Source organism: Aeribacillus composti, assembly GCF_007827555.1.
GTDB lineage: Bacteria > Bacillota > Bacilli > Bacillales > Aeribacillaceae > Aeribacillus > Aeribacillus composti.
This window is the reverse complement of sequence record NZ_VISS01000005.1, coordinates 109484-156756: the sequence shown is the minus strand read 5'-3', so window position 1 is coordinate 156756 and position 47273 is coordinate 109484. Positions and strand designations below refer to the sequence as shown.

General features: G+C 38.9%; 47 protein-coding genes (1 of these 47 cut by a window edge). 17 read left to right on the top strand and 30 right to left on the bottom strand.

Annotated elements, in window-relative coordinates; translation table 11 throughout:
• Positions 1 to 2 precede the first annotated feature (2 nt).
• Both FB379_RS04525 and acsA read right to left on the bottom strand, forming a co-directional pair.
• Entirely contained in the window at positions 3 to 302 is a 300-nt protein-coding gene (locus FB379_RS04525; protein ID WP_242009284.1) for a hypothetical protein, read from the bottom strand.
• Positions 303 to 409: 107 nt separating this feature from the next.
• Positions 410 to 2125: an acetate--CoA ligase gene (acsA, locus tag FB379_RS04520; RefSeq protein ID WP_144597134.1), complete on the bottom strand. Its 1716-nt coding sequence runs from the start codon at positions 2123 to 2125 to the stop codon at positions 410 to 412.
• Positions 2126 to 2284: 159 nt separating this feature from the next.
• Between acsA and FB379_RS04515 the strand changes: the two genes are divergently transcribed.
• From FB379_RS04515 to FB379_RS04505, 3 genes are read left to right on the top strand one after another with little or no spacing between them, the layout of a single operon-like run.
• Positions 2285 to 2917 (top strand): GNAT family N-acetyltransferase, encoded by a 633-nt coding sequence (locus FB379_RS04515; RefSeq protein WP_066248879.1) that lies wholly within the window; start codon positions 2285 to 2287, stop codon positions 2915 to 2917.
• A gap of 34 nt (positions 2918 to 2951) precedes the next feature.
• On the top strand, positions 2952 to 3593 hold the full coding sequence (locus FB379_RS04510; RefSeq protein WP_144597132.1) for an acetoin utilization AcuB family protein: 642 nt from the start codon (positions 2952 to 2954) through the stop codon (positions 3591 to 3593).
• Between the two features lies 1 nt (position 3594).
• Complete coding sequence (locus FB379_RS04505; protein WP_063387338.1) at positions 3595 to 4791, top strand: acetoin utilization protein AcuC; 1197 nt, start codon at positions 3595 to 3597, stop codon at positions 4789 to 4791.
• Positions 4792 to 4826: 35 nt separating this feature from the next.
• On the opposite strand, the gene ccpA is transcribed toward FB379_RS04505, so the two are convergent.
• The 4 genes from ccpA to FB379_RS04485 form a co-directional block, all read right to left on the bottom strand.
• Positions 4827 to 5831 (bottom strand): catabolite control protein A, encoded by a 1005-nt coding sequence (gene ccpA, locus FB379_RS04500; protein ID WP_144597130.1) that lies wholly within the window; start codon positions 5829 to 5831, stop codon positions 4827 to 4829.
• A gap of 240 nt (positions 5832 to 6071) precedes the next feature.
• Positions 6072 to 7148 carry a bifunctional 3-deoxy-7-phosphoheptulonate synthase/chorismate mutase gene (locus FB379_RS04495; RefSeq protein ID WP_063387336.1) on the bottom strand — a complete coding sequence of 359 codons (1077 nt, stop codon included), beginning with the start codon at positions 7146 to 7148 and terminating at the stop codon, positions 6072 to 6074.
• Positions 7149 to 7625: 477 nt separating this feature from the next.
• Positions 7626 to 8069: a YtxH domain-containing protein gene (locus FB379_RS04490; protein WP_063387335.1), complete on the bottom strand. Its 444-nt coding sequence runs from the start codon at positions 8067 to 8069 to the stop codon at positions 7626 to 7628.
• 32 nt (positions 8070 to 8101) lie between these two features.
• Entirely contained in the window at positions 8102 to 8533 is a 432-nt protein-coding gene (locus FB379_RS04485; RefSeq protein ID WP_063387334.1) for a DUF948 domain-containing protein, read from the bottom strand.
• 197 nt (positions 8534 to 8730) lie between these two features.
• Between FB379_RS04485 and FB379_RS04480 the strand changes: the two genes are divergently transcribed.
• Positions 8731 to 9846 carry an aminopeptidase gene (locus tag FB379_RS04480; protein WP_066248885.1) on the top strand — a complete coding sequence of 372 codons (1116 nt, stop codon included), beginning with the start codon at positions 8731 to 8733 and terminating at the stop codon, positions 9844 to 9846.
• Positions 9847 to 9905: 59 nt separating this feature from the next.
• On the opposite strand, the gene murC is transcribed toward FB379_RS04480, so the two are convergent.
• The 10 genes from murC to FB379_RS04430 form a co-directional block, all read right to left on the bottom strand.
• On the bottom strand, positions 9906 to 11204 hold the full coding sequence (gene murC, locus FB379_RS04475) for a UDP-N-acetylmuramate--L-alanine ligase (protein ID WP_063387332.1): 1299 nt from the start codon (positions 11202 to 11204) through the stop codon (positions 9906 to 9908).
• Positions 11205 to 11407: 203 nt separating this feature from the next.
• Complete coding sequence (locus FB379_RS04470; protein WP_144597128.1) at positions 11408 to 13936, bottom strand: DNA translocase FtsK; 2529 nt, start codon at positions 13934 to 13936, stop codon at positions 11408 to 11410.
• A 153-nt stretch (positions 13937 to 14089) separates the two neighbouring features.
• Positions 14090 to 15349: a M48 family metallopeptidase gene (locus FB379_RS04465; protein WP_144597126.1), complete on the bottom strand. Its 1260-nt coding sequence runs from the start codon at positions 15347 to 15349 to the stop codon at positions 14090 to 14092.
• A gap of 83 nt (positions 15350 to 15432) precedes the next feature.
• Positions 15433 to 15738 (bottom strand): AzlD domain-containing protein, encoded by a 306-nt coding sequence (locus FB379_RS04460; RefSeq protein ID WP_066248892.1) that lies wholly within the window; start codon positions 15736 to 15738, stop codon positions 15433 to 15435.
• Positions 15731 to 16450 carry an AzlC family ABC transporter permease gene (locus FB379_RS04455; protein WP_144597124.1) on the bottom strand — a complete coding sequence of 240 codons (720 nt, stop codon included), beginning with the start codon at positions 16448 to 16450 and terminating at the stop codon, positions 15731 to 15733. The genes FB379_RS04460 and FB379_RS04455 overlap by 8 nt, the downstream gene beginning before the upstream one ends.
• Before the next feature lie 18 nt (positions 16451 to 16468).
• Complete coding sequence (locus tag FB379_RS04450; protein ID WP_144597122.1) at positions 16469 to 17026, bottom strand: helix-turn-helix domain-containing protein; 558 nt, start codon at positions 17024 to 17026, stop codon at positions 16469 to 16471.
• A gap of 105 nt (positions 17027 to 17131) precedes the next feature.
• Positions 17132 to 17920, bottom strand: a complete 789-nt coding sequence (locus tag FB379_RS04445) for an ABC transporter ATP-binding protein (RefSeq protein ID WP_144597120.1) — start codon at positions 17918 to 17920, stop codon at positions 17132 to 17134.
• Positions 17895 to 18863, bottom strand: coding sequence for an ABC transporter permease (locus tag FB379_RS04440; protein WP_094244634.1), 969 nt, complete (start codon positions 18861 to 18863; stop codon positions 17895 to 17897). The genes FB379_RS04445 and FB379_RS04440 overlap by 26 nt, the downstream gene beginning before the upstream one ends.
• A 17-nt stretch (positions 18864 to 18880) precedes the next feature.
• Complete coding sequence (locus tag FB379_RS04435; RefSeq protein ID WP_063387481.1) at positions 18881 to 19843, bottom strand: ABC transporter substrate-binding protein; 963 nt, start codon at positions 19841 to 19843, stop codon at positions 18881 to 18883.
• A gap of 263 nt (positions 19844 to 20106) precedes the next feature.
• Positions 20107 to 20844, bottom strand: a complete 738-nt coding sequence (locus FB379_RS04430; RefSeq protein WP_066248904.1) for an MBL fold metallo-hydrolase — start codon at positions 20842 to 20844, stop codon at positions 20107 to 20109.
• A gap of 103 nt (positions 20845 to 20947) precedes the next feature.
• On the opposite strand from FB379_RS04430, the gene yhfH reads away from it, so the two are divergent.
• Entirely contained in the window at positions 20948 to 21079 is a 132-nt protein-coding gene (gene yhfH / locus FB379_RS04425; protein WP_065095529.1) for a protein YhfH, read from the top strand.
• A gap of 61 nt (positions 21080 to 21140) precedes the next feature.
• Here yhfH and FB379_RS04420 read toward each other — a convergent pair whose 3' ends face one another.
• From FB379_RS04420 to FB379_RS04400, 5 genes are all read right to left on the bottom strand, one after another.
• Positions 21141 to 22154 (bottom strand): LacI family DNA-binding transcriptional regulator, encoded by a 1014-nt coding sequence (locus FB379_RS04420; protein ID WP_063387323.1) that lies wholly within the window; start codon positions 22152 to 22154, stop codon positions 21141 to 21143.
• Between the two features lie 279 nt (positions 22155 to 22433).
• Positions 22434 to 23852: a protoporphyrinogen oxidase gene (hemY, locus tag FB379_RS04415; RefSeq protein ID WP_144597118.1), complete on the bottom strand. Its 1419-nt coding sequence runs from the start codon at positions 23850 to 23852 to the stop codon at positions 22434 to 22436.
• Between the two features lie 12 nt (positions 23853 to 23864).
• The gene (gene hemH / locus FB379_RS04410) at positions 23865 to 24803 is read right to left on the bottom strand and encodes a ferrochelatase (protein ID WP_144597116.1); all 939 of its coding nucleotides are present in this window, start codon (positions 24801 to 24803) and stop codon (positions 23865 to 23867) included.
• 41 nt (positions 24804 to 24844) lie between these two features.
• Positions 24845 to 25885: a uroporphyrinogen decarboxylase gene (hemE, locus tag FB379_RS04405; RefSeq protein ID WP_144597114.1), complete on the bottom strand. Its 1041-nt coding sequence runs from the start codon at positions 25883 to 25885 to the stop codon at positions 24845 to 24847.
• A 127-nt stretch (positions 25886 to 26012) separates the two neighbouring features.
• Positions 26013 to 28124, bottom strand: coding sequence for a transglycosylase domain-containing protein (locus tag FB379_RS04400; RefSeq protein WP_144597138.1), 2112 nt, complete (start codon positions 28122 to 28124; stop codon positions 26013 to 26015).
• Positions 28125 to 28257: 133 nt separating this feature from the next.
• Between FB379_RS04400 and FB379_RS04395 the strand changes: the two genes are divergently transcribed.
• From FB379_RS04395 to FB379_RS04370, 6 genes are all read left to right on the top strand, one after another.
• Positions 28258 to 28764: an antibiotic biosynthesis monooxygenase family protein gene (locus FB379_RS04395; RefSeq protein ID WP_066248912.1), complete on the top strand. Its 507-nt coding sequence runs from the start codon at positions 28258 to 28260 to the stop codon at positions 28762 to 28764.
• Positions 28765 to 28875: 111 nt separating this feature from the next.
• Positions 28876 to 29625, top strand: a complete 750-nt coding sequence (locus tag FB379_RS04390; RefSeq protein ID WP_063387318.1) for an ABC transporter ATP-binding protein — start codon at positions 28876 to 28878, stop codon at positions 29623 to 29625.
• A complete protein-coding gene (locus FB379_RS04385; RefSeq protein ID WP_144597112.1) occupies positions 29609 to 30820 on the top strand; it encodes an ABC transporter permease in 1212 nt (403 codons plus the stop codon). The genes FB379_RS04390 and FB379_RS04385 overlap by 17 nt, the downstream gene beginning before the upstream one ends.
• Positions 30821 to 31514: 694 nt before the next feature.
• Positions 31515 to 31937: an HIT family protein gene (locus tag FB379_RS04380; RefSeq protein ID WP_063387316.1), complete on the top strand. Its 423-nt coding sequence runs from the start codon at positions 31515 to 31517 to the stop codon at positions 31935 to 31937.
• 130 nt (positions 31938 to 32067) lie between these two features.
• Positions 32068 to 33147 (top strand): 3-phosphoserine/phosphohydroxythreonine transaminase, encoded by a 1080-nt coding sequence (gene serC, locus FB379_RS04375; protein WP_063387315.1) that lies wholly within the window; start codon positions 32068 to 32070, stop codon positions 33145 to 33147.
• 82 nt (positions 33148 to 33229) lie between these two features.
• On the top strand, positions 33230 to 33757 hold the full coding sequence (locus FB379_RS04370) for a tryptophan transporter (RefSeq protein ID WP_063387314.1): 528 nt from the start codon (positions 33230 to 33232) through the stop codon (positions 33755 to 33757).
• A 32-nt stretch (positions 33758 to 33789) separates the two neighbouring features.
• On the opposite strand, the gene yhzF is transcribed toward FB379_RS04370, so the two are convergent.
• Positions 33790 to 33981 (bottom strand): membrane protein YhzF, encoded by a 192-nt coding sequence (yhzF, locus tag FB379_RS19365; RefSeq protein ID WP_063387313.1) that lies wholly within the window; start codon positions 33979 to 33981, stop codon positions 33790 to 33792.
• 95 nt (positions 33982 to 34076) lie between these two features.
• On the opposite strand from yhzF, the gene FB379_RS04365 reads away from it, so the two are divergent.
• A complete protein-coding gene (locus tag FB379_RS04365) occupies positions 34077 to 34442 on the top strand; it encodes a hypothetical protein (protein ID WP_063387312.1) in 366 nt (121 codons plus the stop codon).
• A 295-nt stretch (positions 34443 to 34737) separates the two neighbouring features.
• Positions 34738 to 35340, top strand: coding sequence for an HTH-type transcriptional regulator Hpr (locus tag FB379_RS04360; protein WP_144597110.1), 603 nt, complete (start codon positions 34738 to 34740; stop codon positions 35338 to 35340).
• Here FB379_RS04360 and FB379_RS04355 read toward each other — a convergent pair.
• Entirely contained in the window at positions 35324 to 35662 is a 339-nt protein-coding gene (locus tag FB379_RS04355) for a DUF1878 family protein (protein WP_144597108.1), read from the bottom strand. The two genes, FB379_RS04360 and FB379_RS04355, sit on opposite strands and share 17 nt — an antisense overlap.
• A gap of 123 nt (positions 35663 to 35785) precedes the next feature.
• Here FB379_RS04355 and FB379_RS04350 point away from each other — a divergent pair, with 123 nt between their 5' ends.
• A complete protein-coding gene (locus tag FB379_RS04350) occupies positions 35786 to 35965 on the top strand; it encodes a hypothetical protein (RefSeq protein WP_066248923.1) in 180 nt (59 codons plus the stop codon).
• Between the two features lie 63 nt (positions 35966 to 36028).
• Here the strand turns inward: FB379_RS04350 and FB379_RS04345 are convergent, their stop codons facing one another.
• A complete protein-coding gene (locus FB379_RS04345) occupies positions 36029 to 36115 on the bottom strand; it encodes a YjcZ family sporulation protein (RefSeq protein WP_063387309.1) in 87 nt (28 codons plus the stop codon).
• Positions 36116 to 36324: 209 nt separating this feature from the next.
• On the opposite strand from FB379_RS04345, the gene FB379_RS04340 reads away from it, so the two are divergent.
• Positions 36325 to 37161: a peptidylprolyl isomerase gene (locus FB379_RS04340; RefSeq protein ID WP_066248925.1), complete on the top strand. Its 837-nt coding sequence runs from the start codon at positions 36325 to 36327 to the stop codon at positions 37159 to 37161.
• Positions 37162 to 37433: 272 nt separating this feature from the next.
• On the opposite strand, the gene FB379_RS04335 is transcribed toward FB379_RS04340, so the two are convergent.
• The 4 genes from FB379_RS04335 to FB379_RS04320 all read right to left on the bottom strand — a co-directional run bounded on the left by FB379_RS04335 (position 37434) and on the right by FB379_RS04320 (position 42953).
• Positions 37434 to 37628, bottom strand: a complete 195-nt coding sequence (locus FB379_RS04335; protein WP_063387307.1) for a sporulation YhaL family protein — start codon at positions 37626 to 37628, stop codon at positions 37434 to 37436.
• Between the two features lie 69 nt (positions 37629 to 37697).
• Positions 37698 to 38642 (bottom strand): 3'-5' exoribonuclease YhaM, encoded by a 945-nt coding sequence (gene yhaM / locus FB379_RS04330; RefSeq protein ID WP_066248928.1) that lies wholly within the window; start codon positions 38640 to 38642, stop codon positions 37698 to 37700.
• 80 nt (positions 38643 to 38722) lie between these two features.
• Positions 38723 to 41701 carry an ATP-binding protein gene (locus tag FB379_RS04325; protein ID WP_158640162.1) on the bottom strand — a complete coding sequence of 993 codons (2979 nt, stop codon included), beginning with the start codon at positions 41699 to 41701 and terminating at the stop codon, positions 38723 to 38725.
• A 13-nt stretch (positions 41702 to 41714) separates the two neighbouring features.
• Positions 41715 to 42953, bottom strand: coding sequence for a metallophosphoesterase family protein (locus FB379_RS04320; RefSeq protein ID WP_063387304.1), 1239 nt, complete (start codon positions 42951 to 42953; stop codon positions 41715 to 41717).
• Positions 42954 to 43236: 283 nt separating this feature from the next.
• On the opposite strand from FB379_RS04320, the gene FB379_RS04315 reads away from it, so the two are divergent.
• Both FB379_RS04315 and FB379_RS04310 read left to right on the top strand, forming a co-directional pair.
• Positions 43237 to 44514, top strand: a complete 1278-nt coding sequence (locus FB379_RS04315; protein WP_144597101.1) for an IS110 family RNA-guided transposase — start codon at positions 43237 to 43239, stop codon at positions 44512 to 44514.
• A 386-nt stretch (positions 44515 to 44900) separates the two neighbouring features.
• Positions 44901 to 45086, top strand: coding sequence for a YhzD family protein (locus FB379_RS04310; RefSeq protein ID WP_066248936.1), 186 nt, complete (start codon positions 44901 to 44903; stop codon positions 45084 to 45086).
• Between the two features lie 204 nt (positions 45087 to 45290).
• Here FB379_RS04310 and FB379_RS04305 read toward each other — a convergent pair whose 3' ends face one another.
• Together FB379_RS04305 and FB379_RS04300 are read right to left on the bottom strand one after the other, a co-directional pair.
• Complete coding sequence (locus FB379_RS04305) at positions 45291 to 45485, bottom strand: hypothetical protein (protein ID WP_144597100.1); 195 nt, start codon at positions 45483 to 45485, stop codon at positions 45291 to 45293.
• A 381-nt stretch (positions 45486 to 45866) separates the two neighbouring features.
• A protein-coding gene (locus FB379_RS04300; protein ID WP_144597098.1) for a coproporphyrinogen III oxidase crosses the window boundary here: on the bottom strand, positions 45867 to 47273 show its 3' portion. It continues 87 nt past the right edge of the window; 1407 of the gene's 1494 nt are visible here — the last part of the coding sequence; its start codon lies beyond the right edge, outside the window; the stop codon is at positions 45867 to 45869.

The window sequence follows — 47273 nt, the reverse complement described above, 5'->3', positions numbered from 1 at the left end:
ATTTAGCACACTCTTTCAGAAAAGGGGAGAAGAACATCCCGAAGGAATTTGCAAAAAAGAAGGCTTTTTATGCGGAGATAAAATGATAATTTACAGTAGTATAAAGTGATCATTGGCATAAATCCGGTGATGGCAACCATTTTATTATGATCGTAAAGAGCAACTAATTGATATCCTTCCTTTTGTTTAGCTTCAAGCACCAATTCAAGAAATGATTGTATCCGCAAATGTTTCATCACTGAAAATCCTTCAAAAATTTCCTCTTTCGTTCGCAATTCTTTCAATAAAAGGGATGATTCCATAAGCTTCTCTCCTATTTCCATTTTTAGCGTTTATTTTATCAATCTATTATTAATGCCAATAACAAAGCCGCAAGCCTATTTACTAGACTTACGGCTTCGATTATTTTTTAATCTTCCAACGTCGACAAGTCACCTGTTGGCAAGTTAAGCTCCCATGCTTTCAACACGCGGCGCATAATTTTTCCGCTTCGAGTTTTCGGCAGTTTTTCGCAAAATTCTATTTCCCGTGGCGCTGCATGTGCTGCCAGCCCTTTTTTAACAAACTGGCGAATATCCTCTTTCAAATCTTCTGATGCTTCATAGCCGCTGCGCAATGCAACGAACGCTTTAATAATTTCTCCTCGAACAGGGTCCGGCTTGCCGATAACTCCAGCTTCCGCTACGGCAGGATGTTCAACAAGCTTGCTTTCTACTTCGAACGGTCCGACCCGTTCGCCGGAAGTCATAATGACGTCATCAACCCGTCCCTGAAACCAAAAATATCCATCTTCATCCATATAAGCGGAGTCTCCAGATACATACCAGTCACCGATAAAATAAGATTCATATTTTTCAGGATTATTCCAAATTGCTTGCATCATGGAAGGCCAGCCTTTTTTAATTGCTAGATTCCCCATTCGGTTTGGAGGCAATTCATTTCCATGATCGTCAATAATTGCTGCTTTTACGCCGGGGATCGGCTTGCCCATTGATCCAGGCCGGATATCCATACACGGATAGTTGCAAATAAGATGCCCGCCTGTTTCCGTCATCCACCAAGTATCATGAATGCGCTTATTAAATACTTTCATTCCCCAGCGAATAACTTCAGGATTTAAAGGTTCTCCGACACTTAAAATATGGCGCAGAGAGCTTAAATTATATTTTTTCACCAATTCGTCTCCTGCACTCATCAGCATCCGAAACGCTGTTGGAGCGCTGTACCAGACAGTGACACCGTATTTTTCGATTGTTTCATACCAATAATCAGGGCTGAATCTGCCTCCAACAATAACATTTGTAACACCTAGGAGCCACGGACCAAAAATACCGTAAACTGTTCCGGTCACCCATCCAGGGTCTGCCGTACACCAATAAATATCTTCTTCCTTCAAGTCAAGAACCCATTTTGCTGTTTGATAATGCTGAATCATCGCATTATGGACATGGAGAACGCCTTTCGGTTTTCCTGTTGATCCGGAAGTATAATGCAAAAGAAGTCCGTCTCTCCGATCCACCCATTCAATTTCCAAATCTTTGCTTGCATTTTCAAAATGAGCAAAGAAATCGATTATTTTTCCTTCTTCTTTTACATCTTCTCCAACAACCACCACATGTTTGAGCGCAGGCAATTCATCAATTGGAACTCTTGACAGCAGCTCTTTTGTTGTTACAATCACTTTTGCTTCACTATCTTCCAAACGATCCTTTACCGCGCTCTCCATAAACGCTTCAAATAAAGGACCTACAATAGCTCCTAGTTTAATTGCGCCCAAAATGACAAAATAAAGCTCTGGACTTCTAGGCATAAATACGAAAACCCGATCACCTTTTTGAAGGTCGGTATGCTGTTTTAAAACATTCGCAGCTTTATTGGAGAGCTCTTTCATCTCTTCAAACGTATACTTTTCGTCACGATTCGCATCGCGATAATAAAGTGCGACTTTATTTTTTTTGGACCCATCTGCATGACGGTCAATCGCCTCATAAGCCGCATTGATTTTCCCAGTTTTACTCCATGAAAAATTCTCCTCTACTTCTTTCCAGTCAAAGCTCGCATATGCTTCCTCATAGTTTGCTAAGTTGTAGTTCCCTTTTATTGCTGGTAGCGCTTCCACTTTCATCGAAGTACCCCCCTAAAAATTAGTATATTTGTTTATCATTATATAACTTTTTATTCCATTTCGCAATTTTGTAAAAATTTTTTACAAAACAAATCCGATTATGTTCGACAATTCCTGTATAATATGAATAGGTTATTAGATTGGTAGGCGGTGTAATGAATGGAACATAAAAAAACATATCATGCCAAAGAAATTGAAACTCCAAATGGAACGGTGATTGTCGAAGGGCCAATTCCCCCCGATAAACTGGCAGGCTATAAATTTCATGAGGATTTAACAGCTTTCCGTCCTGCACCAAGGCAGCACAAAGCGCTTGTAGAAATTGCCAAGCTTCCTGAAGGACGGATTATTATTGCCAGAAAAGACGAAACAATCATCGGGTACGTTACATTTTTATACCCTGATCCTCTAGAACGATGGTCTGAAGGAAAGATGGAAAATTTAATTGAGCTAGGAGCCATTGAAGTGATTCCAGAATTTCGCGGATGTGAAATTGGAAAAAATTTATTGATTGTTTCGATGATGGATGATGCAATGGAAGATTACATCATTATTACAACGGAATATTATTGGCATTGGGATTTAAAAGGAACTGGCTTAAATGTTTGGGAGTATAGAAAAATGATGGAAAAAATGATGAATGCAGGCGGTCTTGAATGGTATGCAACAGATGATCCAGAAATTTGCTCTCATCCTGCAAACTGTCTAATGGTTCGTATTGGAAAAAGGGTAGATAACGAATCGATTCAGAAATTCGACCAATTAAGGTTTACAAACAGATTTTTGTATTAATCGCCATGCTATTCTTGGAAAGGGGATGGATAACATGATTATTGAAAAAATCATGCAAAAAAACGTACTCACGCTTTCTCCGGATCACTCGATCCAAGATGCTTTAAACTTAATTAAAAAAGCTAGAATCAAGCATATTCCGATCATCAGCGAAGAGAATACCCTTATTGGCATTATATCAGACAGAGATATTCGCGATGCTGCTCCCTCTATATTAAGTAAAAATGAAAAATTGGATGCGCTTTTAAACAAGCCAGTTAAAAACATTATGAAAACCGATGTCATAACCGGACACCCTCTTGATTTTGTTGAAGATGCTGCTACGATTTTTTATGAGCATAAAATCAGCTGCCTCCCCATTACTACAAATGGAAAGCTTGTCGGAATTATTACCAAAACAGATGTTTTGAATACGTTTGTAAAGTTGACTGGAGCCCATCAGCCCAGCTCCCGCATTGAAGTAAGAGTTCCCAATATAACCGGAATGCTTTCAGAAGTCGCAACAGTATTTCATAAAGGAAAAGTAAACATTTCCAGCGTTTTTGTGTATCCGGAAGAAAACGAAAAATTCAAAACACTAGTTTTTCGGGTGCAGACGATGAATCCAATGGGGCTTATTACTGAGCTTGAGAAAAAAGGTTATACCGTTGTATGGCCTCATATGTTGGGGGAATAACATGAAAGACAGCGTGTTTATTTATTCCCCTTTATTTTTAAATTATAAATTTAGTAATAAGCACCCATTCAACCAGCTGCGAGTAGAATTAACAGTTGATTTGCTAAAAAAATTGAAAGCGCTTGAAGATGATGAAATAGTTGAACCAAGATTTGCAACAGATGAGGAGCTGGAGCTTATTCATGATGCCGGCTATATTCGTGCAGTAAAACAGGCAGGGGAAGGAAAGCTGTCTGAGCATGAAGCTTTAAACTACGGACTTGGTACGGAAGATACACCTATTTTTCAAAACATGCATCAGGCCAGTTCTCTTATTGTTGGCGCGACATTAACAGCAGTTGATCATGTCATGATGGAAAAATCGAAGCATGCCTTAAATTTAGGCGGAGGTCTTCATCACGGCTTCAGGGGGAAAGCGTCTGGATTTTGTATATATAATGACAGCGCAGTGGCGATTAAATATATTATCGAAAAATATGGGGCAAGAGTGCTGTACATTGACACGGATGCGCATCACGGAGATGGTGTTCAATGGTCGTTTTACGATGAGCCAAACGTTTGCACACTATCTATTCATGAAACTGGGCGATATTTATTTCCTGGGACAGGAACAGTTCATGAGCGGGGACAAGGTTCTGGATACGGTTTTGCCTTTAATATTCCGTTAGATGCATTTACCGAAGATGAATCATGGCTAAAAGTTTACAAAGAGGCCGTTACAGAAGTTGCAGAGTACTTTAAGCCTGATGTCATCGTCACTCAAAACGGAGCTGATGCCCACTATTTTGATCCACTAACTCATCTTCACGCCAGCATCAATATTTACCGGGAAATCCCGAAGCTTGCACATGAAATTGCCCACAGCTACTGCGATGGAAAATGGATAGCTGTCGGCGGAGGAGGCTACGATATTTGGCGGGTTGTTCCAAGAGCTTGGTCGCTCATTTGGCTGGAGATGAAAAATTTAAGCTGCAAAGCACAAGGGGCTCTTCCGAAAGAATGGCTGGAAAAATGGCAGGAGAAATCTCCCGTTGAATTAATCCCAACATGGGAAGATCCCGATCCGTTATATCAACCGATTCCAAGGAAAAAAGAAATTGAAGAAAAAAACAATCACACTCTTGAATTGGCTCTGCAATTCATCCGGCAGCAAAGGGAATATAATGCAAAAAAAAATGTTAACGGCCAAACTTTTTAAAAAAGCTTGGCCGTTTTTTCTCCAGCTTAAAAAGATTATGATTTTGTCGATTGCCGAATTTCAATACGATGCGGGAGTTCAACAATATGATTATCTACTTCCTCTTTGTTCATCAATTTTGTTAACAGGCGCATCGCAACCGCACCGATATCGTAAGACGGTTGGACAACGGTTGTTAATCGCGGACGAACCATAGTCGCCAAACGAGTATTGTCAAAGCCGACGACATCAAAATCTTTCGGAATTTCATAGCCTTTATCTTGAGCGGCATGAATCACGCCCAATGCCATTTCGTCCGTTCCAACAAAGATTGCAGTCGGTTTTGGCGACAGCTCCAACACTTTGTCAAATGCTTCAATCCCGGATTCGTAGGAATAATCTCCTTCTACTACAAATTGTTCATCGTATTGGAGCCCTGCCTCTTCAAGTGCACGTATGTATCCTTTAAGCTTTTTCACTTTATTCACAGGCTCTTCCATCGGCCCGGATACATAGGCAATATGTTTGTGTCCTTTATCGATTAAAAACTTAACCGCATCATAGGCTGCCTGTTCATAATTGATATTAACAGAAGGCAGTTCATTGTTCTCATCAAAAGTTGATGCAAGCACAATAGGAACCGGTGAACGTTTAAATTCTTCCACATGCTCCTCTGTAATATTGCCGCTCATAAATACAATTCCATCCACTTGTTTCCCTAAAAGGGTGTTAAGCAAATGCAATTCTTTTTCTTTATTTTGGTCAGAATTGCTTAAAATAATATTATATTTATACATCGTTGCGATGTCTTCAATCCCGCGAGCCAATTCTGAATAAAATGTGCTTGATACATCCGGTATAACAACACCTACAGTCGTCGTCTTTTTGCTAGCCAGCCCTCTTGCGACCGCATTTGGCCGATAGCCGAGACGCTCAATCGCTTCCAATACTTTCTTTCTAGTTGTCGGCTTTACATTCGGGTTGCCGTTTACAACTCGTGAAACTGTCGCCATCGAAACGTTCGCTTCACGTGCAACATCATATATCGTCACATTATTCATGATCAACACTCCTCATCTAAATGATCTATATCAAATAAATAACAGTCTCTTCCGTATAACTCTTATCATACGATACAAAGCATTCGTCCGCAATGTGCTTGGCGTGTTTTCTTATATTTTTACCTTTTTCGTTAAAAAAATATGTTCATTAAAGTATATCCTTCATTAAATAATGTAAACGATCTACGCAAAAAAAGGAACCTTAAAAGGCTCCTTTTTTAAAAAATAGACGATATTCAATTAGGCATTTACTTTCGCTAATGGTCTTAATTCAGAAATAAACTGATTGAATTGCTCAATATTCATTTGCTGCGCAGAATCTGACAAAGCTACTTCCGGATCCGGATGAACTTCAGCCATAATACCGTCTGCCCCAATAGCAAGAGCAGCTTTTGCAGCAGGAATTAGAAGGTCTTTCCGGCCTGTTGAATGAGTGACATCAACTAATACAGGCAAATGTGTTTCCTGTTTTAAAATCGGAACTGCTGTAATGTCCAGCGTGTTTCTTGTAGCGCGTTCATACGTGCGAATTCCGCGTTCACAAAGAATGATTTGATCGTTACCTCGAGAAATAATGTATTCCGCAGCATTCATAAATTCTGATAACGTTGCAGAAAGACCGCGTTTTAACAATACAGGCTTGCGAACAGATCCTGCTGCTTTTAACAATTCAAAGTTTTGCATGTTCCGTGCCCCGATTTGGATGACATCGATGTAATCAAGGGCCACATCAATATCTTGAGGCGACACAATTTCACTAATAACTGCCATATCAAACTCATCAGCAATTCTTTTTAAAATTTTTAAGCCTTCAATGCCTAAACCTTGGAAATCATATGGTGATGTTCTAGGTTTAAATGCACCGCCTCTTAGCAGCTTCAAGCCTTGTTTCTTCGCTGCTTCCGCAACAGCAGCTACTTGCTCATAGCTTTCTACCGCACAAGGACCGACAACAAAGTATTGGCTGCCATCCCCGATTTTTTCGCCTTTGACGTCAACGATTGTATTCTCTTTCTTTTTCTTTCTTGATACTAACAATGCTTTTCGATGATCGTCCTCTTGAAGCTCTAATGCCGCTTTAAATATTTCCTTAAAAATATGCTGTAAAGTGGAATCTTCAAATGGACCATTATTATGTTCTTTTATTAAATCGAGCATTTTTCGTTCACGGACAGGATCATATCGGTTAACTCCTTGCGCTTCTTTCGCTTTCCCAATTTCTTGAACAAGCTTGCCTCGCTCGTTAATTAATTTTAAAATTTGCAAATTGATTTCATCAACCCGTTCCCTAAGCGCTTCTAATTCTGTATTGCTCATTTTTTCCACCCTTTCACATCCGTCAAAATTTTAAGCATTTGATTTTAATTAGGGTTTATTATAAACCATATTCCTTGAAATGTCACTAAAAATTTCTTTATCGATTAAACGCTTTTAAGCGGTAAAGTGTTTATTTTTTTCAAAATATTTTCTTCAGTTCTTCACAAGTCATTTCCCAATGATCATCATGCCAGATAAAATTATTATACAATATTTGGGGGATTTATGTTTCATTTATATTATGTTTCAGTTATGGAATCGGACAATTCTTGTACATGTAAACTAAATGATTAGGGCTTTGGCAATCAGCAGCAAAAGCTTAAAATTCTTGAAAACCTTGCCGGCTGATGGACTTGTAACACTGTTTGAAAAATATTCCCCATGAAAATTTTCACGCTCTTTTCCTCTATTCGCTGCCTATTTTCCTGTAAACGAAAATCATCGGCTTGTTTGCCGATGATGATTGTCTTGCCAAACCTATGACTTTGTTTCTTTATTGTTTTCGCTTTGAAGCTCTTCATCTGAGGCTTGTGAAGTGTCAGTCAAATTTTCTGTTTTCTGACTTTGTTCGTCGTCAAGCTCGGTGTCAGCGGAATCTGAAGGATTTTCTTTTTCAGAAATTTCATTTTCATTGCTTCGTTCCTTTATTTTTTTTACCAAGCCCTCAGACTGCTCTTGGATTTTCTGTTGAATATTTTGTGATTTTTCTTTTGCCAAGCTGATAAACTGTACTCCTTTTTCATATGCTTCGCTTGTAATTTTTGATGTTTTTTCCTTCACTTTTCCCGCCTGATCATTAAAATTTTCGCGAAGCTCTTTTCCTGACTTTGGCGTAAGCAATAATGCGGAAGCTGCCCCAACAACAGCGCCTATAATAGAACCTATTATAAACCCTTTTTTATTCGTGCTTTTTTTTGACATGTTTGCGCCTCCTGTTTTTTAAGTAAAATTAATTAATCAGTTTGCTTCTTTGATCGTTTTCTCTGCTTTACTTTATCAATCAATTCCATCACAGCATTTGTCCACTGAATGGCTTGAGCAACTTTTTCTTCATTTTTTTCCAATTGTCCAGTTACACTCGCTGAAACTTTTTTCATAGACCGATTAAATTGTTGAATGGATGTTCCAATCTCTTTTACGGCATCCACCACTGAGTTGACCTTCTCAGATTTTTTCTGAATGTCTTCCGCCAATTGGTTTGTTTTATGAAGCAAATCTGTTGTTTCTTTTGTAATGCCCTCCACCTGCTTTTCAAGGCCCGCAAGCGTCCCGGCTACTTGATCGAGTGTAATGCGCAGAGATTTTAATGTTTTGGCTAAATAAACAACTAACACTGTAAAAGCTACGGCTATTAGCGCAATGCTTGCATATAATATGAATTCCAACTGCTGCACCTCCAAGTAAAACCAATAATACAATTCCCTAATTTTTCGGAATGCAAACATAAAATCTGCAATCATTTATCTATTCGACATTTTGTCAATTGAATCCTTTCGATCATGTCAAAAATAGAACAAGTTTTAAATCCAATCAGGAAACGCTACAATATTATTGTATAACGAAAAAAAAGGAGGCCGGCAAGTTGAAAGATCCAAGAATCGAAAAATTGGCAAAAATTTTAATTCATTATTCATGCCAACTGCAAAAAGGCGAAAAAGTGCTTATTGAAAACTTTGGTCTTGAGAAGGAGCTTGTGATTGCTCTCATCCGCGAGGCTTACAAAGCTGGCGGGCATCCGTTTGTTTCCATTAAAGATCATCAAATAAACCGAGCTTTATTGCTTGGAGGACAAGAAGAACAATTCGAAATGATGGCTGATTTCGAAGCAAATGTCATGAAAGAAATGGACGCATACATAGGCCTCAGATCAGGCAAAAACATTAATGAATTTGCTGACGTTCCAGAAGAAAAAATGAAGCTGGAAGGCAGAACAATCGGGCAAAAGGTGCATCGTGAAATCCGCGTTCCGAAAACAAAATGGGTGGTTCTCAGATACCCGAATGAATCCATGGCACAGCTTGCAAAAATGAGCACAGAAGCGTTTGAAGACTTTTATTTTAATGTCTGCACTCTTGATTACGAAAAAATGGATAAAGCGATGGATGCGCTTGTTGAACTGATGAACAAAACTGACAAAGTACATATTAAAGGTCCTGGCACTGATTTGACTTTTTCAATCAAAGATATTCCTGCGATTAAATGTGCAGGACGCATGAATATTCCTGACGGTGAAGTATTTACAGCGCCTGTTAAAAATTCTGTGAACGGTACCATTACGTTTAATACGCCTTCTCCGTACCAAGGATTTACATTTGAAAATGTTCGGTTAACATTTAAAGACGGAAAAATCATTGATGCGTCAGCTAATGATACAAAACGATTAAACAGCATTTTGGATACAGATGAAGGAGCAAGATATATCGGTGAATTCGCCATCGGTGTCAATCCATACATCCTTCACCCGATGCAGGACATTCTGTTTGACGAAAAAATCGCTGGAAGCTTCCACTTTACGCCAGGGCAATGCTACGATGAAGCGTATAATGGCAACCATTCCAATATCCACTGGGATTTGGTCGTCATTCAGCGTCCGGAATATGGAGGCGGAGAAATTTATTTTGACGACGTATTGATCCGAAAAGACGGACTGTTTGTCATTCCGGAATTGGAGCAGCTAAATCCTGAGAATTTAAAATAGTGCATTCTTCGCTATAAAAACAAAACGACTGTAACATTTTTTGTTACAGTCGTTTTGTTTTAAACACACAGCTTTTCATAGGCATCTTGATATTTTTGAATATCTCCTGCACCCATGAATAAAATAACGCTGCTTTCATGCTTTTTCAAAACTTTAATGTTCGTCTCATCGATTAACTCTGAATGTTCAATTTGCGCCTGCAAATCTTTTATCGTGAGGTTCCCTATGTTTTCACGGGCAGAGCCAAAAATTTCGCATAAGTATACTTTGTCGGCGCTTTTTAAACTATCCGCAAACTCATTAAGAAATGACTGTGTTCTTGAAAAGGTATGAGGCTGAAAAACAGCAACAATTTCCCGGTCAGGATATTTTTGCCGCGCAGCTTCAATTGTTGCTTTTATTTCCGTAGGATGATGGGCGTAATCGTCAATCAGCACTTGTCCTCCGAAATTTTTGGCGCTGAATCTTCTTTTTACGCCTTTAAACGTTTTGACGCGCTCCTGAATAACATCAATTCCAATATTTTCGTATTGGCATAACGTAATAACCGCCAGCGCATTTAGAACGTTGTGATCCCCGAATGCAGGAATTTCAAACGTGCCGTAAAACGTATTCCGAATATATACATCAAATACAGTTCCCGTTGTGCTTTTCACCACATTTCTCGCTTGAAAATCGTTTTCCTCATGAAAACCGTAATATAATACCGGAACTTTCGCTTGTATTTCCTGTAAACGCTCATCATCTCCGCAAGCGATAATTCCTTTTTTCACTTGTAAAGCCATTTGCTGAAAGGCTGAAAAAACATCATCCAGATCACGATAATAATCAGGGTGGTCAAAATCAATGTTCGTCATAATCGCATAATCCGGATGATAGGATAGAAAATGGCGCCGGTATTCACATGCTTCAAAGACAAAATATTTGCTGTTTTGAACTCCTTTTCCCGTTCCGTCTCCAATCAAGTATGAGGTAGGAAAAGCACCTTGCATAACATGAGACAGTAAACCGGTTGTAGATGTTTTACCGTGCACGCCAGTTACCGCTATGCTTGTGAATTTGTTCATCAATTCCCCTAAAAATTTGTGATAGCGGTAAACCGGCAATTGAAGTCTCTTTGCTTCTTCAATCTCCTCGTGTGTATCTGGAAAAGCATTACCAGCTATTACAGTTAAACCAGGGTGAATGTTATTTTTCGAAAAAGGAAATATTTGAATTCCCCGTTCCTCCAAGCCTTTTTGTGTAAAAATATATTTTTCAATATCAGATCCTTGTACATTTTCATTCATATCATGAAGGATTTGAGCTAAAGCACTCATCCCTGTTCCTTTTATGCCAACAAAATGATAAGCAGTCATATAAGAACCTCCAACAATCGTCTATCTGTAAAATAATATATGACGAATGACTAGTTTTGCAACTATAATATTTATTTCCTGCAAGCTTCATAACGCAATATTGTATACTTTTAGTGTTTCCTAATTGAAAGCAACGTATATCGTTTTAAATCGGCATTGCCAAAATCAGCCCAACATTTTAATAATATCATGTTCAGTACATCTCAACTACTCTCTTTTATTGTTTTCAATTGTTCTTCTGACACTAGCACGTCTCGCGGCTTGCTTCCTTTCGGCGGGGAAATGATCCCCTGCTCCTCCATTAAATCAATCAATCTGGCCGCTCTATTATAACCGATTCGAAAACGGCGTTGAAGGCTTGAAGCCGAAGCATGCCCCTGCTCTACAACAAACTCGCAGGCTTCATAAAAAAGATCATCTTCTTCTGCTTGGAAATTTGTTTTCGCAAGCAATTCCTCTTGTTTAAACAAATAATTGGGCGCCATCTGGTTTTTTACATGGTGAACGACGCGATCAATTTCATCATCAGAAACAAAAGTTCCTTGAACTCTTACCGGTTTTGCAGAACCGTTTTCTAAAAACAGCATGTCTCCTCTTCCTAGGAGTCTTTCTGCACCGGAAGTATCAAGAATCGTTCTTGAATCTATTTGCGATGATACGGAAAATGCTATTCTTGTAGGAATATTCGCCTTTATTAAACCGGTTATAACATCAACAGACGGTCTTTGTGTGGCAATTAATAAATGGATGCCGCAAGCTCTCGCTTTTTGGGCAATCCGGCAAATCGCCTCCTCCACATCGTTCGGCGAAACCATCATTAAATCAGCGAGCTCGTCAATCACAATCACGATGTACGGCAATCGTTTCTCCTTTTCCTTGTCGCCGACTCGTTCATTAAATTTCTCGATATCTCGAACGCCTACATGGGCAAATAATTCATACCTTCTTTCCATTTCATCTACCGCCCATTTCAGTGCAGCAGTAGCTGCTTTTACATCCGTAATAACAGGGCTGACGAGATGAGGTATGCGGTTATACGGCGCAAGCTCCACCATTTTTGGATCAATGAGGAGCATTTTCACATCATTTGGAGTTGCTTTATAGAGCAGGCTGACTAAAATCGTATTGATACAAACGCTTTTTCCTGACCCTGTAGCTCCCGCAATCAAACCATGCGGCATTTTTTTCAAATCCGTCACAATCGGCTCCCCTGAAATGCTGAGGCCCAGAGCAACCGTTAACGGAGAGCGGTTGGCTTGAAAAGCTTTCGACCGTAAAATCTCTCTTAAAAAAACCGTTTTGCTTTTCCGGTTTGGCACTTCAATCCCGATTGTGTTTTTCCCCGGTATCGGAGCCTCAATCCGGATGTCTTTTGCAGACAAGCTTAATTTAATATCGTCTATCAAGTTAGTTATCTTGCTCACTTTTACGCCGGGTTCAGGGTGAACCTCAAACCTCGTGACGGAAGGTCCTTGTGACACATTGACCACTTTTGCATTGACATGAAAATTTTGCAGCGTAAGATCGAGCAAATTCTTTTGCTTTTCTATCCACTGATCATCCGCTTCTTCCTCAAACGGCTGAACGTTCAGGAGGGTGAGCGGCGGAAACAAATAATTTTGCCGTTTTTCCTTTAATTCAAGCTTTCGTTTATCTTGTCCAAACATAATGACATTATATGGAATAATTGTCTTTTCGTTTTGATTTGATGAAAGCTTTCCTCTGGAAACAGGCTTTCGTCTGTCATCGGACTTTTTCTCTAAATGCTTTGGATCCGCTTCCTGTTTTAGGCTCGTCTCCTGTTTTGGACCTTCCTCCTGATTTAGATCTGTTCCTTGTTTTAGATCTGTCTCCTGTTTTAGATTCGTCCCCTGCTTTAGAACTGTCTCTTGTTTTAGATCCGTCTCCTGTTTTAGACCTGTCCACTGTTTTAGATTCGTCTCTTGCTTTGATCCCGTCTCCTGGTTTAGATCCGTCCACTGTTTTAGATTCGTTTCTTGCTTTGATTCCATCTCCTGGTTTAGATCCGTCCACTGTTTTAGATTCGTCTCTTGCTTTGAATCAATCTCCAGCTTTGAAGCCTCGACCGATTGAGCTTCCTCAGCTTCTCGCTGTTTATCCTCCGAAGGCGGTGCTGTTATTTCAAAATATGAATCCTCAGCTTCGTGATCTTGTGTTTTTGATATTTCTTTTTCATAATCGTTTTCATATTCTATCATTTCATTTATTTCTATTTCTTCTGCTGCAGCAAACTCCCTTTGCACTTCTTTTTGTTTTTCCAGATCATTGATGAAAATATCATGTACGTCTATGTCCGTCTGTTGCTGATATTGCTCTTCAATTTTTTTGAAAAATAAATCATCTCTATTCCTTGGTCCAAATCCAAAAATCGGTGAAGGGATTTCCGTTGGCTGAAAAGATTTTCTTTCCTTTTGTGCGCCTTGTGCACTATTCAGTCGAGACTGCTTGCGTTCAGAAGATGTTTTTGCTTTTGATTTTGCCGCATCCGCTGGGCGTCTCGTTTCTCGCAATGTTTCATCATCGGATATTAGCGGAAACCGAAAGTTTCCTTTCGGATATTGATATGTAACTCTAGCTTGCATCTCTAATCTATCGTCAGTTAATGATTGATCTTTTATTTTTTCAGTAGAATTGTTTTTTTCTATCTTTCTTTCATATTCTTCTTCCTGATTATCGAAAAACAACCGCAACAGTTTTGACAACCAGCTCATCTATGATCACTCTTTCATTCATACTAATCTCATCCTATATTTTATCAATAAAAATACTTTTTGGAAGTTTAAAAAGCAATGACAAACATTAATATTATATTGCTAAAATCACAGATTTAAAAATAAATAAGACTCCCTGTATAAACAAGGAGTTTATTCTTTATTTTTTATATTTTCAATATACATAATTCGTTCAATCAGAGGCGGATGATCGTAACGTAAAACTTTCACTATTTTTGGCGGATTTATTTCGCTGCGGCTAAATTTCGCCAAATGTTGAAATGTTTTTACAGCCGCTTCCTCGTTTTTTGTCATTTCAATTGCATATAAATCCGCCTGTTTCTCTTGATACCTTGATACTATGCCGGATATAGGGCTTGAAGCGAACGATAACATCCCCAGCAGCAAAAGAAATAGAGGAAGCGACGACAATTCACGTATAGATTGAATGTTCAGCCTTTTTCCCCATCGATTTGTACAAAAAATCATTAACTGATGAATGATATATAAACCTGCCAAGGAAAGAAGCAAATACCCGGCTATTCCGATATAGATGTGCTTCATCACATAATGTCCCATCTCATGAGCCATAATGAATAATATTTCATCTTCGCTTAATTTATTTAACGTCGTATCCCACAAAACGATTCTCGAATTTGATCCTATTCCTGTCACATAGGCGTTCAACGCATTTGTTTTGGTGGACATATCCACTTCATACACATGCTCCGCGGGAATATCTGCTTTGGAAGCTAGCTGTAAAATTTCTTCCTCCAGCTTTTTATTTTTCAACGGGTAAAAATCGTTGTACAGCGGATCAATGATTACCGGCTGAATAAACATTATAAACAATGTGAATGGTATCGATGCAAACCATGCCCAAAGCCACCAGCGCTTTTCAAATTTTCGAATAATGATGTATAGAAACGTGACGACAACCGCCATTAAAACATAATTAACAAGAAAATCGGTCACTTCATCCTTCAGCCACGAGTTCAACGTCTGGGTCGAGATTTGAAAATCCTTTGACAGTTTGTAGTTCAGCCAGCTGACAGGTAATGTTAGTAAAGTGACAAGCAATGACAGCCAAAAATAGTATAAAGCTGTTTGGACTATAAAGAAACGGGATGCTGTTTCCGCCCATTGCTGAAATGTTTTTGAAATCCCAAAGCTTAGCACAATAAAAAAGATGATCCACTCTAACGGAATGGATATGAAAAATACCAAATTTTTTAATCGTGAATAATTTTCTGACAGCTGCAGCTCCTCTGCCGTTAAAAACGTTTTCGGATCGGCAGCAGTACCTTCAATTCCCTTCGGCAGCTCATAACCCGTCCAGAAGAATAAATAGAAGTATAAAACCAAACCGTAAACTGCATATAATAAAATGATCGTTAGAAGACTCTTTTTCAAGCCGAATACCCCCTTGAGCTTAACTCCCTCCTTTAGTAGTTTAGATAAAAAAACATCGTAATAGAACTGCTTTTCCAAAATATTTAGAAAAAGAAGCTGTAAAAAGATAAAACGGCAATTGAACACATAACTACAAAAAAGACGTTGGCTCCGAAATAAGCAGCAATGAACGCTGTAAATGCACCGACTGCTCCAAACAGGAAATCCTCGTGAATAAAAAAGACCGAGGGCACGATCAATGCACCTAATGTTGCATATGGTACATTTTTTAATACATTTTGCCAAAACGGAGGGAGATGTAATTGACTGAAGATAACAAAAGGAAGCATTCGCGGTATGTATGTCACAACGCCCATTCCGATAATCAACCAAAATATTTGGCTATTCATCTTGCTGCACCTCTAATTTTCTAAAGATACATTCCACAACAACGGAGGAAAATAAGGACGACAATGCAATAGACCAGCCTATAGACAGCCGTCCGGTCGTCAATAAAACGGAATTTATCACTGCAGATAATAAAGCTAGTACGATAATTTTCCGATGTTTTTTTAATGAAGGAACCAATAAGCCGATGAATAGGGCATATAGAGCAATTCCCATGCTTTCCTGTAAGAAAGCGGGCAAATTTTCTCCAACTATATGACCGATTCCAGAATTGATCACCCAGCTGCTATATGCCATCAAGCATAGTCCAAACATATATGGTGCTGTGACCATTTCCTGTCTGACAGCCGCAACTGCATATGTTTCATCTGTTACACCAAAGCCGTACAGAGCTTTTATCCATATGGAGTCTTTCTCCACTTTCTCATTTAATGATGCTGACATAAGGAAATGGCGGATGTTTACAATGAAAGTTGTCATAATAATTTCCCAAGCACCAACATGCGCAGCAATTAGGCTTAATGACATATATTGAGCCGCTCCTGCAAAAACGATTGCGCTCATCATCACCGTTTCCGCAATCGAAAGTCCCGTTCTTTCAGCAAGAAGGCCGAAAGCGATGGCAACGGGGAAATAGCCGATGGCAATGCTGATTCCTGCTTGAATGCCTTGGATTAATTCCGATTTATATTTTGCCAATGCTGTCGAATGCAATCGGAATCACCTCCATTTCTAGTTTTCCGGATAATAAATGATCACATAATATTTAACTTTTTGATCCGTTATATTTTTATAATCATGCTTTTTGTCCGCTGCAAATCGGATCGCTTCCCCTTCGCGAACAACATAAGAACATCCATCAATTACAATTTCTAAAGCTCCCTTTTGAATGATCAAAATTTCTTGCACCCCGTGCGCATGTTCATCCGATTGATGGACATGTCTAGGCTCTAAATGTGCTTCAAACACCTCAAACGGCTTGCCGATTTCAAACGTAAACATCGGGTATACTTTATACTTTTCATCATCATCAGATATAGCCGGTATGTTTGATAAAGATATTTTTTGAACGCTTGGCGCCTCCTCCTTCATCAAAGCGGAAAATGATACATGAAGTCCGTTCGCTATTTTCCACAGCGTGGAGACAGTCGGATTCGCTTCCCCTCTTTCAATTTGTGCCAGAATCGCTTTGGAAACGCCTGTCTTTTCAGACACCTTGTCAAGGCTTAGCTCCATCCTTTTTCGGATTTTACAAAAATTTTCCCCAATAATTTGCTGAATCGGCTTCATGTTTTCCTCCTTTTTTATGTTTTGTTTATTATTTCATACATTTGTTTTATATATTGAACAAAATTGCATTTAAAAACCTCTCCCCTGAATGGAAAGAGGTAAATATCAGCTTAAGAGCACCCGGTCAGATACTGCATTTTGAATTTTGGCAAATTCGTCCATTAATTTCGGAATGGTCAGTTTTACTTTTTCTTCAGCAGATGCCTCAAAAATGATTTTTCCACGATTCATCATCAGCAATCTGTTTCCTAGATCAATCGCCTGCTGCATATTATGTGTAATCATAATCGTTGTTAAATTATATTCTTCAATAAATTTTTTCGTAAGCGACAGGACGACCTCTGCGCGTGCGGGATCTAATGCGGCTGTATGCTCATCAAGCAATAATATTTTCGGTTTCGTAAATGTTGCCATCAAAAGCGACAACGCCTGTCTTTCCCCGCCTGACAGCAATCCTACTTTCGCATTTAAACGGTTTTCTAATCCAAGCCCTAAAAGCGACAGCTGCTCCTTAAAATAATTTTTCCGCTTATTCGTTACACCTCTGGCCAAAGTTCGTTTATGAACACGGCCGTAAGCGATCGCCAAATTTTCTTCAATGGTCAACGTCGGCGATGTGCCTGACAACGGATTTTGAAACACTCTGCCGATATATTTTGATCGTTTATGCTCAGGAAGTGTTGTTATATTTACGCCGTCAAGCCAGACTTCCCCCTCATCGGGAAACAGCTTTCCAGCTATGATGTTCAGCAAAGTCGATTTCCCTGCGCCGTTGCTGCCAATAATCGTAATAAAATCGCCTTTTTCGACCTCTAAATGAATTCCATCTAAGGCGATTTTTTCATCCAATGACCCTTCGTTAAACACTTTATGAATGTGTTTTAGCTGAAGCAACTTGTTCACCCCGCTTTCTTGCCAATTTTCTTTTTTTCTCACGCCGTTTTTCAAAATATCGCGGGATGATTAACGCCAAAATGACGATACAAGCTGTAATTAATTTTATATCGCCTGTTTCAAAAAAGTTAAATCTAAATGCAAAGGCGACTATGAAACGATAAATGACAGCACCGATTATAACAGCTAAGGTAGCCCGAACAATCGTCTTGCTACCGACAATTGCCTCTCCAATAATAACGGAAGCAAGCCCGATCACAATCATTCCAATTCCCATATTGGCATCGCTGAAGCCATTATATTGGGCGACAAGCGCACCTGACAAAGCAACCAAACCATTTGACAATCCTAATCCTAATACTTTAAGAAAGTTTGTATTCGCCGAAAAACTTTTAATCATTTCTTCGTTATCTCCGACAGCTCTTATAGCAAGTCCGATTTCCGTTTTTAAGAAGTAATCAAGGATGAGCTTTAAAAAAGCGACCAATAACACCATTGAAATGATGACTGACCATGTGGTCGGGGAAAAAGAAATGACGCTCTTAACGGCTTGATCGATCGGTGCCAGCGCATCGGCCAGCTTTGAGAAAAGCGTTTCCTCCTGTAAAAGCGAAACATTCGATTTTCCCATAATTCGCAAATTAATGGAATAAAGAGCGATCATCATTAATATACCGGATAACAACGGATTAATTTTCCCATACGAATGCAAAATTCCCGTTAAGATCCCAGCTAGAAAGCCGACAATCATTCCGGCAATCGTCGCCATAACAGGATGAGCTCCGTCTATGATCATGACGGCTGCGACGGCAGCTCCAGTAACGAAGCTACCGTCAACCGTTAAATCTGGAAAATCTAATATTCTAAAAGATAAATAGACTCCGAGAGCCATTATTGCGTAAATAAGTCCCGCCTCAAGTGAGCCATATACTGCTGTCAGCATGTAAACACCCTTCCAAATTACTCAATAAACTCTGCTTCTTTGCTCCACTCGTCTAAAATCTTAACGTTCATCTCAGCTGCTGCTTTTTTATTAATGAGAAGCTTTAAGTTTTGCGGATATTGAACAGGCAGTTCAGACGGCTTTTTCCCTTCTGTTAAAATTTTTGCAGCCATTTCTCCTGCTTCATAGCCAATGTCATAATATTCAAACCCGTACGCAGCAAAACCGCCTTTTTTGACTGAATCTAATTCACCGACAAACAGCGGGATATCGTTTTCATTTGCAACGGAAATGACCGAATCAAGCGCAGAAACAACGGTATTGTCAGTGATAATGTAAAAACAATCGACTTTGCCGACAAGAGATTCAGCAGCTTGTTTCACTTCAGCTGAAGTAGAAACAGAAGCTTCGACAATTTTCAAATCCGTTCCTTCTGTCGCTTTTTTAACAAGGTCAATTTGCGCAACAGAGTTTTGTTCGCCTGAATTATAGATCATTCCTATTCTTTTGCCGTCTAAATATTGATCAATAAATTTCACCGTTTTCGGTATGGCATCAGGATGGGTATCAGTTGTTCCTGTTACATTCCCTCCTGGATTTTCCATCTCTTTCACAAGCCCGGCGCCGACAGGATCTGTTACGGATGTAAATACAATTGGAATATCCTTTGTAGCATTTGCTGCAGCAAGTGCACTAGGCGTTGCATTCGCAAAAATTAAATCGACGTTATCTCCGACGAAGTTATTCGCAATCGTTTGGGTATTCGATTGATCCCCTTGAGCGTTTTGAATATCATAATCTACATTTAACCCTTTATCTTTAATTGCTTGTTGAAATCCCTTCAATGCCTCATCCAGCGACGGGTGCGCTACAAATTGAGTGATACCAATTTTAAATGTTTCTTTCTTTCCTTCTTCACTATTGCTTTCGCTGCTGGACCCTTTGCTGCTTCCACAACCTGACAGCACGAGGAGCGCCATCAAAAAAATTCCTCCGATTGCTCCTATCCTAGTTTTCAAAATTTTCTTCCCCCTTTTTTACTTTTATGCTTTAAATTATAACAATATATTTTTGATTTTCAATTATTTTCTGACGAATTTTCCAAAAAAATAAGGATGCCAACATACTGCATCCTTACAGAAAATGGAACACTATTCTATCAAAATGAAGTTTGCAAGTAGCTTTAAGTTTATGAAATGTTCGGCAAAAGGCTGTCCCATAATTTTGCTAATATAATTTCTCTTTAATCAATATGTAACGACAACCCTGTTTTAGCCAGCTTGATCGATCCATTAAAAATCGTTTTAGCTTCTTCTATCAATTCTTCATGATTGCCTTTATGAGGCAAATGAGTCAGCAAAAGCTCTTTTACATTTGCTTCCTTAGCAATTGTCGCAGCTTCGTGGGAATTCATATGCCCAAACTTTTTGCCGTCTTCATTCGCATACATATTGCATTCGCATATAAGCAAGTCCGCATTTTGGCTGAATGGAATGAATTCATTTTTAAAGCTTGAATCTGCCGTGTATACAACCGTTTTATGTCCTGAAGTAAATCTCATGGCAAAACAGTCAACAGGATGATCTGTTTTTAAAAATGTAATCGTAAACGGACCGATCGAAATCGATTGATCAGGATCGTATGAAATTCCTTTTGTCACACTCAAATGTGTGAGTCTGTCAAATTCTTTTGTATCAAGGCTATGTCCGTAAATGGGCAAAATTTTGTTTGATTTTTGCAGCATGCCGGTAATTTGTCTTGCATATTGCAGCGGTCCAATATCTGCAATATGATCATGATGATAATGAGAAAGGATCACAGCATCTAAATCTGAAAGTGATACAAAATTTTGCAGTTGTGATAATACAGCACTTCCGCAATCAACTAACAGGTTAAACCCCTTTTCCTGAAATAAATAGCCTGATGTAGCCTCATTCGCTTCTGGATAGCCTCCCCAGAACCCTACAACTGTTACTTTCATCACCCTAATCCTCCTCAATAAGAAAAAATGTTTTAAAACAGTATTGACATTTTTCATTCTGTTATAATACAATGTTAATAACAACAGCACGGGGGGATAAAAAATGTTAGGACAAAAAATCACTGAATTTTTTAGAAACTTGCCAAGAAAAAAATGTATTGAATGCGGAAAAGAAATTGAAGAACAGCACGAATGCTACGGGAACAAATGCAATCATTGCTTACATGTAAAATAAATTTATTCAGGCAATTCTAAAAAGAATTGCCTGAATATTTTTTCTCTTCTCTTAACCTGTACTAATACACATTGTAATTGGCTAGCTTTGAAGAATCCCTTACAATTAATGTAAGAGGCAAAAGATGCACCTCTCTCTCTTTATACCGTCTCGTTTTTATTTTTTCCATCATCACTTCCATTGCTAAATGACCCATTTCTTTCACCGGCTGATTAACCGTCGTAATCATAGGCTCCATCAGTTCAGTTATAGCCTGATTGTCAAACCCGACGACCGCTAATTCTTCCGGGACACGGACGCCAAGTCTCTTTGACTCAGAAATCATCCCGGCTGCCACTTCATCAGAACCTGTGAAGACTGCCGTTGGAGCTTCAACCATCTCCATCATTTTCCTCAAGACATTTTTTCCGTCTTCAAATGTAAATACATTTCGGAAAATATATTGCTCAGGAAGGTACAATCCGGCTTCACGAAGTGCTTTTCGAAAACCTTCTTCCCTAGCTCTCGAAACATTACTGTTTACATTTCCGCAGCAAAAAGCAATTTTATTGTATCCTTGATCGATTAAATGCTTAGTTGCAACATACCCTCCGTAGTTTTGATCCATATGAATCATCGGGACATTTGCCTGTTCATCGAATTCGTTGCATAAAATAATCGGACCGTATTCTAAAAACGGCTCAACAGCCTCCCAGCCATTTAGCAATGTCGTCATAATCACTCCATCTACTTGTTTCGTTTTTAACAAGTTTAAATAGTCTAATTCTTTTTTTGCTGAATATAACGTTTGACAAACAATCAATTGATAATGGTATTGAGACGCAACGATTTCCAGCGATTCAACAAATTGTCCAAAAAACGGGTTCATAACCCTAGGAATAATGACAGCAATAATTTCAGTTTTTTGATTTCTTAAACTTCTAGCTGAAGAATTAGGTACATACCCTAATTGCTTCATTGCTTCTAGCACTAATTGTTTTTTTTCCTCCGATACGTAAGGCTGATTATTTATCACCCTTGAAACTGTCGTTTTCGATAAACCAGCCAGTTTTGCCACATCTTCAATTGTAGCCACTTTCATTCCTCCAAAAAATTTGGGATCCCTTGATTTTCTTTTGATTATAGATCAATGGTCAACAGATGTGCAATGAATTTTTTTATATCTTTCCAGATCGCTTTTTCTAAAAAAACAGAAATGCTAACTTGTTCAACAAATATATATTTTCTTCAATTTGAATTGTCGGACTTTAAACAATGGGAACCAACCAAGGCGTTTTAAAGATCAGAAGTCGGAAGCGCCAAAACTTGCTAAAATGGATGCCTCCTCTGAAAAAATAAGAGACAAGCCTGCCTTTTAAGCTTGTCCCAAATGTAAAAATTGAAGAACATCTTTCACCGCTTTTTTACCTTGATCAATGCAGTCCGGGATCCCCAATCCTTCAAAAGAAGCACCCGTTAAATATATTCCGGGGTATTTTTGTCCCATAATACTTTTTATATTTCTTATGTTGTCAAGGTGTCCGACAATGTATTGTGGCATTGCTTTCCTCAATCTTGTAACAATAGAAAAAATCGGTTCTCCTTTTACCGGCATCAATCGATTTAAGTCATCCAAAACGGTTTGAATGATCACATCATCCGGCTGGTCAACAACCGCTTCATCTCCTGCTTTTCCAACATACGCTCTTAGCAGCGTTTTGCCCTTCGGAGCAGTATGCGGCCATTTTTTGTTGGTCCATGTACAAGCAGTAATCGTATAGCCGCTGTTTCTCGAAACAACAAACCCCGTTCCATCTGCGGGCAGCTGAACAGCTTCTTCCGGAAAAGCCATTGCAACGGTTGCAACAGATGTTGAAGGCATTTTTTTGAAATAAGCGAGTGTTTGCTGCTCATTCGGAAACATAGATGGAATAGCATCATGCTGAGCGGTAATGACTATCGCATCCGCCTTGTCAACAGTTCCGTCAGATAATTCCAAATGGTAGAGATCATCTTCCTTTTTAATCTCCGAAACTTTTATTCCTTTTTTCACTACCGTATGATCCAATTGGCGTTCTATAGCTTCAACAATCGATTGCAAACCAGTTGAAACGGTTTGAAAAATCCCTTTATGTTGCTCCTGTTGTTGTTTTTGTTTAGACTTTTGCGCCTGCTTGGCCATTCCTAAAATTAAACTGCGATGCTTTTGTTCAATTTCATAAAAGTGCGGAAAGATTGCTAATAAACTTAAATTATAAATATCTCCTGCATAAATCCCGGAAAGAAGCGGTTCAATCAAATTTTCAACCACTTCGCTGCCGAGCCTGCGGCCAAAAAATCCGCCTAATGACTGATCTCCGTCCACTTTTTTCTTCGGCAGGAAAAGGTCAAACGAAGCCCGCAGCTTGCCAGTTAACGAAAACAAACCGGAGGTGGCGAAAGAAGCAATATTTGTTGGCACGCCCATAACCGCTCCTTTTGGGATTGGATGGAGCTTGTCGCCAACAAGGACAAAAGATTGCCCCACGTCATTGTTCACCAAATAATCTCCAAGCCCTACGTCCTTTGCAAGCTGCGTAGCGCTTTTTTTTCGCTCCAAAAAGGAATCCGGACCTCTTTCAATGATAAATCCGTCCCTTTTTATCGTTTCTATTTTTCCTCCTAATCGCGGCTTCGCTTCAATCAGCACAACATCTATTGGAAGATGATTTTTTTTAATTTCTGACTGCAAGTAGAACGCAACTGAAAGCCCAGTTATTCCCCCGCCAACAATTGCTACTTTTTTTCTTCCCATAAAATCTCCTTCTTATTTTGACATTCCTAAGTGTTTTAACACGACTGTAGCTAAACAATCGATGAATTCAGGTTTTGCATTCGGCATTTCTGGACGATAATAAGCTGCTCCAAGCTCGTCTGTTACTGCCTTGCACTCGACATCGTTATCGTATAGAACTTCCAAGTGATCAGCCACAAAACCTACTGGAGCATAAACAAACGTCCGGTATCCTTTTTGTTCAAACAGATCTCTTGTTAAATCTTGAACATCTGGTCCGAGCCACGGCTCCGGCGTATTGCCTTCACTTTGCCAGCCAACAGCAAAATGCTGCACTCCGGCTTCTTTTGCAATTAATTCAGCTGTTTCTTGTAATTGATCTGGGTAAGGATCCCCTAATTGAACAATTTTTTCCGGCAGACTGTGTGCTGAAACAATTAATACAGCTTTTTCCCGTTCTTCTTCAGTCATTTTCGCGTACGTTTCTTTTATTTGTTTAGCCCAATATTCAATAAATTTCGGTTCTTTATACCAGCTTTCGATAGAAGTGATGGAAGGCCCTCCGAGTTTTTTTGCAATTTCCTTTGCCCTGCCGTTGTACGACTTAATGCTGAAGGTCGAATAGTGCGGAGCTAAAACGATGCTGACCGCCTCAGTGATTCCATCTTTATTCATTTGTTCAACTGCATCTTCAATAAACGGCTCAATATGTTTTAATCCTAAATACATATGGAATTCTATTTCATTTTGAATATGATTTAAATGCTTTTCTAAGCCTTTCGCTTGTTCTTCTGTTATTTTAGCAAGAGGAGAAATGCCTCCAATCGCCTTATATCGTTCTTTTAAATCTTCCAGACTTTCTGGATCAGGCTTTCTTCCATGGCGAATGTGGGTGTAATAGCGTTCAATATCCTCTTCTTTATATGGTGTACCATATGCCATCACTAACAAACCTATTTTTTTCTTCGACATTACGTGCACCTCCAAAATTCAAGTTGATCATTTTTTTCGATCTATTTTTGCGTATAATCATGAATAAATTCCGTTAATTTTTTTAAGGTTTCCGGTTTTACTTGTGGAAAGACGCCATGTCCAAGATTAAAAATAAAACCTGGCTGTTTCATTCCTTCTTCTAAAATAGCCTTTACCCGTTCTTTCACAAAATCCCACGGCGCAAGCAAAACTGCCGGATCAAGATTTCCCTGCAATGTTTTGGAAATCCCCATTTCTCTGGCAGCAGAAATCGACAGACGCCAATCTAAACCGATCACGTCTAAAGGCAAATCATTCCATTCTTTTACTAAATGTCCTGCTCCCACTCCAAACATAATAAGCGGCGCCTCTTTTTCCTTTAATTCCGAAAAAATGCGGTTCATCACCGGCTTAATATAATATCGATAATCAGAAGCATTTAATGCTCCGACCCATGAATCAAAAATTTGCACCGCTTTAACCCCTGCGTCAATTTGCGCTTTCACGTATGTAATGGTCATATCGGCAAGCTTTTCCATTAAAAGAAACCAAGCTTCTGGTTCAGCATACATGAATGCCTTTGTTTTGTTATAATTTTTGGAAGGGCCTCCCTCAATCATGTAGCTGGCAAGAGTAAATGGTGCTCCGGCAAATCCAATCAACGGAACATTCAGCTGCTCATTAACTAAAAGCTTAATCGTATCTAAAACATATGGAACATCTTCCTCAGGATGAATTTCACCAAGTTTTTTTACATCCTCCAGCGACCTGATCGGATTTTCAATAACAGGCCCTGTTCCCGCTTTAATTTCAACTTGAACTCCAAGGGCAGGCAGCGGCGTCATAATATCTTTATATAAAATTGCGGCATCAACCCCGTACTGCTCGACAGGAAGTCTAGTGACATATGCACAAAGCTCTGGTTGATGTGTAATTTCAAATAAGCTGTATTTTTCTTTTAACGCCCGGTATTCAGGCTGGGATCTCCCGGCTTGCCTCATATACCAAACAGGAACATAGTCCGCCGCTTCGCCTCTGCACGCTTTTAAAAAAGTATCATTAAAGCTTTTCTTCCTATCCATGTAAATCCCCCTTTAAAAACGATTCCTTTCTAATACTCTTTTTAAACTATACCTCTTCCCGTGCCCGATTGTATAGGAATATAAGGGAAATGTCATAAAATCGACGAAAGATCTTTCCAGCATTTTGTTATTCCCAGCGCGGGCTGACAAAATCAGTACCTTCCCCTTCCTGATGGGTTTGCGGATTATAAGGGACAACTTGATAAAAATGCTCTGAAAAAATGTTAATATACGGTATTTCATATTCTCCTTTTCCCTTTACAGATCCGACCAATTTCTTGCTTTCTCCGCTTCGTTCATAAATTCGGTATACGACCCGGTCATCATCTTGAGCAGGCCATTTTAATGTCACTTTAAATAATTGAAGTGCGTGAAATTGATATGTGGCGGAAAGCGAAGGGATTCGTGAAAGCCTGATTGGTTTTTCTAAATCTTTCACTTTTTTCGGAATCGTAAAGGATGTTTTTTCCTCAAATTTCAAACCGCTTAAAATATTTTTAAACATTTTCGTTGGATAATCGCTCCCACCCTTTAAAAAATGTTCTTCATCTGTCTGGTCATATCCGATCCACACTGCCCCCGTCACGTCAGGAGTATATCCGACAAACCATGCATCCATCACGGCGCCCTTTTTTCCAGGAAATGATGTCGTACCCGTTTTTCCAGCTAAAGCTCCTTCATATTGTCCCGCTTTGGCAGTTCCTTCTTTAACAACCTGCTCCAGCATCCTCGTCATATTCCACGAGGTTTGCGGAGAAAAAACTTGATATTTTTGTTTTTTTACTTCTGCCACTACATCGCCGTTGGCATTCACAATTTTTTGTATGAAATACGGCTTGCTGTATTGACCATTATTGGCAAAAGTTCTGTATGCATTTGCCAAATCAAACGGCGACACGCCGTACTTTAGTCCTCCTAAAGCAATCGCCAGTCCTTTATCCTCAATATAAATCCCGTTTTTCTCTAAATACTCTTTGCTTTTATCGATTCCAAGCTTATCGAGCACCCATACAGAAGGAGCATTTTTTGAATGAATGAGCGCATCAAACATGGTTACATGTCCATCATAACGTCCATCGTAATTGCTTGGAGAGTATCCTTTATAATCCAATTTCTCATCTTTTAGAAGAGAATAAGGCTGAAAAAGTCCTTCCTCCATTGCCGGAGCATATACAGCTATCGGCTTAAACGTTGACCCCGGCTGGCGCTTCGCTGTCAATCGATTAAATCCTTTGGAAACATAATTTCGCCCGCCGATCGCAGCAAGCACACCGCCTGTTTTATTATCTAATAAAATAAAAGCGCCTTGAGCATCATCTTTCGTACCTTGAAAATAAGCCTTTTCTTTAAAAACTTTGAATGCTTTTTCCTGAACATCGATATTGATCGGAACGGTAATTTTATATCCGCCTTTTAGGAGTTCTTCATTTGAAAGATGATACTTATTTTCCGCTTCCTCAAATACCATGTCAATATAGGCGGACAGCCAAGGCTTATCTTCCGTTTTATGAATATTCAGACCTAATGTTTTCCCCTGGCTTCTGACAGCTTGCTCCGGAGAAATATAGTTTTCGCGCTCCATTAAGGTTAATATCGCATTTCTTCTTTCTAAGCTTTTTTCTGGGTGCAAAATCGGAGAATAGGCTGCTGGAGCCTTCGGCAGGCCGGCTAGCAGCGCCCCTTCTTCAATAGTCAGTTCAGAGGCATCTTTATTGAAAAAAAATTTTGATGCAGACTGGATGCCGTATACGCCATGTCCAAAATAGATTTGATTCAAATACATCTCTAAAATTTTTCTTTTGCTATATTTCTGTTCAAGATAAATGGCAATGATAGCTTCTGTCATTTTTCTCAAAACCGTTTTATCGTTTGTTAAAAAAACATTTTTGGCGAGCTGTTGGGTGATTGTACTGCCGCCCTCTACTTTTTTGAAAGCAGCAATGTCCTTGAACAGCGCCCTTGAAATTGCCCGAAAATCAATGCCGTGATGCTCATAAAACCTTTTATCTTCAACAGCGATGAAAGCATTTTGTACATGCTTCGGAACTTTATCAATATCGATGATCTCTCTGTTTTCTAAATATAATTTCGTAATGGGCCGTCCTTCTTGATCGATCAAAGAGGTCGCAGAATGCAAAACAAGCTTTTTTTCATCCACAACGATAGCGCCTATCCAAATCATGGCAAAGTATGCGATAATACTTAACACAGCAGCAGATAAAACGATTCCCGAGATCATCTTTATTTTTTTCAACAATGTTTTCACCTCTGTTTAACTCCCATAATTAGTATTGTATAATTTTGGATACAGTATGTAACATGTTTAACTTTTTTCGCAAATTATCAAGTGATTTTCGTGCGAGGTGACTGTTATGAATGTTTATATAGCTTTCGGCACTATTGAATATTTAAGCAAAATCAAAAAAAATAATCTAGCAGAATGCATGTTATTCATGCATGACGGTGAAAGCGCCGTCCTTATGCATGAAACAAAAGGAACAACAATTTTTAAAGAACCCAAAAAATATGAAATTATTGATAAAAGAGGAAGCATCTGCAGCGATGGAGGGTTTGCCGTGTTTACCTATATATCTGTTACAGATGAAGGAAAACCTCTATTTGAACAGCAATTTAAAGAGCTATCTCGATTCATTGAAAGCCATTCGGGCTTTGTTGCCTTAAGAGTTCTCCGCCCTCTTTTCAAAAACACTTATATCATTTTCACTTTATGGGAGACAGAACAAGATTTTAACAAATGGGATCAAAACGAAGCTTTTGCTAACCACTTTAAAAAAGCTTTAGGGATGAGCGATAAACTCATTTTTCCTTCTCCACTCCGAGTAAAGAAATATTATATTGTAAAAGATGAGAAGGAATGATTTAAAATGGAAAGAGAGAAGAATGGATCAAAACATGCAAAAATCGTTGAAACGGCTAAATACATTAAGCCTCATTTAATTTTAAAAAAATAAAGGGGAGAGGCGGAAAATATGACTTTATTATCAGTAGATCAGATTACCGGCGGGTACACAAATAAGCCTGTTTTAAAAAATGTTTCATTCACTGTAAACGAAAATGAAATGGTCGGTTTAATTGGATTAAACGGTGCGGGGAAAAGCACAACGATCAAGCATATCATCGGTTTGATGGAGCCAAGTGACGGGACTATTAAAATTAACGGCAAAACATTTCAGGAAGATCCGGTGCAATATCGAAAGCAATTTAGTTTTGTTCCTGAAACCCCTATTTTATACGAAGAAATGACGTTATTTGAGCATTTGCAATTGATGGCTATGGCGCACGGGATCAGTGAAGAGACATTTAACGAGCGGCTCGATCCTCTTTTAAAAACATTTCGAATGGAAAAGCAGTTGAAATGGTTTCCGGCACATTTTTCTAAAGGGATGAAACAAAAGGTCATGATTATGTGCGCTTTTTTAGTTCAGCCATCCCTTTACATAATTGATGAACCGTTTGTCGGGCTGGATCCGTTAGCCATTCACGCCCTGCTTGATCTCATGAATCAGGCGAAAAAACAAGGTGCTGGCATTTTAATGTCAACCCACATTTTAGCAAATGCAGAACGGTTTTGTGACACTTTTGTGATTTTGCACAACGGAACCGTCCGGGCTCAAGGAACTAAACTTGAGCTGCAGGAGCAATTCAATATGCCTGGTGCAACATTGGACGATCTTTATATTCGGCTGACAAAGGAGCAAGACGATGAGATCAATCAATGATATTTGGCCTGCCCGTTTGGCAGCACATATAAAAGAAACACAAACATACTTGCGTTATATGCTGAACGATCATCTGCTTTTAGTGATTATGTTTTTATTAGGCGGAGGAGCCTATGCGTATCAGCAATGGCTTGATCAACTCCCACCTCATTTTCCATCAGCATTCTTAATGGCACTCTTGTTAGCATTAACGGTAACTTTTTCGCAAGTGCGCACGTTGTTAAAAGAACCTGACATCATCTTTTTACTGCCTATGGAAAAAGGATTAAACCATTATTTTCAGCGTGCTTTTATATACAGCTATATCCTTCAGACTGTCCAAATGATCGTATGCCTAATCATTCTTGCACCTTTATATTTTCAAAGCGGTGAAGGTGAAGGCATCAACTATTTATTCCTTATCTTCCAGCTTACGGTTATTAAATATTGGAATTTGTGGATTCAATGGAAAATGACGCATTTTCCGGAGCGGTTATCCCAGATAATGGATAAGTTTGTCCGATATGCTGTCAATTTCACGGTAATTTATTTGGCTGTTAAGGAAAGCATACTGTCCCTGTTTATTTACGGCATGATGGCATTGGTAACCATTTATTTCTTCAAGATAACGAGGAACAAAACGCTGCAGTGGGAATTTTTAATTTTGCAGGAAAATCGCAAATTGCAATCATTTTATAGATTGGCCAATATGTTTACTGATGTGCCGAAACTGAAGGCTGAAGCAAAAAGACGGAAATGGATGGACTGGATTTTGTCTTTCATCCCTTACAAGCAATCAAATGTATTTTTATATATGTTTTCCAGATCCTTCATTCGTTCAGGAGATTATTTCGGATTGTTTATCCGCTTATTGATGATCGGTGTTATTGTCAGCATCTTTTTGCCTTTGTCACTTGTATCTTGCATCATTTTGCCGGCAGCTGTTCTCTTCCTAACCGGAATTCAATTAACGAGCTTATACAAGCATTATGATGCTCTTTTTATCGCTGACTTATATCCAGTTCCACAAAATGTAAAGAAAAAAAGCTTTTTACGCCTTCTTTTTACCATTCTTTTCATTGAGCTAGCCGTTCTTACCATTGTTTTATTAACGCAAACGAATATTTTATTTGTCGGCGTCCAACTGGCAGTCAATGCGTTATTTGCATATGTTTTTGTTTATATGTACTTTTCGGGAAAGTTTTTGGCAAGATAAAGGAATGGAACGGAACGGAAGAATCTTCTTGGACATCTGTTTTTTATCGTTTTTCATGGACGGTTTGAATAAACTTTATGGCATTTAAGGAAGCGTCCTAATTTATTTTCAACAGGAAGCTCTTTTTCATTTGGATCGTGAGGAAAAGCGTTCATTTTCCAAGCTAATCTGTTTTGACAGATGGCTGCGAATGCTAAAAACATTTCACAAAGCCAATCTTCTCTTACGGCGCCGGATTGTTTTTTTAGAGCAAACGGTTTTTTGACTTAACGCTTTTGGCTTATGCCGCCAATTTTTTAAAAAAAATTTCATGACAATGCTGAGAGCTTCCCGAGGAGTTAAACGCCTTTTGATGTTTATCATCAAAAAACGCTCAATTTTTTTTATTTTACACAACATAAAAAATAAATTAGTGGGTATGCTATTGACTGAAGAGGGTGACCACACACTTAAACAGGTGTTTGTCATTAAAATTTTTTCATGTCGTGTTCTAACAAAAGTTTAAAGTGTCAAAAAGGAATACCATTCATTATTTGAAAATGGGGTGTTGACGAAAGACACTTTTAAATCGCTTTTTTAACATGTGCATTGAAACCCCTCTTCAAAGGAACGGACTTATGTTCGTTCCTTTTTATGTTTTCTTTCATTTTCAACACGTGGTAAAATAAAGAAAAAAATGGCGGGGAGTGTTATTATGAGCGATTGCATTTTTTGTAAAATTATTAACGGAGAAATTCCTTGTGCAAAAGTATACGAGGATGAACACGTTCTAGCTTTTATGGATATTATGCAGGTAACGAAAGGACATACACTCGTCATCCCAAAAGTACATAAAGAAAACGTTTTTGAGCTCACACCTGACATCTCAAGAAACTTTTTTGAAGCTGTTACGAAGGTCGCAAAGGCGGTAAAAAAACAATTGAATCCAAAAGGATTAAATTTAATCAATAACAATGGCGAAGAAGCCGGTCAAACAGTGTTTCATTACCATATGCACATAATTCCTCGACACGGAAAAGAAGATGGTTTAGGCATAGTATGGAAATCCCATCAAAATGATTATACTCCAGAAGATCTTGCACAGCTTGCTGAAACAATAAAAGGCGGATTGCAATAAAAAATAAACGGCTAAAGGATCCTAACAACAGGATCCTTACTGTTTTCTAACCGACACAAAATTTTTTATTTCCCCTCTCCTTTTTTCATGATAGGATGTTTTTATAAATGTGTTAAAAGGAGGACGAATCGTGGATCGAGTATACAATTTTAATGCAGGACCAGCAGCTATACCAGTCGAAGTATTACAAAAAGCTCAAGGCGAGCTGTTGAATTTCAATCATACAGGCATGTCCGTCATGGAGCTGAGCCATCGGAGCCAAGCGTATGATGAGGTTCACAACAATGCCAAGAGCTTATTGAAAGAATTGCTTAATATCCCTGATTCGTATGATGTGTTATTTTTACAAGGCGGGGCAAGTCTGCAATTTGCCATGATCCCGATGAATTTTTTGAATAATGAAAATATCGCCTATTATATTTTAAGCGGAGCATGGTCTGAAAAAGCGTTAAGCGAAGCAAAAAAATTTGGTGAAACAAATGTGTTGGCATCAAGCAAAGAGTCAAATTACACACACATCCCAAAACAATTCGAGGCAAATTCGCTCCAAAATGCTGCGTATTTGCATATTACGTCAAACAACACAATTTTTGGGACGCAATGGCATGAGTTCCCAAGCACGAATGCACCGCTGATTGCGGATATGTCCAGCGATATTTTGAGCAGAGAGCTGAATATCGAACAGTTCGATCTCATTTACGCAGGGGCGCAAAAAAATCTAGGACCTTCCGGAGTCACTGTTGTCATCATTAAAAAAGATCTAATTGAAAAAGCAAATAAAAATGTACCAACTATTTTGAGCTATCAAACACATGCAAGCAAAAACTCTTTATATAACACTCCACCGACCTTTGCCATTTACATGCTTTCTCTAGTGTTGGAATGGGTAAAAGAACAAGGCGGAGTAGCTGAAATTGAACGCAGAAACAAACAAAAAGCTCAAATATTATATAACGCTATAGACGAAAGCGATGGCTTTTACAAAGGACATGCAGAAAAAGAAAGCCGTTCATTCATGAACGTAACATTTACGCTGCCGTCTGATGAATTGACAAAAGCGTTTGTTCAAGAGGCAAAAGAAAATCGATTAATAGGTCTATCCGGTCATCGTTCTGTCGGTGGCTGCCGTGCATCCATTTATAATGCGGTAACGATTGAAGCATGTGAAAAGCTCGCCCAGTTTATGAAAGAATTCAGAAAAAAACATTAAAAGCCTATCCTAACTTTAACGATCATACGCTATAATAGTGGAAAGTTTATTAAAGATGAGAACAGAAGAGGAGAGTTTAGAGATGAGAACGAAAGAATTAGTCATTTTATCTTTATTTGTCGCCATCGGCGTTGCTCTTCATGCGATTGTGCCGCCCATATTTAACGGGATGAAGCCGGATATGATGCTGTTGATGATGTTTTTAGGAATTTTCTTGTTTCCTGGGATGACAAACGCCGGTCTGCTGGGCATTGCAACTGGCATATTATCCGGATTGACAACCAGTTTTCCCGGCGGACTCGTTCCGAATATTATTGATAAAATTTTGACGGCATTTTTAATATATTTTCTATTTCTAGCCTTAAAACCACTCAAACAAGCAATAGCAAGGGCGGGAATTTTAACAGTCATAGGAACATTAATTTCCGGCACAGTGTTTCTTTTAGCAGCGCTCTTACTTGTAGGTCTCCCAGGAGGCGCCGGATTTACTGCATTGTTCCTTGCGGTTGTATTGCCGGCAACAGTTATCAATACAATTGCAATGGTGATTATTTATCCCATTGTTGAAAGCATTCTTAAACGTTCTAACGTTCTATCAGAAAATAAATAAAACAGATTGACCCGATCTATGATCGGGTTTTATTATTGTATATAATAAAGAAGAAAAGCTATTAAAAGTGACGTTAATCCGCCAATCGCTAAAACTGACGCCCTCTTTTTCAGAAGATGTTTTGGAGGATATGAACTCGCAGAATTGGCTAACTTCAAATTATAAAAAGCTCCTACAAGAAACAACATGCTAATGATAAAAAATAAAAAAATAACACCCGCCATAATTTCCCTCCCTTACTTTTAGTTTATGCATCTTCAACTAAGGCTATGTTTTTATTGACGGATTTTGAAAACAAGGAACTATAGGAGTGGTAAAAATGTCAAAAGGCAAATCTTTTCTATATGGATTTTTCGTCGGCGGTGTTGTTGCCGGAGCAGCTGCACTGATTACGGCTCAAGCGAGGAACGGCAATGTTTTAAAAAAGACCAGATGCAATTTGCATAAGCTTGAAAACATATTTGGAGACTTGAAATCTGATGGGAAATCGTTAAAAAAGCAAATCGCACAATCAGCGAAAGAAGGCTTGCAAATTGCTAAAGAAGTCGCTGCAGATGTCAATCGGTCCATTCAAGCATGGCAGATGGAAATTGATCCGAATAAAAAAAATTTGGAGCTGCATGTAAAAGAGATTAAAGATAAATTAACAGAGCTAGAAGATCAAATCAAAAAAGAAAGAAACTGACGCTTCAAGTTTGCGGAAGCCTTTTACAATTAAAAATATTAAGCATGTCAAAGAATTGGCAGGGTGTCAATTCTTTTTTGCTATAATTTATAATCATGAAAAATTGTTACAGTATAGAAAATCTTGATCGTTCTCATCATTCTTCGCAAAATTTATTACCGCTTCTATGTGTACTATTTTTAGTGTTTCACTATTTATTTAAAAATTTCGTAAATTACATCTTTATAAATCTTTATTTTATTGGCATAATAGAAGATATTAAAAATGTTAGTATTATACAAAGTAGGTGGAAAAATTGAAGAGATCGCTCGACAGCTATACGATAAAAGATGCACTTCTGTTCAGCCAGCGTGTCGCTCAGCTAAGCAAAGCGCTTTGGAAATCCATTGAAAAGGATTGGCAGCGCTGGATTAAACCATATGATTTAAACATCAATGAACATCATATATTATGGATCGCCTATCATTTAAAAGGAGCCTCGATCTCAGAAATCGCAAAATTTGGGGTCATGCACGTATCGACGGCATTCAACTTTTCGAAAAAGTTAGAAGAACGCGGTTATTTAAAATTTTCCAAAAAAGAAAATGATAAAAGAAATACTTACATACAATTAACAGAAAAAGGAGAGGAAGTGCTGCATAAGCTTCTTGAAGATTATGATCCATCCAAAAACACCGTTCTGAAAGGCGCGCTTCCGCTGCAAAATCTATACGGAAAATTTCCTGAAATGATCGAAATTACAGCAATTATCCGAAACATTTACGGAGACGATTTCATGACAATTTTTGAACGCTCATTCAATAATATCGAAAATGACTTTGTCATTGAAGACGGAAAAATCAAGAAAAAGAAAGATGTGGAGGAACATTCTTATTTAAAAACTACAGTGAATCAATAGTTCGTTTTAAGTCTTTCATTAATTCAGTATACAGCCCTTGTAAATAAAGGGCATCGATCGTTTCATTGACATCCAGCTTTGGCGTCAGCTGTCCGGCAAAAAGCGTAAGGAGATTTTCAAAATATACAAATCCTTGCGCTTTTTGCTCCTCATGCTCCTTTGCTAATTCATCGCATATGCGAAAAACCTCTTCTATTTCCTCCTTCATAAGCCCTTTTTCCATCACGAGCTTGTAGAAAGGATACATTTCAATATTCATCATTTTCATAAACAAAGACATATAATATTCTAGAGTTTCCAGTCTTCTTTCTAAATCTTTCATTCCATCACATCTTTCTTCGGTTCATAATGGGGGCTGAAAACTCCCCAAAAATTTCCCATAACCCTATCTTTTTTGTCATTATTTTGATATTGTAATAGGTATGAATGGAAGGGGGGATTTCAAATGCTATTATATTTTATCATTTTTGCCGTCTTCATTCTATTTTATATAAACAAACTGACAACTGCTCTTTGTTCCATTCGTGAACTCCCTGAAGAAAAACAGTCAAACGTATTCCGCACCATTAATGTCTTAATTACCATTTTACTAATTTCATCATACATAGAAATTTCCTTTACTTAAAAGTTTTTTTACTTCATTAAAAAAGCCGGCAGAAAACCTCTTCTGCCGACTTTTTTGAAACCATTAATAGATCCAAGCAGCACCAACAATAATTAGTAAGATGAACAATACAACGATTAACGCAAAGCCTCCACCATATCCTCCGCTCATCACGACACCCCCTTTTTGTGTCTTTACGTTATCGTATGCACTGTTCTTTTTTTCGCATAGGCATTTGTCCTTCTTACTGGAATTTTCTTAACCCAAATTCGAAACGATTTTTCCGTTACTTGGACAAACAGTTGCAAATCATATAGTTTCATGTCAAAATGTGAGTATATTTGTTTTAGATAGACAAAAAAAGGTAGGAGTTGTAAAGTATGAAAAAATTTGCATTAGCGGTTATCGCAACGGCCAGCTTATTCGCTTTGAATGCATGTTCAAACGGTGCAAATGATGCGGTCGTTGAAACAAAAGCCGGAGATATTACGAAGGACGAATTTTATGAAGCATTGAAAAACCGTTTTGGTAAAGATGTTTTACAAGAACTTGTGCATGAAAAAGTATTAAGCGAAAAATTTAAAGTCTCCGACAAAGAAATTGATGAAGAGCTCGAAAAAATGAAACAGCAGTACGGCTCCCAGTACGATTTAATTGCTCAGCAATACGGAGACAAGGTTTTGAGACAAATCGTGAAGGTCGACTTGCTACGCAAGAAGGCAACAGAAGCGAATATTAAAATTACAGATAAAGATTTAAAAGAATATTATGATTCATTGAAAGGAAAAGTACGCGCCAGCCACATTTTAGTGGAAGATGAAAAAACAGCGAAAGAAGTAAAAGAAAAACTTAATAAAGGCGAAAAATTTGAGGATTTGGCAAAAGAATATTCGATCGACGGATCTGCCTCCAACGGCGGAGATCTTGGATGGTTTGGCAAAGGCCAGATGGTGAAAGAATTTGAAAATGTGGCATTTAAATTAAAAGAAGGAGAAATCAGCGATCCTGTTAAAACAGAATACGGTTACCACATTATTAAAATCACTCAGACGGTAAAACCATTCGAAGAAATGAAAGACAGCCTGAAAGAAGATGTCAAAAAACAGAAAATATCTGATCCGTCATTGATGCAGGAAGCTATTGACAAAGCAATTAAAAACGCAGATGTAAAAGTAAACGACAAAGATCTAAAAGATTTGTTTGAAACCCAAAATTAACATATGGCATATAGAAGAAAGGGGGACTAAAAGCAAAGCTTCGTCCCCCCTTTTTAGCATTCAAAACATGACAGCGTATATAAATGTTTTTTTATCAACCTGCACCAGCTTTGCCGGGTTGACAATGGATCTTTTTATCCGGATTAAAGCGGCTCACGTTTTGTCTGATGTCTTTTGACTGTTTGATGATGTTTTTCCGAAAATCGTCGCGCTCCCGCTGGTCGGATAGAGGAAATTGAAAGCATAGTAGAAAAGCTGACACAATTTAGTTTCTAATTTGCAGATGTCATCTTTTCTTTCGCTCGCTTTTCTTTTTCTTTTTTCATTCTTTCGATATATACATTTCCTTCCCGCTCAATAAAAATTTCTTCTATTTCTTTGTCTTTTTTAGCTGTTTTATATGCCATATATGCACTAAAAATAATTCCAACAATACATAAATATACCCACCACGGCAGAAACGTCATTCCATCTCCTCCTTGCATAGACAAGCTTTTTTATTTCATTTTATGCAAGGGGCTCTATATTATGATTCTCTATCGATGAAATGACGGTTTATAGAATGAGCGATTGTCCAGAGCGAAAATCCGTTCCGTAAATTCTCCCGGCTTGACTCGTTCAAGCGCCCGGTCCAGCATGTTCATTTTTGCATCGATATTATCAATATGATGGAGAATTTCCGCTTCCTTAACCATCGGCATTTTCGGACTTCCCCATTCCGGTTTCCCGTGATGGCTCAATACCATATGCTGCAAAATGACGACCTCTTCGCCGGAAATCCCAAGTTCCTTCGCTGCTTCTCCAATTTCGTTTACCATGATGGAAATATGCCCAAGCAAATTCCCTTCAACTGTATAAGAAGTGGAAATGGGGCCCGACAGCTCAATTACTTTGCCAAGATCATGAAGTATGACCCCGGCATATAATAAATCCTTGTCTAAACTCGGATAAAAGTCAGCAATCGCTTTGGCAAGATCAAGCATGGAAACAACATGATAGGCAAGGCCTGATACATATTCATGATGGTTTTTCGTCGCCGCCGGATATAAGAGAAAAGCGCTTTGATGCTTGTTCATCAAGAATCTTGTTATCCGTTGAATGTTTGGATTTTTCATTTCAAATATGTACTTCGTAATTTTTTCAACCATTTCTTCTTGAGATAATGGCGCTCTTTCTACAAAATCCTGTACATTTAAATTTTCATGCGGCTCTGCCAATCGGATGTTGCGGATTTTCAGTTGATTTCTTCCCCTGTAATGATGGATATCGCCAAATATTTTAACAATCTGTTGAGGCAGATAATTTTCTTCATCTTCTTTGCTCACATCCCATAGTTTTGCTTCAATTTCCCCGGAACGGTCTTGCAAAATTAACGTTAAAAAAGGTTTTCCATTGCTTGCAATACCTTTTGTTACTGATTTTATCAGCAAAAAAAGATCTACCTGCTCCCCAACATTGTAATGAATAATTCCTTTAGCCATCGTATTCTCCTTCCACTTTCCGCCTCGTAACTTATAGTATAGCATACGAACCAAATGTGCGACGGTCTGACAAATATATTTTATAAGTAAATGATTTCTTCGTCTTGAAAGTAAGATAATATATGCTGATGGCAAGTAAACAGCAGCATTTGATGATGATCCGACAGCTGTCTCATAATACTCACAATATTTTTTATGCGCAAATGGTCAAAATTCACAAAGCTGTCATCGATCATTAATGGAAGATGAATTCTCTTTTGCATGCTTTCTGCCAGCGCAAACCGGATCGCCGTGTACAGTTGTTCAGCTGTTCCTTGACTCAGTTCTTCAGCCGTAAAAACAAGCCCGTCTTTCCTTTTCACTGAGAAAGAAGGCGAACCCTCCGCCAGATAAATGTTTTCGTATTCCCCAGACGTTGCTATTCGGAAAAAATATTCCATTTTATTCAACAACTTCGGCATTTTTTCATTTCGAACATAATTCGTCGTATGTTTCAGCATCTCTCTTGCCACTGCCATTGCCGCCCATTTTTTCGCAAGCTTTTTTGCTGCAGAACGCTTCATTTCAAACGAATATTTCAACTCAGAATATAGACCTGATAGTTCTATTTTTCTAATCTCTATTTCTGTTTCCGCTAATTTCTTCCGGATAGAATCCTCCATTTTTTCGAGTTCTTCTTCTTTTTCCTCAAGAAATGTTTCTCGCTCTTTCAAAGCCCTCTCATTTTGATAATCGTTCATATCGCTTGATGTCAATAATCCTTTCGTTCGCAGCTGCCCTTCAATCCAGTTTAATTCGGTTTCGATTTTTTCTCTCTCTTTTTTGAGCATTCCTATTTTTCTATATTCTTCCTCGCTTGCTGCTCCGGCTGACTGAAACAGCTTCTCTAATTCTCTTTCAATGCTTTGAAAGGTCAAACGAAATTTTGTTTTTTCCTCTTGAACCTCTTTTAGCTGCTTCATCAATGCCTCTTTTTGCGATCGTTTCTTTATATTTTCTTCCATTATTCTTCTCAGTTCTGAATAGCGTTTCTCAATTGAGTCGGCACGAATGTTATAATATTCACACAAAGGCTCAAACTTTTTTCTAAACTGATTTAAGTTTTCTTCATACAAACGAACTTTTTCCTCTAACATTCTTTTTTCTCTTATCAGCTTTTGACAGCTTGCGATGCGTTCAAACTGCTCAAGCAATTGTGATCCTTCGGCTTCTTTCGGAAGATGAAAATGTTCATAAAACGGGAAAATTAAATGTTGCAATTGATACTTTTCATGTTCCCATTCATCATATAACGAAAGAATCCGTTCATAAGCTTGTTCTTTACCTTTATAATTCATCTTTTCGATCTCAATTTTTTGGCGGACTTGCTGATCCTTCCATAATATTTCCTTAATATGCTTCAAACGCAACGTTCTTTCCAAGATTCGGGAATCATTTTGTTTATCAAGTTTTTTCACAAGCTGTCCATGCTCATTTTGTAAATGCTTTAACAGCTCATCATCCTGTGGACGGAAGAAAAAGAAAACAATGATGAAAGGAAGAAACGCTGTTAAAAACAGCCAATTCTTATAAACAAACGAAAGAACAATGGCAAACGCAAAAACAGATAGCAAAGATACAGTGAGAATTTTCCATTTTTTTAATTTTTCCCGATTCTTTTTTTCTCTTTCATTGATTTTTGCTTTTAACTGGGCAATCTGCTCTTTTAAATAATGTTTGTCGGCTGTTTGCGCCATTTCTTGTTCTATGGCTGACTGCTCCTCTATTAATCTTTCCCTTTCAGATGGATCAAGCAGAAAAGATTCGTATTCTTTTATGCGGCGCTCACATTCTTCCAGCGAATATTGGGCACGCTCATATTGTTCATCGAGAAGCTTTTTTCTTTGAAATAATTGTTCATATTTCTTCGCAGCATCCTTTATTTTTTCCTTCATGCGAACAGATGTGTCGATTTTTTTTATAGCATTTTCATCTTGATGGCCGAATATATAGATGAGCTCCTCATGAATCTGTCCTTCCAGCATTTGTTGTTGAACAATGAAAAGTTTTTGTTCTTCTAATTGTTTTTGGATGAGGGGAAATTGACTTTTTAATTCCTCAAACATTGTCTCGTCAGCTGGAAGGCCGTCGATCTTCAAGGCTGATAAGGAATCCTCGATCCCCTTTTCTTTTTCCTGCACCCTTCCCAGCTGTTCTAAAACTTCGTCTCTTCTTGCCGAAAGCTTTTCCAGCCGCACAAACCCGTCCTCCGGGAATTGAATGCCGTCAGGAAAATCTTTTAGCAGCTGCAAGCATTCTTTCCGTCTTTCCAAAAGGGGAAGAACTGCTATTTGTTTTTCCACTTTTTTCCGTTCTGTTTTCAGCGTCACCTTCTCGTTCTGGCAGTCCTTCAGCTGCTTCTCTAAGCTGTCCCTTTCTTTGATCAAAAAATTGTAAGCGCGCTGCTGTTCTTTTGCATGTTGCAGTTCTGCAAAGTCCTCCATCAGTTCATTTAACGATCTGTTCAGCAACGGTTTTCGTCCGTTCGGTTTAAACAAATCCTCCTGCTCTCTCTGCAGTTTCTCCTCTAAACGATATAACTGATCAGACCCGAATACACTTGTTAAAAATAAATATTTTCCCAGCTTCTCACGATTCAGCTCATACACTTTTTGCAGCCCGAATAAATCAAAGGAAAAAATCGCTTGATATGTTGGTCTGTCGGTTCCTTTTAAAATTTCAGCCAGCTCTTTATCCCCTCCTGTCCGTCCATCCTGGAAATAAAGAGTTACATCCCCCACTGCGGCTCTCCCTTTTACGCGCTCCACTTTTACTGTTCCGAAATTTTCACATTCGATGATTAATGCCCCGCCGTATTTTCCGCCCGCTTTCGGTTCGAACCGTTTATCCGGATGCTGTTTAACGGGAAATCCGAACAGCATGCTGTGGATAAAAGACATCAGCGTCGATTTTCCGGCTTCATTTAAACCGTAAATGACTTGTATGCCATGATCCGAAAATGAAATTTTTTTATCTGCAAATTTTCCGTAGCCATAAATATGCAGTTCTTTTATTTTCATCTTATCACCTTTTTTACGACCGCTTCCATTCTTGTTTAAACAGCTCATAATAAATCATTGTTTTCGCTTCTTTTATCAATTCTTCTTTTTCATTTTCTGTGAAAGATTGAAAGAAACGCCGAAATAAACGATTTTTATATAAAGGCCCCATCGCTTCGTCAAATTGATGAAAATGATCCAAAATTTGTTCAAAATCTTTCGAAATGTAAGAGGAGGAGAAAAAGTCGTCGCTCGGCACGATTTGATGCTGAATGGAAACAATCCAAACGAAATCGTTCTTTCCTTCTTCCTCTTCATTCAATATTTGCGCAAGCTCATCCAAATGATCCTGATCCATAAGATCCCAAAACAATGATGAAGCTCCATCTAGCATAATTGTCAAAAGAGCCGAGCCATTTCGTCTCTGCTGTTCCTTTACCGCTCGAATATGATCATATAGCTCGCCAACAGCAGCTATTTCATTTACAGAGAGCTTGATTTCATTCCAAAGTATGTCAAATACCGGCACAAATCGGTACGCGCTTTTCCCGCCTTCTGCTAATTCTACAAGATACACTCCCTTTTCTCCCGTTTCTTTTTTATGGCGGCCTTGAATATTTCCCGGATAAATAATCGGAGGGTCGGAACGATGTAAAATTTGCCGTTTATGTATATGTCCTAAAGCCCAATAATCAAAATCTTTTTCCAATAAATTTTGAATCGTAAAAGGACAATACGGCTCATGTCCTTCCGTCCCTGACGCGGTGCCGTGAAGAAGACCGATATGAAGCGGCGCTTCGCTTCTTTTTTGAAATTTATAGACAATATTTTCTGTAACCGAACGAGTTGGATAGCTGTAGCCGTAAATGTTGGCTAAAACCTTTCCGTCGCGGACAAACGGTATACATTCTACATCACGATCGGAAAAAATATGAACGTTTTCAGGCCATTGAATATGAACCCAATTACCTCCTGTATGATCATGATTTCCAAAAATAATAAAAACTTGGATGCCTTCTTCATTGAGCCGTTCAAACTGTTTCTTTAATCTCAACTGGGCTTTCAAACTGCGATCTTCGTCATCATACAAATCTCCTGCGATCAGTATAAAATCGACTTTTTCTTTTGCCGCCAGTTCAATTACACGTTCAAATGCCGTAAAAGTACTTTCTTGAATTCTTTTAAAGATGCTTTCCGGCAAATGCTCAAGCCCTGTGAACGGACTATCTAAATGCAAATCTGCCGTATGTATAAATGTTATGCGGCGAGTCATAGTCTCCCTCTTTTCACTTGTTTCCGGAACGTACGTTTGCTTTTCCATATTATATCATTTTAAAGTGAAAAAATACATCCCGGTAACCGGGACCCCTGTCAAAAATTTTTTAAAAAAAGCTGAAAGGATTTTTTTTCAGGAAAAAGAAATATATTTTTTAAAAAAGGAGCATTCCTGTTAGAAGTTTTTTCGGGGACTTGAATAAAAAAAGCCCTCTTGGTATGATTCGGGGGTGTCAATCGGATGAATTGACCCCTAATTTGGATACCAAGGAGGACTATACATGAATTCTATCTCAAACAAGAAGATTAATCAAGTCACCGATCAAACGCTCGTCGTTGGCATGGATATCGCGAAAAAGAAGCATTATGCCTGCTTTGTGGATGAGCGAGGGAGGGTGCTAAAAAAATCGTTTCCCGTTCCGCAATCCAGAGAAGGGTTGGAATGGTTGTACCAGTGCATCGTGAAAGCGATGGAGGAATTTGAAAAAACGGAAGTGATCGTTGGCATCGAGCCAACGGGACATTATTGGCTCAATCTCGCTTACTTTCTTGACGAGAAGGGCATCTCTCTCGTGATGACAAACCCGATGCACGTGAAGCGCTCCAAAGAGCTAGACGACAATCTTCCAACCAAGCATGATGCGAAAGACGCGCTCGTCATTGCCCGGTTAGTGAAAGACGGCCGATTCAGCTATCCGCGTATTCTGAAAGGGATGGAGGCCGAACTGCGCACAGGGGCGACGTTTCGATCCAAACTCGTGGAAGAGCAGGGGGCGGTTCGAAATCAGATGATTCGCTGGCTCGATCGGTATTTTCCGGAATTTACGCAAGTCTTTCCGTCGTTTGGGGAAATGGCGCTCGCTGTGCTGGAACAGACGCCGTTTCCGTCGGATTTAGCAGGGAAAGAGATCGAAGAGGTTCTCACCCTTTACCGGCAAAGCGAGGGATTACAATCGCCACAAAAGCCGAAAGCGAAGAAGCTGATGGAACTGGCCCAACACTCCATTGGCGTAACGGAAGGACAACAGATGGCCCGTATCGAAATCGCCACACTTGTCCGCCGGTACCGCCAATTGGAGGAAGAAATCGAGGCACTGACCCAGCAACTAACGGAACTTGTGCAAACATCCGTGGAATACGAATGGCTCAAAACGGTTCCGGGCTTAGGGGATGCGACTATCGTGGAACTGTTATCGGAAATCGGGAGTTTTTCCCACTATCAGGATCCGCGCCAATTATTGAAACTTGCGGGCCTGACACTGCGGAAGCATTCCTCCGGCCAACACAAAGGGCAAAAACGGATCTCGAAGCGTGGAAGAAGGCGGTTGCGCGCCCTCCTCTTCCGCGTGATGATGCCGATGATCCGCCACAACGAAGCGTTTCGACAGTTACATGAATATTACACGACACGGCCCGATAATCCGTTGCGCAAGAAGCAATCCATTGTGGTGTTATGCGGGAAATTACTGAAGGTACTGCACGCTGTGTGTACGAAACGACAGGCGTTTGACGTGAAGCGAATGATGCAGGACATCTTTGGCCTCGAAACGGCGGCTTGATGCCTATAGTCTCGATTCTCTAGACAACAAGGATGACACGGAGAAGCTGGCGCGATATCATCCATTCGACCTTGAGTCCCTAAAGGAGCTTAGCCGGCCTCTGCCTGATGACTAGACCGAACGAAGGAATGTAGGCACAAGGATGCCAAGAGACATGGGAGGGTTCGTCATCATCAGCGATGCAGAGATCCACGGTGCATCCCATACGCTTCCCCCACTACAACCAAATTTAACCAGTAGTGGCCGCGAAGCGTACCCAGTCAATGTAAGATATACACATATTTAAGAAATAATGTTAGAAACTTTGTCGAAAAATATTTTTTTGACACCCCTGAAACGGCTACAACCGTTGATATATCGACATTTATAGAGGGAGGATGTTTGAAATGCCGACATATTTTTTAACTGCGTTTACAAACAAAGGAGAACTGCTTTTAAATGAAAAGTTTGAAGCAAATTCAGAACAAGAGGCAAAAGAAATCGGTTCAGAAATATTGAAGGAGCATCAATGTTTAAATACCGCGCATCGCTTAGTTACTTCTTCTGGCCGGCTTGTTTTATTTCATCGCTAAAACTTAACAGGATTGACAGTCCACAAAAGAATGACAGGGGAAGTCTTTCACAACAAAAATACTGCGCGGCATAAGCCGCCCGCTATATTCATCCTGCTCCCCAAATTTTATGAGGCTAATTTAAAATATCTAAATGGATATGACGCTTTTTAGCCATTTACCCGTGTGGAAAAATTGTAGTGGGCATCTAAAATCAGTTTTTTCCTAGTCCCCTGCATTTTGTGGGGGGCATTTTTCTTTCCAAAACTGCCTCCCAAAAATTAGGATGATTTTGGTTCTGGAGCTTACTAAAATCCCGATCACAACAATGCTAATAATGGTCGCGACGACATCATGTTTAAGAACTAAATTTGAAAAAGTAATAGCTAAAAGACCGACTATTCCAATTATGATGAACATCTTATTATCTCCCATTTTGTTCACAGAGCCCCCTTCAATATCATCCCATTAATTTAAAAAATCATTATGGCTAACATGATGAAACAGATTTATCAGAGGCTGTCCAAGAAGTCCTAAAAATAAAAGCAAGTAGAGAAAGCGCTCGTATTTCTCTACTTGCTTTTGTATGTTTTGTCTGAAGTCTGCCGGCTACGTTTGTTGCAGGCTAATGGCGCAATCGCTTTTATGATTAAGTCTTGCGATCTCATCTATTAAAATTTGTTCTAAAGTGTTTTTAGGGAAATACGGAAATCGTTCTCCATCTTCGTCGTTCCCAAGCTCCTGTTTTCTATCGGGCCCTCCTTTCAACACGACCCGATACGTATGTGGAGCGTAAAATTATCAATTTTCGCCATAAAGAGCGTTTAGCAATTTGATTTTTTCATTTGTATAATGTTTAAAGCCATCGTTATACGATTTCGGATCTTTTGGATTGGCGAAATGAGTGATGTCCCGGGAAACCGGGTCGATCAATTTGCTTGATGCCCCGCAGCCTAATCCGATAATCGTTTGCATTTCTTCCATGATGATTATATTGTATATACTCTCATAACCCTTCCGGGAATATCCGACATTTTCTAAATTTCCTAAAATATTTTTTTGACGGTACAAATAATAAGGCTCATAATGATTGGCCTTTGTCCATTCAACCGCTTTATTCATCATTTTTTCTACTTCGCTTCGTTCAGCTACTTTATATTTTTCTTTGTTTTTTGTCATTTCCGATGCCCGCTTAAAGGAAAGCGTGTGGACAGTCAATGATTCAGGCATCAATTTGGCTGTCTCCTCAAGGGTGAACTCAAATTCTTTTAACCCTTCCCCCGGCAGTCCAATAATTAAATCCATGTTGATGTTGTTGATGCCCATTTCCCTAGCTAAATGAAATTTTTCAATCGTCTCCTCAACTGTATGATGTCTTCCGATTGCTCTCAATGTTTCCTGTATATATGATTGAGGATTAATGCTGATTCTGTCTATGTTCCATTTTTTTAAAACATTCAGCTTCTCTCTTGTAATTGTATCCGGTCTGCCGGCTTCTACTGTGATTTCCCGAATGCGATCAACATTTGGAAAAGATGTATACATTTCTTCATAAAGCATATCCATTTCTTCTGCCGTAATGCTTGTCGGTGTCCCTCCGCCGTAATAAACGGTCGTAATATTGATGCCTCGTTCTTTTAACCATTCGCCGATCATTCTCATTTCATAATGCAGTCCGCCGAGAAAAGAATCAACTTTTCCTTGCTTGCCGCCAATAGCATAGGCAGGAAAGGTACAGTATGCACATTTTGTCGGGCAAAAAGGGATGCCGATATAAATGCTTACTTCTTTTGTCAAATTGTAAAGATCAGGAACAACAGTTAATTGTTTTTCTACAATTTGTTCCATGATGCGAATTTTTTCATTTGATACGAGCAAATCTTCTTTTAATTGTTTATAAATTTCTTCATTTTTTCTTCCTTCAAGCTTCTTTTTATGAAAAAGCTTAGTGGGTCGGACACCTGTTAAAATCCCCCATTTTTGTGTAATTCCCGTATACTGTTGAAGAACTGTTACATAAACATTCAATACCGCCTGCTTCATTTGTTTGAATTGTTCTTTTTCATCTGTTGCGGTTAAGCTTTTTTCTAAAAAAGCTTCATACGTTTTTCCTTCTGCTTTTAGCTCGCAAGCCAACCGAAAATCACTTTGTCTGAATTCGAAATTGAATAATGCTTCGATATCATGTTCAGAAGGTTTTAAAAAAAT

Coding starts and splice junctions, on each gene's coding strand:
- FB379_RS04525 (WP_242009284.1), bottom strand. CDS start 302: ATGGAATCATCCCTTTTATTGAAAGAATTGCGAACGAAAGAGGAAATT.
- acsA (WP_144597134.1), bottom strand. CDS start 2,125: ATGAAAGTGGAAGCGCTACCAGCAATAAAAGGGAACTACAACTTAGCA.
- FB379_RS04515 (WP_066248879.1), top strand. CDS start 2,285: ATGGAACATAAAAAAACATATCATGCCAAAGAAATTGAAACTCCAAAT.
- FB379_RS04510 (WP_144597132.1), top strand. CDS start 2,952: ATGATTATTGAAAAAATCATGCAAAAAAACGTACTCACGCTTTCTCCG.
- FB379_RS04505 (WP_063387338.1), top strand. CDS start 3,595: ATGAAAGACAGCGTGTTTATTTATTCCCCTTTATTTTTAAATTATAAA.
- ccpA (WP_144597130.1), bottom strand. CDS start 5,831: ATGAATAATGTGACGATATATGATGTTGCACGTGAAGCGAACGTTTCG.
- FB379_RS04495 (WP_063387336.1), bottom strand. CDS start 7,148: ATGAGCAATACAGAATTAGAAGCGCTTAGGGAACGGGTTGATGAAATC.
- FB379_RS04490 (WP_063387335.1), bottom strand. CDS start 8,069: ATGTCAAAAAAAAGCACGAATAAAAAAGGGTTTATAATAGGTTCTATT.
- murC (WP_063387332.1), bottom strand. CDS start 11,204: ATGACTGCTTATCATTTTGTTGGCATAAAAGGAACAGGGATGAGTGCT.
- FB379_RS04470 (WP_144597128.1), bottom strand. CDS start 13,936: ATGAGCTGGTTGTCAAAACTGTTGCGGTTGTTTTTCGATAATCAGGAA.
- FB379_RS04460 (WP_066248892.1), bottom strand. CDS start 15,738: ATGAATAGCCAAATATTTTGGTTGATTATCGGAATGGGCGTTGTGACA.
- FB379_RS04450 (WP_144597122.1), bottom strand. CDS start 17,026: ATGAAGCCGATTCAGCAAATTATTGGGGAAAATTTTTGTAAAATCCGA.
- FB379_RS04440 (WP_094244634.1), bottom strand. CDS start 18,863: ATGCTGACAGCAGTATATGGCTCACTTGAGGCGGGACTTATTTACGCA.
- FB379_RS04435 (WP_063387481.1), bottom strand. CDS start 19,843: ATGGCGCTCCTCGTGCTGTCAGGTTGTGGAAGCAGCAAAGGGTCCAGC.
- FB379_RS04430 (WP_066248904.1), bottom strand. CDS start 20,844: ATGAAAGTAACAGTTGTAGGGTTCTGGGGAGGCTATCCAGAAGCGAAT.
- yhfH (WP_065095529.1), top strand. CDS start 20,948: ATGTTAGGACAAAAAATCACTGAATTTTTTAGAAACTTGCCAAGAAAA.
- hemY (WP_144597118.1), bottom strand. CDS start 23,852: ATGGGAAGAAAAAAAGTAGCAATTGTTGGCGGGGGAATAACTGGGCTT.
- hemH (WP_144597116.1), bottom strand. CDS start 24,803: ATGTCGAAGAAAAAAATAGGTTTGTTAGTGATGGCATATGGTACACCA.
- hemE (WP_144597114.1), bottom strand. CDS start 25,885: ATGGATAGGAAGAAAAGCTTTAATGATACTTTTTTAAAAGCGTGCAGA.
- FB379_RS04400 (WP_144597138.1), bottom strand. CDS start 28,124: ATGATCTCGGGAATCGTTTTATCTGCTGCTGTGTTAAGTATTATCGCA.
- FB379_RS04395 (WP_066248912.1), top strand. CDS start 28,258: ATGAATGTTTATATAGCTTTCGGCACTATTGAATATTTAAGCAAAATC.
- FB379_RS04390 (WP_063387318.1), top strand. CDS start 28,876: ATGACTTTATTATCAGTAGATCAGATTACCGGCGGGTACACAAATAAG.
- FB379_RS04385 (WP_144597112.1), top strand. CDS start 29,609: ATGAGATCAATCAATGATATTTGGCCTGCCCGTTTGGCAGCACATATA.
- FB379_RS04380 (WP_063387316.1), top strand. CDS start 31,515: ATGAGCGATTGCATTTTTTGTAAAATTATTAACGGAGAAATTCCTTGT.
- FB379_RS04370 (WP_063387314.1), top strand. CDS start 33,230: ATGAGAACGAAAGAATTAGTCATTTTATCTTTATTTGTCGCCATCGGC.
- yhzF (WP_063387313.1), bottom strand. CDS start 33,981: ATGGCGGGTGTTATTTTTTTATTTTTTATCATTAGCATGTTGTTTCTT.
- FB379_RS04365 (WP_063387312.1), top strand. CDS start 34,077: ATGTCAAAAGGCAAATCTTTTCTATATGGATTTTTCGTCGGCGGTGTT.
- FB379_RS04355 (WP_144597108.1), bottom strand. CDS start 35,662: ATGAAAGATTTAGAAAGAAGACTGGAAACTCTAGAATATTATATGTCT.
- FB379_RS04350 (WP_066248923.1), top strand. CDS start 35,786: ATGCTATTATATTTTATCATTTTTGCCGTCTTCATTCTATTTTATATA.
- FB379_RS04345 (WP_063387309.1), bottom strand. CDS start 36,115: ATGAGCGGAGGATATGGTGGAGGCTTTGCGTTAATCGTTGTATTGTTC.
- FB379_RS04340 (WP_066248925.1), top strand. CDS start 36,325: ATGAAAAAATTTGCATTAGCGGTTATCGCAACGGCCAGCTTATTCGCT.
- FB379_RS04335 (WP_063387307.1), bottom strand. CDS start 37,628: ATGACGTTTCTGCCGTGGTGGGTATATTTATGTATTGTTGGAATTATT.
- yhaM (WP_066248928.1), bottom strand. CDS start 38,642: ATGGCTAAAGGAATTATTCATTACAATGTTGGGGAGCAGGTAGATCTT.
- FB379_RS04325 (WP_158640162.1), bottom strand. CDS start 41,701: ATGAAAATAAAAGAACTGCATATTTATGGCTACGGAAAATTTGCAGAT.
- FB379_RS04320 (WP_063387304.1), bottom strand. CDS start 42,953: ATGACTCGCCGCATAACATTTATACATACGGCAGATTTGCATTTAGAT.
- FB379_RS04315 (WP_144597101.1), top strand. CDS start 43,237: ATGAATTCTATCTCAAACAAGAAGATTAATCAAGTCACCGATCAAACG.
- FB379_RS04310 (WP_066248936.1), top strand. CDS start 44,901: ATGCCGACATATTTTTTAACTGCGTTTACAAACAAAGGAGAACTGCTT.
- FB379_RS04305 (WP_144597100.1), bottom strand. CDS start 45,485: ATGTTCATCATAATTGGAATAGTCGGTCTTTTAGCTATTACTTTTTCA.